The sequence below is a fragment of the Streptomyces sp. NBC_00210 genome (assembly GCF_045160975.1).
Lineage (GTDB): Bacteria > Actinomycetota > Actinomycetes > Streptomycetales > Streptomycetaceae > Streptomyces.
In genome coordinates this window covers 8,389,700-8,447,370 of sequence record NZ_CP108120.1, presented here as the reverse complement: position 1 = coordinate 8,447,370, position 57,671 = coordinate 8,389,700, and the positions used below count along the sequence as shown (strand labels likewise).

Below are 57,671 nucleotides of genomic sequence, written 5' to 3'. Positions count from 1 at the left end.
CCGCGGGCCGGACGCCAGTTGAGCGAGCGTGATGAAGGTGCGGGTGGCCGCGAACGGGAGGCCGGCCCGCCCGGCCAGGTCCGCCATCGCCGTACGGTCCTGGCACAGCGCGGTCGCCGCAGCCGAGTTCACCACGGGGGCACCCCGCTGCTCCAGGTCGCGAGCCAGGGCCAGCGCACGTGGCGTACGCGACTTCAGCAGGTAGACGTCGGCGAGCGGCTCGGAGACCTCCCCCACCGTGTTCGGGTCCAGCGTCTCGACCTGATGCTCGGGGGTGAGCAGGGCGGCGGTGGCGGCCAGCAGCGGATGGTCCGGCTCAGGCGTGATCAGACCAATCCTCATGCGCTCTCGCCCCCCGCCACAGGAATCTGCACCGGAGCCGCCGCCTGCGCTGCGTGCGGGCGGCGTGGCAACGACAACCCGCCGACCGAACTGTGCTGTTCCGGCGGCCGGGCGGAGGGGAGGGTGGCCGCGCCGGACGCCGGGCCATCGCCGGCCAGCCCGAGCACGGCTCGTGCCACCCGCGCCGCAGCGTCCGGGACCTGCCGGAAGCTCGGGAAGTCGTTCACGTCGACGACCACCGGGCCATCCGGTCCCAGCAGCACGTCCACGCCGTACAGATCGAGGCCGTAGACCGCCCCGACCTGGGCGACTATCGCGGCCACCTCGGCCGACAGCGGCACGCGGCGTTCGCGCACCGAGCGGTCAGGGTGGAGCGGGGAGCAGCGCTCGGTCGCGTACAACTCGCCGCCGACGGAATACACCTTGACGTCGATTCCCGAGTTGGTCACATACGGCTGGGCGATGAGCATGCCTTCCCTCGCCAGTTCGGGGACCATCGCCGCAAGCCGATCCGGCGACGACACCAGGTACACGGCCCGCCCCGAGCTGCCGTCGGCGGGCTTGACCACCAGCGGGTACTCCGACGCCGGTATCTCCGCCAGCAGCTCGGGCCGGGCGGCCGCGTAGGTCGGCGGCAGCGGAAGCCCACGGCTGCGACCGATCGCCGCGGCCAGCGCCTTGTCCCGTACACCTCGTATCGACCGCGCGTCGTTCACCGTCGTCATCCCGGCCGAGGCCGCGGCTTCGAGCAAGGTGAGCCCCGGGCCTCCGGAGACCGTCTTGAGAACCCACGCGTCATGGGTGCCCGCCCGCACCGCCTCGGTCATGCGCAGCAGGGAACCGCCCGGCCGCAGCACGTCGACCTGGTGCCCCCACGAGGTCAGCTGGCGGATCACCTCGATCGGCATGCCGTCATGGCGGTAGTGCTCCTCCACCAGGAAGCAGAGCCTCATTGACCTTCCCCGTAACCCCCGGACGCCGCCGATCCCGTCCGGCGAGTTGATACGTAACAGGATGTCATGACCGCCGTGCGGCGTTCTCCCCGGCACGAGGCTGATTCGCTTTCCGCGCCGCGGCAGACGGTCCGTGAGGCAAGGGCCCGTGCCAACGGAGACGAAGAGGTGGCAGGAGGCGGCGCCCGCCAACCTGCTCATCAGCATGGGAAACCGGCATTCGCGGCACAGATTCGCGGGTGCTTATCGAGAATCCGGAAACCGATATGAAATCGCAGGTTTGAATGAGGTTTTGCGCACTCGCGCGAGGCAAGCAGGGAGGGCATGAACGGTCCCCATGAACCCATGCCACTCAACGACAACTACAACGCCTACGACCACAATCGGGACGCCCATGGGCGTAACCGGGACGGCGCCGGAGCAAACCGGGCAGCCTTGGTCATCCACACGATCGCGGACATCGCTGCAGGCTTTCTGGGCCTGTGGATCCTGCTCTACCTGCTCGAGGCCAACCGGGGAAACGTCTTCGTCGGCTTTGTGCACGGTATGGCGGACTGGCTCGCCGGCTGGTCCCAGGACATTTTCACCATGGACACCGAAGGTCTACGGGTTTTCCTCAATTACGGCCTGCCCGCTGTGATTTACCTTCTGCTCGGCCATGGGATCGCCGCGCGGATACGCCGCCTCTGACCGAATTCAGGTCGAGCGCGTCATATATGTCGGTGAGGTCCGTGATCAGATCATGCAGAAAATCGCGGGCCTCACGACCCGGCTGGCTCTTCAGCGCGAGATCCTGTTCGCCGATCAGGGCCCGGACGGCCCCCTGCCGACCGAGGTGCTCTGGGACGGCTGTCGGCGGCGGCTGGAAGCGCCCCAGGCGTCCGAGGCCGTCGCCTACTCCCTGTGGGTCGACTGGTTCGAGAACGCACCTCGCCCAGCTGCGCACCGTACTCACCGCAGGGCACAGCAGCCACCACCGAAGCCCGCATGCGTGGGACAGCGCGCTACGGACTCGCCTGTAGGAGTTCCCATGACCAGCGCCTGGCTGGTCCCCCTCGCGTACTGCTGTGCAGGCTGCTCCAGCGCGTCACGAAGAGGAGCCTCCGCGGCTGAATGGGCTCGGCAGGGCTCGGGTACCCGCCGAGAAACGACCCGTACACGACTCCAACGGACCCCATGAAGGTCTGGAGCCGGCCCGGGACGTGCAACGAAAGGCAGGTCACGACAGTGAACACGGCACAGGAGCACCCGCCGCACAATGGGTCCGAGGAATCGGTCGGCGAGCTGGTCAAGCAGGCATCGGAGCAGATCTCAAAGCTCATGCGGCAGGAACTGCGACTGGCGCAGGCGGAGATGCAGCAAAAGGGCAAACGGTTCGGGCTCGGCGGCGGCTTGTTCGGCGGGGCCGGGGTGGTCGGCTTCGTTGCCCTGCAAGCCCTTGCGGCCACCGCAATCGTGGCCCTGGACCTGATCTGGCCGCTGTGGGGTTCGGCGCTGACCGTGACCGCTGTCCTGCTCGTGGTGGCCGGCGCGCTCGCCGCCGTGGGCAGGAAGCAGGTCGTCCAGGCCACCCCGCCCACCCCCGAGCAGGCCATCGCGGGCGTCAAGGCCGACGTCGCCGAGATCAAGGAAAGGGCACACCGATGACGGACAAGTCCCAGAACAACGACCCCACCGCCACCCCCACACCCACCCCCGACGAACTGCGTGAGCAGGTGGAGGGGACCCGCGTGGAACTGGGCCAGACGGTCGAGGCACTGGCCGCCAAGGCCGACATCAAGGCCCAGGCGCAGCAGAAAGCGGCGAAGGTCAAGAGCCAGGTGCAGGACACGGCCGCCCACGCCCTCCACGTGGCGCAGGACAAGACTCCGGAACCGGTACGCGAAAAGGCCGCGCATGCCAAGCAGCAGCTGACCGAGACTGCCCAGATCATCGGCGAGAAGATCCAGCACAGCACCCCGGAGCCGGTGCGCGACAAGGCCGGCCAGACGGCGAAGGCCGCGCGCAGCAACCGCAACCTGCTCATCGGCGGTGCAGCCGCCCTGGCTGTCTTCATCCTCGTCCGGCGCAGGAGGAAGAGCTCATGAAAGCGTCCAAGGTTGCCTACAAGCCGGTCGGCTGGGCGCTGGGCGCCATAAGCGGTGCTCTGGCCGGCGCGGTCTTCAAGCAAGTGTGGAAGGCCATCGGCCACGAGGCGGACGTTCCGGACGCCACCGATCAGGACCGCGGCTGGCGCGAGGTCCTGATCGCCGCCACCCTGCAGGGTGCGATCTTCGCCGGCGTCAAGGCGGCGGTCGACCGCGGCGGCGCCACCGCGGTGCACCGCCTGACCGGAACCTGGCCGGGCTGACTGAACGGTTCCGGGTTCGTCAGGGACTCGACGACGAGATCGGCAGCGAGGTCCGGACCGGACCGTCAATCGCGGTGGTGGGGCAGCAGCACCGTTGCCGTGGTGTGATGAAGCGAGTCCACGGTGGCCATCGGGTTCGTTGCCCGGTCATGAGGTCTTGGAGCCGTGACGCGTCGAGCTGGTCCGACTCGGCGGCCACGGGCACCAGCGCCCGCCACAGGTGATGTTTGCCCTGGACGCCCATCCGCGGGGCCTCCAGTTCGACGAGCGTACTCGGCCCCGAGGGACGGTAGACGCGGCCGTTGGCCGGCCCGAGCACGATCGGCGGGCTGCTCGGGAGTCACGACCGGCGGTCGCGCACTGGCAGCGCCCGCCCCGGCGGCGGAGAATTTGAGGACCGAGCGCAAGCGGGCGGTCTCCCGTTGCGGTGCGCGAGGTGGCGAGGCCGGCGCAGTGGCAGACCGGGCAGCTGCGAGATGAACCGAGATGACCACCGGGCGCCCCCAGGCCGACCGGGTCGTCCGGGCCGATAGCCTGTCGACGGCATCCCGACTCGATCACCCCAGGAGCTGTTGGTGCGAGACATCGCCGTATTCAGCGGTAGTGCCCATCCCGAGCTGGCAGCCGAGGTCTGTGCCCATCTGGGTGTACCACTCAATCCGGTGCGGGTCAGCCGGTTCGCGAACGACTGCCTCGAGGTCCAGTTGCAGGCCAACTGCCGCGAGCGGGATGTCTTCTTGATCCAGCCGTTGGTCACTCCTGTGCAGGAGAATCTCGTTGAGCTGCTCCTGATGTGCGACGCCGCCCGCGGGGCGTCAGCGAGTCGCGTCACCGTGGTGATGTCGCACTACGCCTATGCACGTTCGGACAAGAAAGACGCGCCACGGATCTCGATCGGCGGGCGATTGGTGGCCGACCTGCTGGTGGCCTCCGGGGCCGACCGCGTACTGGCACTGACGCTGCATTCGCCGCAGGTCCACGGCTTCTTCTCGGTACCGGTGGATCACCTGCACGCACTGCGTGAGCTGGCCGAACACTTTCGCGGCTACGACCTGTCCAACACCACCGTCGTGTCTCCGGATCTGGGGAACGCCAAGGAGGCAGCTGCCTTCGCGCGGCTGCTGGGAGTGAAGGTGGCGGCTGGGGCAAAGCAGCGCTTCGCCGACGACCGGGTGAGCATCAGCTCCGTCATCGGGGATGTCGCTGACCGCGATGTCATCGTTCTCGACGACGAGATCGCGAAGGGCAGCACTGTCCTTGAACTTCTGCAACGTCTGAGGGAGCTGGGAGCCCGGTCGATCCGGGTCGCCTGCACGCACGGCTTGTTCTCCGCGGGCGCACTCAAGCGTCTGTCCGATCAGCCCGACGTGCTGGAGATCGTCTGCACGAACACCGTGCCCATCCCGGCCGAGCACCGCACGGACAAGCTGCGGGTCCTGTCTATCGCCCCGGCGCTTGCCGAGGCCGTCCGGCGCATCCACAACGGCGAGTCGGTGAGCGCACTGTTCGATGCACCGTGACCGGCGAGGAGCAGTGTCCGCTGGTCGTCGAGGGAGCGCCGCGTCGCTGACGCACGGGTTCGGTACCGCCTGAAGCATGCCTCCGAGCGCATCCTGCCCCGCGGAAGATGGAACGGGACATCCAGGATTCACCTCTAGGGGATCGCACCATTGGTTTCCCGAAAGGCAGTGTTGATATGGCCGTCGACGCATCGAGCGTCGCACGAGAGCGGGATCGGGAGTCCGGTGATGAGCGACGGAACGGCGGGCATGGCGCCTCGTCGTCATGGCGGACCGCCTGGCCGTCCGCCCTGTCGCTGCTGCCGCTCGGTCTGCTCGTCATGGCGTCGTGGATCGGCCGGCACGTGCGCCCGAGCGCGGACGAGTGGTGCTTCCTGCCGAGCGTGCGTGACGACGGCGTTTCCGGGCTGATCGGGAAGTTCTACTTCACCGACAACGGACGGCTCGGCAACGGCCTGCTGGTCGGGCTGTACGCGCAGTTCCCCGTCGCCGGGCACCAGTGGTTCGGGCTGATCAGCGGCGTGCTGATGCTGGTACTGCTGTGGGCGCTGACCGTTCGACTCCTGCGCAGGGCCGATCTGGAGGTGCCACGCGGTCTCCCGCTACTGCTGGCGTCCATGATCACCGCGGTGTTCCTCTTCGCGACCCCCAATACGTACAAGACGTTCTACTGGCCCGCGGCCTCCGTCTCGCACACCGTCGCACCGGTGCTCGCCTGCGCTGTCGTCATCCCGCTGCTGCGCGCGGGTGGCCGCCGCAGCCGTATCGCCGCCCTGGTGGTCGTGTTCACGGCAGGCGTGTTCATGGGCACACTCTCCGAAGAGGCGTCGGTCGTCGCCCTGGTGGTGCTGTCATGTGTGGTGCTGTTCGCGCACCGCGTCTTCGCCGCGCGGGTTACGGCCTTCGCACGCCGCTGGTCGGTGCTCGGCATGGCCGGCATCATCGTCGGCACCGTTGTGCTGGTGACCTCTCCCGGTTCGCGCAACCGCCGCGAGCACTACGGCGCCGACCGCGCATCCATGCTCGCGCCCGAATCACTGCTGGGCTCCCTGCGCGGATATGTGCAGATCCTCGAGACGATCCTCACCACCTGGCAGTACGCCGGAGCTGTCGCGGCCGGTGTGCTGCTCGGCCTGCTGGCACGCCGCCGGGCTCGGCGGCCCGCCGCCCTGCTCCCCTGCCGCCCGCTGCTGCTCACCGGTCTCGGCGCGGCCGCTTTTCTGGTCTCCGGCTATCTGTGCACCGTCATCACCTACCCCGTCTTCGGGGCGGACGTGGTGACGACGGAACGCACGTGGAACGACTACCTCCTGCTCTACGTCCTGCTGCTGGTCGGCGTCGGTGCCTTCGTCGGGCGCTCGCTTCGGCTGCGTGCGCGCCGTACGGGTGTGGCGGCCGTGGCCGCCGCGGCAGTGTGTGCCTCGGCCGTGCTCGGACTGGTCGGCCCGCTGAACGGACTTGGGAACGCGATACAGGTACGGGCCGAAAAGTGGGACCGCCAGGACCGGTATCTGCGCGAGCAGGCGGCGGGCGGCGCCAAGGTTGCGCCGTACACACCCGTTTCGGTCGCCATGATGCTGGAGCCGTTCAGCGACCACGGCCGCCGGATCTGGCCGGCGCAGTGTGTCGCCGACTACTACCACCTGGACAAGGTCACTTACTCGACACAGCGTCCCTGAGCTCGGAGGTGGACGCGGCCGCGTGGGAGATGTTCGTCTCGCGCACCACATAGTGCGGCCGCCGCTTCGCCTCGTGGTAGATACGGCCCACGTACTCGCCGATGACACCGAGGGTGGCGAGCTGGATGCCGCTGAGGGCGACGATGGCGGTGATCAGGGTCGCGTAACCGGGGGTGTCCACACCGTCGAGCAGGACGTTGGCGATGATCCACAGCGCATAGCCGAGGGCGGACAGGAAGAGCCAGAGTCCGGTGTGAATCGCCATCCGCAGGGGGCGGCTGTTGAAGGAGAGCAGCCCGTCGATGCCGTAGTTGAGCAGGCGCTGGCCGCCCCACTTGGATTGTCCGGCCGCCCGCTCCACATTCCGGTAGGTGAAGCTGACGGTGTCGAAGCCGATCCAGGCGAAGAGCCCCTTCGAGAAGCGGTTGCTCTCCGGGAGGGAGAGGACGGCGTCGACAGCACGGCGCGACAGCAGCCGGAAGTCGCCGGCTCCGTCGACGACTTCGACCTCCATGAACCGGCGCACCAGACGGTAGTACGCGCGGCTGAGCGTCCTGCGCACAGTGCCCTCTCCGGCACGGTCGCGCTGGGCGATGACCTGGTCGAAGCCGTGCCGATGCAGCTCCAGCATGCGGGGCACAAGCTCCGGAGGGTGCTGCAGATCGGCGTCCATGAGGACGACCGCTTCGCCCTCGGACATCCTCAGCCCGGCGAGCATCGCCGACTCCTTGCCGAAGTTACGGCTGAAGGAGGTGTAGCGCACGCGGGGGTCCGCCGCCGCAAGGTCCCGGAGGTGGATACGGGTGTGGTCGCTGCTGCCGTCGTCGACGTAACAGATCTCGAAGGCTTTCCCGGTCGACTCGAGAGCGGCGACCAGCGCCGTGTGAAAGGCACCGATCACCTCACTCTCGTTGAAGCAGGGTACGACGACCGAAGTATGGACCGTTGTCATCTCTCTCCATGCGCTGAGGTGCGGGCAAGCCGCGTGACTCTGCAACTCGTCGCGTATGGAGGATGCCAGGCGGGCCGTAGAGGTTGCCTGCGGCGGAAGGGTTTGAGGGTTCCGCCCCGCCGGCGAGCCCTGCGGGGTTCAGTGCAGTACGTCGATGTACTCGCGCGGGTCGCTGTACGCGTTCTCGAGCAGAGTGCTCACACTGTGGTATCCCAGCGCGTAACGCCCGTTGTCAGGCTCCCAGCGGTTGTACTCGAGAATGGCCTGCCGCTTTGCCGCGAACTGAGAGTCTGTCAGGTCGAGTACGAAGTCGGCTGTGCGGGCGCTCTGTTCGCGGAAGTAGGCGTATGTCCAGTGGAACCTGAAGTCCGCTATCCGGTCCCGAAGGGCTTCCGCGGCGTCACGACAGGCCGAATGAGTGGGGTTCGGGTTGGGTTCCGAGGGGACCTGGTCACGCCATCCGCTGACCAGCTTGTGTGAGGCTCCCGGGAACTGACCCTCGAAATCAAGGATCACTTCCTTGATGCGCTCGATGAAGCCGGCGCGATCCGTGACGACGTCATCGTCGTTCAGGCCGATGGTGTGCACTTCGTCAACACCCAGCTGTTCGGCGGCGGCGTAGAACTCGGCGGTTCTCCCCCCGATCATGTCATCCATCGACAAGCCCAGCGCGTGGTCGGGTTGCCGGCAGTTCGCCGCCAACGGGCACGGCCCATTTGCCCCGTTCATGATGTCGAGAAGGCCCTGGTTGATTCCGTTGGTGAGCAGTACGAGATGGACGGATCTGCCGGCTTCCTTGTGTTCCCGGATCGCACCGGCCATGCCGATCGACTCGTCGTCCTGGTGGGGGGAATAGAAGATGGCAGGCGAGTCCAGATCACTCATGTTGTTCCGTTTCATAGGCGGCGGATCGGCAGGGGCGGAGAACGGATCAGCCCGCCCGTGATCACCGGTCCACGGTCTCGCTTCCCGGAGCGGTCAGCCAGACGGCCGGTACCGGCATGCTGCGGACGGGCTACCGAAAGGCAGCGAACCCGCCACCGAAAAGAAAGCGGCGGGGGGCACCACGCGTTCGGTCACCGGGCCCGCGGGCCTGTCGGCGTATGCCGTGCGGTCCGCCTATGAGGGGTTCATACGCCCCCGCCGGGCCCGCTGCCGTGCCGGGCCGTGGAGCGCCTCAGCGCTCATCCGTCCGCGACAGCGCCTCCGCGAGGCCGGGACGACCGTTGATGCCGAGCTTGCCGTAGGCGTTGGTGAGGTGCACCTCCACCGTGCGCAGACCGACGAACAGGTGCTGGGAGATCTCCCGGTTGGTCATGCCCTGGGCGGCCAGGTCCGCCACCCGTCGCTCGGTGGGCGTCAGGGAGTCCACGCCGTGGAAGGCGCGGGTGCGCGGACGGTCGCCGAGCGCCCGCAGTTCGGCCAAGGCGTGTTCGGCCACGACCGCGACGCCGATCTGGTGGGCGACGCTGACGGAGCGCTGCAGGTGAATCCGTGCCTGCGGGAGCTTCCCGGCCCTGCGCCCGTGGGCGCCGCAGTCGGCCGATGCCTGCGCGTAGCTGTACTTCGCCGCCGTCCCCTCAAGGATCTCCACGGCATCGCGGAGCATGGCGAAGCCCTCGGTGCCGCCGGTGACCACGCCCAGGGCGCGCAGAGCGATCCCCTCGAAGTCCGGGATCCCCCAATGCCGCGCGAGCTCGAGCTCCTCCTGGGCCAACGCCAGGGCTGCACTCCCCTCGCCGAGTGCCGCGTGTGCCAGTGCCGCCTCTGTGCGCCAGGGCAGCACACCCGCTCCGGCCAGATTGCGCGCACAGGTCCGGCGACCGCTCAGCAGGAAGTCGGCCAGGCCGTCCCGGGTCCGGCCTTGGGCCACGCGCAGCCGGCCGCGTACCAGCAGCACATAGTCGTTGATCCAGTGACCGTTCAGGTCGCCGGTGAGCCGGCCCTGTTTGAGCAGCGCGGCCGCCTCGTCGGGCTTTCCTTGTTTGATCAAGGCGTCCATCAGCGTGGCGAGGGAGGCGACGCTGTGACTGTTGCTCAGATCGATACCGATCTCACCCAGTGCTTCCAGGGCGGCCTGTGCGTCGGCCTGGCATTCCAGCACCTGGCCCAGCCTGCACCGCACACCGGCGCGGGTGCTGACGGCGTACGCGTAGGCGAACGCCGATCCTCGGTCGCGGGCCTCCCCCACCGCGGCGTCCGCGTAGGTGAGGGCCAGTTCGGACTGGCCGGCGGACCCGAGGGCGAGGACGGCGCCCGAGTACACCAGGGACTCGTCTTCAGGAGGGTTCAGGCCGTGGCTCAGCGCCTGCCGGGCGAAGGCGACGACCTCGTCGGGGTCGTCGCCGTTCATGAGAGCTCGCAGGCAGAGCAGAGCGGCAAGCGGTCGCTCCGCGGCACCGCGGTCGGCGTCGGAGAGCTGCAGCTCCCGCAGCCGCGGCAGTACGGCGGTGACCGAGGCCGCCTGGCTCACACTGCCGAACAGGAAATCGACCTCCAGGCGGAGGGCGTTCGCGGCGTGCACCGGACGCAGGGCGGCACTGGCGCTCTTGAGTACCGTCAGCCCGTCGGCGTACCGGTCGAGGGCGAACAGTGCTCCGGCGAGCGTGCGCGCGGCGGTGGTTCGCTCCGTCGCGTCGCGGGACAGCTCCAGGCCCCTCTGGAGGTGGCGGACTGCGGCCGGGACGCTGGTGGCGAGTTCCGCCTTGCCGAGACTGATCAGCAACGACGCTCTGGACTCGTCGTCGAGCGGTTCGCGCAAGGCGCGCCGCAGCAGGGTGATCGCCTCGTGGGGAACAGCGCGCTGCATCGCCTGCGACGCGGCTGTGTGCAGGACCTCGGCGGCACCGGGCACTCCCAGCGGTGCCAGGAGCAGATGGGCGGCACTCTCCTCCACCGGGGCACCCTGCGCCAACAAGTGGCACGCCGCCCTGGCGTGCAGCTCCCGCAGCCTGCTGGGGACAAGCTCGTCGGCGAAGGCGGCGCCGATGACCGAACACGAGAAGGCCATGCCGCCCTCGCACGTGGTCATGAGCCCGGCTTGCACCAGCGCGTGCACGACGTCCTGGGTGGCCACCTCGGTCACCCCGGCGACCCCGGCCACGAAAACGGCTTCGGCTCTCCCACCGAGCATCGCCAGGGCCTCGGCGACCGCGAGCGCGTCCGGGCCAAAGTCCTTGATCAAGCTCCGCAGGGCTCGGCCGACTCCGTCCGGTATGTACCGGGTGAGCTCCGCCGCGGTGACGGCGCCGGGGGTCGCCCGCGACGCCCTCATGGTCCGCAGCAGAGCGTGCAGCAGAAAGAGATTGCCTCCTGTCGCGATGCGGCAGGCGGCGGAGAAGGACTCCTCCACGGCCCCGCCCAGGACGTCCTGGGCAACGGCAGCGACGGCGTCGTTCTCAAGGGCGGACAGCGTGAGTTGATGGCGGAAGAGCCGCAGTACGGCGCCCGTCACCTCGCCGCCGTGGGGTGCCTCCCCCGGCCCGAGCGAGGCGAGAACGACCAGGGGCAGGCTGCCCGCCCGCCGCAGGAGGTAGTGCAGCCAGCGTAGTGAGTCCGCGTCGGCCCATTGCAGATCGTCGATGACGACGAGCAGCCGGCCGTTGGCGGTGAGGTTCACCACGAGCCAGTAGAGGCTGCCAAGGAGTTCCTGGTCCTGTCCGCAGGTCGGGAGTTCGCGGGACCGCGCCCTGGTGGGGCCGAGTAGCTGAGCGGCGCGGGCCGCATGCCCGGAAAGCGGCGATTGGGGATTGTTCTCCGCCGCCCGGACAGCCAGATGTTCAAACATCTGGCGGACCACACCGAAGGAGAAGCCGCTCTCCAGGGCGTCTCCAGACGCCGACACAACGGTGTCGCCCTCCCTGCGGATCCCCTCAACTGCCGCCCGCAGCAGTGCGCTCTTCCCGCTGCCGGCCTGGCCCTGGACGAGAACTGCGGTGCCGTTCCCCGTCTGGCCACCGAACAGCTCCATGACCGCGTCGAGTTCGCGCTCCCTGCCCACCAGGACCGGGGCGGTCATGCGTTCCGGCCCGTCGGCCGAGACGGTGTCCGTATATCGAACGGCCCGCAAGGGGGTCAGCGATCTTACGGTACCCTCCGCGGCATAGCGCCCACCGAGGGGGCGACCGGGGCCTCGCGGTGCCGGTGTAACGGGGGGAACGGGCTTCGGAGCACTGTGGGACAAGATCACTCAGAGGTGTGAGAGCGGGCGGTCGGCTCCGGTGCGCCATCACTTGCCGAAGCCGCCAACAGCAACCACCCGGCATCCGTCCGGGCGCAGCGCTGGCATGAACACATCATGACCCGCGCATGAGTGGCGGCGCCGCAGGAGCTGAGGCACCGGGAAACGGTGCGACACCACCCGTCGGACAGCACCGCACTCGCGCAGAACCAATTCTGCGGATGCGGTGTCAGGAGCCCGTAATTTCCAGGTAAGTGCAGCGCAGCGCATTCATCTGCCGCGAGCTGACGGAGAGGGCTACGGCAGTTTGTACAGGAGTACAGGAACGTGGATGGGCTGAGGATCGCCGTACTGGGTCCGCTGCGAGCATGGCGCACCGATCGTGAACTGGACGTCGGGCCGGCGCAGCAGCGCGCGGTACTGGCAGCGCTGGCGCTGCGCGAGGGTCAAGTTGCGTCGGTGCAGGAACTGTTGGACGACATCTGGGGATGGCATCCGCCGGCGAGCGCGGCGGTGGCGCTGCGTAATCACGTCTCCCGGTTGCGGACAGCGCTGGAGCCCGATCCGCGTGCCCCGGCCACCCTGGTCTCGGTGGCCGGCGGCTACGCGCTGCGGCTGGGCGAGGGAGCCCTCGACGCCGCACAGTGCGAACGGCTGGCAGCGGACGCGGAGCAGGCCGTAAACGCGGGAGACCGGGCACGGGCTTCCGGCTTGCTGGGCGAAGCGTTGGCACTGTGGGACGGGACACCTCTGACTGGAGTGCCCGGGGAGTACGCCGAGCGACAGCGCGACAGGTTCACCGAGTTCAGGCTGGTCCTGCTCGAGAAGCGGCTGCGCCTGGACCTCGAACTGGGTCGGCATGCCCAGACCGCAGCGCAGTTGTCCGCCCTGGCGGACGAGCATCCGATGCGCGAAGGGCTTCGCGGCCTGCAGATGCTGGCGCTGTACCGCTGCGGACGGCAGGCTGACGCACTCGCCGGGTACGGCAGAACCCGCCGCTTCCTGTCCAAGGAACTCGGCATAGAGCCGGGCCCTGATCTGGCCCGCCTGCACGAACGTATTCTGCGGTCCGACCCGGGGCTGGCGGCGCCGGCCGAGACCGCACCGGCCCCCAGCCCGGAAGCCGTCCCCGAGGAACGCGCTCCGGCGCCGGCCTGGCTACCGCCCGCCCAACTCCCCGCAGACGTACCGGACTTCACCGGTCGCCTGGAGACAGTGGCGGACCTGCTCCGTACCCTTTCCGGCGCCACGGGGCAGCCGGCGATGGCCGCGACCGTGTGCGTCGTCCACGGCATGGGCGGGGTGGGCAAGACAACCGTGGCCGTCCGCGCCGCCCAGGGGGCGCGCGAGAACTTCCCCGACGGTCAGCTGTACGTCGACCTCCGCGGAGCCAGTGCCGAGCCGGCGGACCCCTACGCGATCCAGCAGTCCCTCCTGCTGGCGCTGGGCGTCTCCCCGAGGAACATCCCCGCCGATCACGTCGAACGCACAGCCCTGTACCGGTCCCGGCTGGCAGGCCGACGTCTGCTGCTACTGCTCGACAACGCCGTGAACACGGAGCAGGTGCAGCCTCTGTTGCCCGGTACGGCCGAGTGCGCCGCCTTGGTCACCAGCCGCACGGCCCTGGCCTGCCTGCCTGTCACCAGCCGGACCGCCCTGGAGCCCTTCACCGAGCAGGAAGCACTCGCCCTGCTGGAGCGGATCGCAGGCGCGGACCGCCTGCGGAAAGAACCGGAGGCGGCGCGTGCCCTCGTGCACGCCTGCGGACTCCTCCCGCTCGCGGTACGTATCGCCGCGTCGCGGCTGGCCACGCGCCCCCGATGGACGTTCACCTCACTGACCACGCGACTGACCGACCGCTCGCGCAGGCTCACGGAGTTGCAGACCGGCGGCCTGGCCGTGGACGCGGCCTTCGAACTCGGCTACGCCTCCTTGGAGACCACCCAGGCACGGGCCTTCCGGCTGCTGGCCATCCCGGAAGTCCCGGAGATCACACCGGGCGCCGCCGCAGCCCTTCTGGACAGCACCGAGCACGTCGCCGAGGACATGCTGGAGTCCCTGGCCAACGTCGGCCTTCTGGAGTCCTGCGATCCCGGGCGCTACCGCTATCACGACCTGCTGCGGTTGTTCGCCCGCCACCGCACCTTGAGTACCGACGCACCGGCCGAACGGCAGGCCGCCCTCAGCCGGCTTGCTCGCTTCCACCTCGCCGGGATGAGCGCCGCGCTGCGCGCCGTCCGGCCCTACAGCCGACTGGCCGACGTGGACCCCGGCATCACCGGCGGGCCGCGCTTCACGGACCGCGCCGAAGCCCAGCGATGGGTGATCACCGAGCAGTCCGGCATGCTGGGCGTCGCCCTCCAGATAGCCCACCATCCGACACGTCCGATCTGCGCCGCCGACGCACGCACCATCGGATGGCAGCTGGTGATCCTCATGCCCTTCACCGACATCTACATCTCCTGGGGTTCCCTGCTGCCTCTCGGCCACGTACTGCTGCGTGCAGGAGAAGAGGACGACGACCCCGACGCCATCGTCAAGGCGTGCGCGGTGCTCTCGTTGGCGTACGCCGCTACCGGACAGCACGAGCAGGCCCGCGGCCTCGCCCAGCGGGGGTTCTTGACCACACGGCTCGACGACATGGTCTTCAGGCCCCGCCTGGCCTACGTCAAGGGGACGGTGGCTGCCATGGATCGGAACTCCCTCGATGACGCGATCAGCCACTTCGCGGAAGCCGGCCATCTGTGCCGCGAGACGGGCGAGATCGGCATGGAGGCGCAGTGCATGCTCGGGCTGGCGATGACCCATCTCGCCAGCAAGGAGCCCGACCTGGCCCTCAAGTACTGCCGTGATGCCTTTGCCCTCAATCAGGCAGCCGGGTGTGCGCTGGGCACCGTGCTCGCACTGCGCCATCTCGGACAGGCCCTCAACGACCTCGGCCGCCATGACGAAGCGGTGGAGCGGTACACCCAGGCTCTGGCCGTCTGCGACGCCCATCACCTGCCGACCCAGCGAGCCCACACGCTGCTGGGCTGCGCCCTCGCCCACTTTGAGGCCGGCCACCCTGCACGGGCCGGAGCGTCGGCCACCGAGGCGCTGCCGCTGCTCGCCGTCCTGGGTGACACCACCGGTCAACGGCAGGCCCAGGAGCTCCTTCACCGAATTCGCGACGAGGAGGGCCACTAGTCAGGACGCCTGTGACGAGCGCCCCGCGCCGCGTTCCTCCCTCCCTCCGACGACGCCGGGCACCGGTCTCCACCCTGGTCAGGTGCGGTGCACATCGCCTCGCGTGCGGCCTCCTCTTGATCGTCATACGATGATGTCCTGGGGGAATCGGGCAAGCGAGCGTCGGCCCTGGGCCGGCGGGAAGCGGGCTCCCATGGCTGAGCGCCTCAAGAGATCAGGGCTGGTGGGCGAGCTTTCGGCCGAATTCGCCGGCACCACTGGCGAAGGCCGACCCCACCCACACGATCAAGGCTCATGGCGGAGCGTGGCGAGATCAATACGGGAACGTCTACTTCTGGGTGCCGATCCTCGGTCCGTTGATCGGCGGCCTGATCGGAGCGTTCCTCTACAAGTTCTTCGTCGGACGGTTCCTGCCGACCGCGGAGCCGGAACCCCCCGGACGCGTCCCGATCCCCGAGGCCTGACCAGCCCTGCGTGAGGCCGCAACACAATCCATTCCATAGGAGAGGCGGCATGCCATGGCGGACTTCGTCGGCGCGGTGGACCAGGGAACCACCAGCACCCGTTTCATGATCTTCGACCATGACGGAAACGAAGTGGCGAAGCACCAGCTGGAGCACTCCCAGATACTCCCGCGCTCGGGGTGGGTCGAACACGACCCGGTGGAGATCTGGGAACGCACCAATTCGGTGATCCAGAACGCCCTCCGGCACGGGAACCTGTCCCCGTCCGACCTGGCGGCGATCGGCATCACCAACCAGCGGGAGACGACCGTCGTCTGGGACCCCCGTGACGGCCGTCCCTACTACAACGCCATCGTCTGGCAGGACACCCGCACCGACTCCATTGCGGCCGCTCTGGAACGCTCTGGCCAGGGCGACGTGATCCGCCGCAAGGCGGGCCTGCCACCGGCCACCTACTTCTCCGGCGGCAAGATCAAGTGGATTCTGGAGAACGTCGACGGCGTCCGCGAGGCGGCGGAGCAGGGCCATGCCCTCTTCGGCAACACGGACTGCTGGGTGCTGTGGAACCTCACTGGCGGCCCCGAGGGCGGAATCCACGCCACTGACGTGACCAACGCCAGCCGCACCATGCTGATGAACCTGGAGACCCTCGACTGGGACGACGAGTTGCTGGGGTTCTTCGACATCCCCCGGGCGATGCTGCCCACCATCAACCCGTCCTCCCACCGGGAGGCGTACGGCGAGACCCGTACCTCCCGGCCACTGCGCGCCGCCGTCCCCATCACCGGGGTGCTCGGCGACCAGCAGGCGGCCACCGTCGGGCAGGTCTGCTACGCGCCCGGCGAGGCCAAGAACACCTATGGCACCGGCAACTTCCTGGTGCTCAACACCGGTACCGAACTGGTCCGCTCGCAGCACGGCCTTCTCACCACCGTGGCGTACCAGTTCGGCGACAGCCCGGCGATCTACGCCCTGGAGGGCTCCATCGCCGTCACCGGGTCCGCGGTGCAATGGCTGCGCGACCAGATGAAGATCATCACTGATGCTGCCGAGAGCGAGCGTCTGGCCCTGAGCGTCGAGGACAACGGCGGCATGTACTTCGTCCCCGCCTTCTCGGGCCTGTTCGCCCCGTACTGGCGCTCCGACGCCCGCGGCGCGATCGTCGGCCTCGCCCGGTACAACAGCAACGGCCACCTGGCGCGGGCCACCCTGGAAGCCATCTGCTACCAGAGCCGGGACGTGGTGGAGGCCATGGAGCAGGACTCCGGCGTCCATCTGGACGTGCTCAAGGTCGACGGCGGTGTCACGGCCAACGACCTGTGCATGCAGATCCAGGCCGATGTCCTCGGCGTACCGGTCAGCCGCCCGGTCGTCGCCGAGACCACTGCGCTCGGTGCCGCCTACGCGGCCGGTCTGGCCACCGGCTTCTGGGGAGACACCGACGAGCTGCGCACCCACTGGCAGGAGTCCAAGCGCTGGGAGCCCCAGTGGTCCGAGGAACAGCGCGCGGACGGATACGCGGGCTGGAAGAAGGCGGTGGAGCGCACGTTCGACTGGGCCACAGTCGAGTAGGCCCAGGCCGGGGGCGCCCGCGGGCGCCCCCGGCACGTGCGCAGCACGAGGCCGCAGCACGAGTAGGAGGCCGATGGTGAATCCGGTGGCTCTCTCACCCGAGGCACGCGCGCAGGCCCTCGCCCGGCTGGGGGAAGGTGAGCTGGACGTCCTCGTCGTCGGTGGCGGTGTCGTGGGCGCCGGGTCGGCCCTGGATGCCGCCACCCGGGGCCTGCGGGTCGGCCTCGTCGAAGCCCGGGACTGGGCCTCGGGCACTTCCAGCCGCTCCAGCAAGCTGATTCACGGCGGCCTGCGCTACCTCGAGATGCTGGACTTCCGGCTCGTCGCCGAGGCACTCAAGGAGCGGGGACTGCTGCTCCAGCTGCTGGCCCCGCATCTGGTGCGGCCGGTGCCCTTCCTCTACCCGCTGCAACACCGGGTCTGGGAGCGCCCGTACGTCGGCGCCGGCGTGCTGCTCTACGACACCATGGCCGTGGCCTCGGGCACCTCCAGCGGCCTGCCCCACCACCGCCACCTGCTCAAGCGCCAGGCCCTGCGTGAGGCACCCGCGCTGCGCTCCGACGCGCTGGTCGGCGCGATCCAGTACTGGGACGCCCAGGTGGACGATGCCCGGCACACCTTGTTCCTCGCCCGTACAGCAGCCGCCTACGGGGCGTTGGTCGCCAATGGGACCCGCGTCAGCCGCTTCCTGCGCCAGGGCGAGCGGGTGGTGGGCGCCGTGGTCACGGACGTGGAGAGCGGCAACGAGACCGAGGTGTCCGCCAAGCAGGTCATCAACGCGACCGGCGTGTGGACCGACGACACCCAGACCATGGCCGGCACCCGGGGGCAGTTCCACGTCCGCGCCTCCAAGGGCGTGCATCTGCTGGTCCCGCGTGACCGGATCATCTCCCACACGGGGCTGATCCTGCGCACCGAGAAGAGCGTGCTGTTCGTCATTCCGTGGGGGCGGCACTGGATCATCGGGACGACCGACACCGACTGGACCCTGGACAAGGCCCATCCGGCGACGAGTTCCAAGGACGTCGGCTACCTGCTGGAGCACGTCAACCGCGTGCTGATCACACCCTTGGCGGCAGAGGACGTCGAGGGCGTCTACGCCGGTCTGCGCCCCCTGCTGTCCGGTGAGGCCGCGGAGACCAGCAAGCTCTCTCGGGAGCACCTGGTCGCGCACCCGGTCCCCGGGCTCGTCGTGGTGGCCGGCGGCAAATTCACGACCTACCGGGTGATGGCCAAGGACGCGGTCGACGAGGCGGCCCGCGGTCTGGACGAGAAGGTGGCCGACTGCGTCACGCAGCGCGTTCCGCTGCTCGGCGCCGACGGCTATCCGGCCCTGTGGAACTCCCGGCACAGCCTCGCCGAGCGCTCCGGGCTGCATGTCGCCCGCATCGAGCACCTGCTGAACCGCTACGGCTCCATGGTCCACGAGCTGCTCGCCATGGTCGCGGCCGACCCCTCGCTCGGCGAGCCGTTGCCGAGCTCCGACGACTATCTGCGCGTCGAGGCCGTGTACGCGGTGACCCACGAAGGAGCCCGCCATCTTGACGATGTACTCGCCCGGCGTACCCGGATCTCCATCGAGTCCTGGGACCGCGGCGTGGACGCGGCGCGTACCGTCGCCGAACTGATGGCACCTCACCTCAAGTGGGACCGGGCGCGGCAGGACCGCGAAGTCGACCACTACCTGAAGCGGGTGGCGGCCGAACGCGAGGCCCAGCAGCAGCCGGACGACCGGACCGCCGACGCGGTACGGCTCGGCGCCCCCGACATCATCCCGGTGCGCTGAGCGGAGCGAAGGCCAGGACTGCCCGCCTTGCCCGACGTCGTATGGAATGCGGTGTGAGAAGTCACAGTGACCCGACCGCTGCCCGTAAGGGTTTCGGTTTGCCATCGGAGTGACCGGTTACCCGGACATCATGGCTGAATCCAAGAATTCCACCAACTCAACCCCGCAGACAACGACTTCCCGGTCGGCGAAGAGGGCCGCCTCCAACGGCCCCAAGGCGCCCGCTCGGGACGCCAAGGACTCCGCGGCGTCCTCTGCCGCCACGGCGAAAGGCGCCACGGCCGCGTCCACGACGGCGGCGCGGGAGGCCAAGGACGCCACCTGGTCCGCCGCGCAGGGCGGCAAGGAAGCGCTCGCCGGGTTCGGCGGGGCGGTCGCCGACAGGGCCAGGACGGTTCAGCGGGCCGTCGGCTCCACGGCCGGCCAGGCAGGGGCCAAGGCGGGCATGGCCTGGACTCTCGTCAAGGCCCGCAAGGCCCTCGCGGCCGGCGTGAGCGCGGGTGTGGCCACCGCGGTGGCCTCCTCCTATGCGCTGGGCCGTCGCGCGGGGCTTCGCCGGCGCGGCCCCCTCTCGCGCCTCACCGGCGGCCGCCTGTAGCCCACTTGGCCCTTCCGTGCCTCAACCCGCGTGGTCAGGTGGGTCAGTACGGTGCGTCGACTGCCCAGACATGTGAGTACGTCAGGCCGGACGGCTTGAGTATGTCGGCCGATTTCCCGGCACTGCCGGTGCTGGTCGAATCAGAACCATGAGCCCTGACGCACCACGCCACCCTCGCATGCAGCACGTCACCACCACCGGCACGGCGCTGGCCGTTGTCCTGCTGCCACTGGCCGTCGGCATGCTGCTGGCCAAGGCGATCGGCTCGGACCCGCTGACATCGGTCAACGCGATGATCGCCCACAGTGGACAGCGAGCACGCGTCTCACCGTCGCAGTGGCGCGGATGCGGCAGTTACGCACTGCGCGGTCGGAAGGCGGCCGCGCGCAGAGCCGCTCTTCGCACCCGCGCGGCTGCAGCTGCCTGCCGCGTCCGACCGGCTGATGCGGGCCCTCAGCCGACAGCACCCCGGCCCGAGGAGGGCCAGAGGGTGCGGTGGTGACCGTTCTGGGCATGCAGCCGGGCGATGCCCGTGTGGCCGCGGCCGGCTCCCCGACTACACGGAGAGGACCGCATGCTGACGGCCCGGCAGCTGCAGGTAGCTTGGTCCGGTGGAGATGCTGCACCTTCGCTACTTCGTAGCCGTCGCCGAGGAACTGAACTTTTCGCGGGCCGCGCGCAAGCTGCACATGGCGACATCTCCGCTGAGCCAGCGCATCAAGGACCTTGAGCGCGAGCTCGATCAGGCGTTGTTCGAACGCACCACGCACCAGGTCACTTTGACCCCGGCGGGCGCCACGCTCCTGCCCATGGCGCGAGACGTGCTCGACCGCGTCAATTCGATCCCTTGGCGGCTGGACGAGGCCATGTCCCGCCGGCGCAGAACACTGTTCATCGGCATGCCGCCCACGCCGCACCCCGTCTTGCGCGACCGGGTCTCTCTGCTGGAAGAGGCCTGCCGCGAGGAGTGCGACCTGAAGCGCTGGCCCGGCACCTCGGCGGGTCTGATCGCCGCGGTGCACGACGGCAGGCTGGCACTTGCGCTGGCCCGGTTGCCCGCCTCCGACCCCGCACTCGAGGTCATCGAGGTCATGACGGAGCGACTGGGCGCGGCCGTGCCGGCCGACCGGTTCGCCGGCCGGAAGTCACTCTCGCTGGCAGACCTGGTGGATCTGCCCTATGCGACCATGCCGAATGACGCCGTTCCCGCATATTTCGAGGAGATCGACGCACGACTCAACTCCGCCGGCATCAGGAAAAGAATCCGGATAAATACCGGGGATTACGCAGGCGCGTCGGAGCTGATTTCCAGCAGTATCGCCTTCTCGATGACGATGCTTTCACCGGACAGTCCGATGCATTTGCACCGGCTGGACAACGTGGCCGTACTGCCCATCGACGACTTTCCATCTTCCCTGGTCACAGGGCTCTTGTTCCGTAAGGACCGGGCGCTCGACGGCGCCGACCTCGAAACTGTCATCGCGCGGGCCCGTACGATCTTCAGCGACCCCGTTTCCATGTGACATATTTCCTTTTCCCTCATGAGGACCGTAAAAGGCAACCGGTGTGACCGCTGCGGTCACACCGGTTTTCTGCACATGGTAATTCCCAGTTCTCGTAATCCTCACTAGCTTCGGTGAGGGAACGGACAGCCGCGAGAACAGGAACCATGATGGACATCACGGCCGAGAACGTCGCCGGCCCGCTGGACGGCGTGCGAGTGATCGACCTGTCGACGGTGGTGATGGGTCCCTATGCCGCACAGACCCTGGGCGACCTCGGCGCGGACGTAATCAAGATCGAGTCGCCGTCGGACGGTGTACGGGTCGGCCCCTACCGCCACACGCCGGGCATGACACCGCTCGCGCTCAACGTGAACCGCAACAAGCGAAGCATTGCCCTGAATCTGAAGGACGACGCCGACCGTGAACGGGCTCTGGACCTGATCGACACGGCTGACGTGCTGATCACCAATATGCGGCCCGGCGCCCTGGCCCGCCTCGGTCTGGACTACGCCAACGTCTCGGTACGCAATCCGGGTCTGGTCTACGCCCACGGTCAGGGTTTTCGCGGCGACTCCGACCGCGCGGGCAACGCCGCCTACGACGAGACGATCCAGGCCGCCTCCGGCCTCGTGGACGTGGCGAACCGGGCGCTCGGCGAGCCGGTCTATCTGCCCACGATCCTGGGCGACAAGGTCTCCGCGCTGACCATCGTCTACGCCGCACTCGCCGCGCTGGTGCACCGGAACAGGACGGGCTCCGGCCAGTACGTCGAGATCCCGATGACCGACACGCTCCTGGCCTTCACCCTGGTCGAGCATCTGTCCGGCCATGTGTTCCAGCCCGCCATGGGTCCCACCGGGTTCCCCCTTTCGCTGACCAAGGGTCACCAGGCGATGCGCACGCGGGACGGCCTCGCCTGCCTCATGCCGTACAACCCCCAGAACTTCCGGGACTTCTTCACCGCGGCGGGCCGCGACGACCTCGCAGCCGACCCGCGCATCAACGGCAAGACCATCGAGGACGCCGACGTCAGTGCCCTGATGGATCTCGTGGGGCAGTGCTCGCCGGTGCTGACAACCAGGGAGTGGGAGCGGGTCTGCGCCAAGCACAGCATCCCCATGGCACCGGTACTGGAACTGGAGCGGGCGGGTGAGGACCCGTACGTCCGGGACGGGCACCTGCTCGATGTGGTCGAGCATCCGAGCGAGGGGCCCACCCGTTCGATCGGCATTCCGGTGCGCTTCTCCGCCACCCCGGCCTCCGTACGCCGGCTCGCCCCGCTGCCGGGCCAGCACACGGACGAGGTCATGGATGAACTCGCTGCAAAGCACCGATAAGCCGGCAAAGGACAGCTGCCATGAACGACACCTCCCAGGTACGGTCCGAGCGATTCGGCTCGTCCCTGCTCATCACCATCGACCGGCCCAAGGCGCGAAACGCGGTCAACGCGGCCGTCGCCGAAGGCCTCGCCGCCGCCCTCGAGACGCTGGAGGCGGACCCGTCACTGCGCGCCGGTGTGCTGACCGGCGCGGAGGGCACCTTCAGCGCCGGAATGGACCTCAAGGCCGCACTGACCGGTGAGTCGCCGGAAGTCCCCGGCCGCGGATTCGCTGGGCTGACCGAGGCCGAGACCACCAAGCCGCTGATCGCCGCGGTCGAGGGCTGGGCGATGGGCGGCGGCTTCGAGCTGGCCCTGAGCTGCGACCTCATCGTGGCGGCTGAGGACGCCAAGTTCGGCCTGCCGGAGGTGACACGGGGTCTGGTCGCGGCCGGGGGCGGAGTGCTCCGGCTGCCCAAGCGGATCCCGTACCACCTGGCCATGGAGCTGCTGCTGACCGGCGAGCCGATCTCCGGCGAGCGGGCCGGCCGGCTCGGCATCGCCAACCGAGTGGTACCCGCCTCAGAGACCACCGCGGTCGCGCTGCAACTCGCCGAGCAGCTCGCGGCGAACGCCCCGTTGGCGCTCGCCGCCGTCAAGAGGATCGTCCGCGCCGCCGACGGAGTGCCCGAAACCGAGGCGTTCAGCGCCCAGCGGCGGGAGACGGCGGCCTTGATGGCCTCCGCCGACGTCCGCGAAGGCATGACGGCCTTCGCGGAGCGCCGGACCCCCCTCTGGCGTGGCGAGTAGAAACACAGGAGAAGAGATCATGAAAGAAGTCGACGTGGCGGGGCACATCGCGACCCCGCTGCTGAACCCGGCATACGCCCCGGTCGTGCCACGATTCACCAACCGCGAGTACCTCAACATCGTGTACCGCACCGACGCCGACGCCCTGCGCGCGGTGGTGCCGGAGCCTCTGGAGATCGACGAACCGCTGGTGCGCTTCGAGGTCATGCGGATGGGCGACGTCACGGGCTATGGCCCGTACACCGAGTCCGGGCAGGCGATCCGGGTCCGCTACGAAGGCGAGCGAGGCGAGTACCTCCACGCCATGTACCTGGACAACTTCCAGGCGACCGCCTCCGGTCGCGAGGCCGGTGCCTATCCGAAGACCATCGGCTCCCCCGGTCTGTACGTGGACTCCGGCGCTCTCGTCGGCTTCCTCGACTACGGAACGCTCCGGGTGGCGGCCGCGACGATGGGCTACAAGCACCACTCCATGGACCCCGAGGAAGCGAAGGCCCAGATCACCGTGCCGACGTATCTGCTCAAGCTGGTCCCGGGCTTCGGCGACCTGCCGCAGGTGGCGCAGCTGGTGCGCACCGAGATCACCGATGTCGTGGTGAAGGAGGCCTGGACCGGTCCCGCTCGGCTCCAGCTGTTCGCGCACGTCCTCGCTCCGCTGGCCGACCTGCCGGTGCGCGAGATCGTCTCCGCCAGCCACATCCTCACCGATCTCACCCTGGCCCCCGCCAAGCCCGTGCACGACTATCTGCGAACCGAAGCGGGTGGCAGCCGATGACGCGCGAACCGGCCGAGCACAGTGCGGGGTTGAGCGAGTCGTTCACCACCGCAGCGGTGGTCGGTGCCGGAACCATAGGGCTGTCGTGGGCGGCGTTGTTCGCCGCGCACGGCATGGACGTATGGGTCACCGACCCGCGGCCGGATCTCGCGGAGGCGGTCGATTCGGCACTGGCCTCGGCGGCTTCGCCGCTGGCACACCAGGGGCTGGACGTCCAGGGCATCACGGACCGGGTGCACCTGGCCGCTGACGTCACGGAGGCCGTGCGGAACGCCGATGTCGTCCAGGAGAACGGCCCGGAGAACGTCGGCTTCAAGCGAGAGCTGTTCGCCACCTTGGTCCGCGAGGCCCCGAAGCATGCGCTGCTGCTCAGCTCTTCCTCGGCGATCCCCTCCACGGTGTTCACCGAGGGCCTCGAGGACGCGAGCCGGGTACTGATCGGCCACCCCTTCAACCCGCCGCACGTGGTACCGCTGGTCGAAGTGGTCCCCGGCGAGCGCACGTCCGAGGAATCCGTGGCACGGGCGGTGGAGTTCTACCGCTGCGTGGGACGGCTGCCGGTGGTGGAGCGCAAGGAGATCCCCGGCTTCGTCGGCAACCGCCTGCAGAACGCCCTGAGCCGCGAGGCCATATACCTGGTCGAGCAGGGTGTGGTCGGGCCGGCCGAGCTGGATCTGGTGGTGGTGAACTCGCTCGGGCTGCGCTGGGCGACCGTGGGGCCCTTCCTCGCCGCGCACCTCGGCGGTGGACCGGGCGGCTACCGGCACATGGCCGAGCACATCGGTGCGTCGATGCAACAGATGTGGGACTTCGGGCAGCCCGAGCAGACCCCCGAACAGACCGAACGGCTCGTCAAGGCAGTTGAGAACGCCTACGGTTCCGGCTCCTGGGCCCAACTGAGCCAGGAGCGTGACCGCCGGCAGATCAACGTCCTGTCCGCTGTTCGCGGCACCGCCGGCGGCCCGGCCACCAGCGGCGAGCAGAACCCGGCATGACCGCCCGGCGTTCTTTGTGGCGCGGCACTGGCACTGACCGGAGTCGAGCCGCGCCGCACGGCTTGTGCCACGTGCACAACGGACGCTGCCACAGTCGTCTCCCGCGCCCATGGGCCCACGCTGCAGCGCGTTCGTAGTGTCCTCGTCACAGCGCGGAGAAACGCGCTGTGACGAAGGAGCCGACATGCATTTTGCGGTACTGCCTGATGGGCGGGCGATGGGCCACCCCGACGCCCCGAGCGTCGCTGACGATTCTGTGAGCTTGAGCAATGCCGGATTCCTGGCATGGGTCGATGCGGCGGCCGCATGCCTGCGCCGGCGCGGAGTCGGGAGCGGTGACGTGGTGGCGGTGATGCTCCCCAACCGCGTCGAATTCGTGGTCGCGCTCTTCGCGGCGTGGCGGCTCGGGGCGGTGGTGACCCCGGTGAATCCGGCGCTGACCGCCACCGAAGCGGGATACCAGATCGCCGACTCGGCAGCGAAGGTCGTCATCCGCCTGGATGGCGGCCCGGCCCTGGCCGCTGAGGAGATCGGCGTCGCGGATCTCCTCAGCGGCGTGGAGCCGACAGACTCGGCCGGGCTGGTGAACTGCGCCCGGAAAAACGCCGGGAGCCGGCAGCATCCTGCACCTGGCGACGCCGATGCGCTGGCGTTGCTGATCTATACGAGCGGCACCACAGGGCGGCCGAAGGGCGTCATGCTCTCCCACGCCAACCTGTCTGCGATGGCCACGATGATGGTCCAGACATCGCGGCTGGGCAAGGACGAACACAGCCTGCTGGTCCTCCCTCTCTTCCACGTCAACGGCATCGTCGTCAGCGTGCTGTCACCGCTGCTCGCGGGCGGCCGGGTCACCGTCTCCGGACGCTTCAAGGCGGACACGTTCTTCCAGACCGTCGAGGCGGTACGGCCCACCTGCTTCTCGGCCGTACCCACGATCTTCGCGACGCTGACGGCGCTGCCGGAGTCGCAGCGGCCCGACACCTCCTCCGTCCGGTTCGCGGCGTGCGGGGCCGCGCCGATGCCCGCACAGCTCATCGAGCGGTTCGAAAGCCGGTACGGCATCCCGGTCGTGGAGGGCTACGGGCTGTCGGAAGGTACCTGCGCCTCGACGGTGAATCCCGTCGACGGACTGCGTAAACCCGGCACGGTGGGCCTGCCCATGCCAGGGCAGGAAGTTGCCGTCATGGACGCGTCGGGGGGTCTGCTGCCGCGCGGCTCCACCGGCGAAGTGGTCGTACGAGGCCCCAATGTGATGCGCGGCTACCTCAACAGGCCTGAGGAGACGGCGCGTACGGTCGTCGACGGCTGGCTGCACACGGGCGACGTCGGCCGGTTCGCCGAGGACGGCTATCTGATGATCGTCGACCGGATCAAGGACATGATCATCCGTGGCGGGGAGAACATTTATCCCAAGGAGATCGAGTCGGTCCTGTACGGCCACCCAGAGGTGTTCGAGGCAGCCGTCGTCGGGGCCGCCCATGACGTGCTCGGCGAGGTGCCCGTCGCCTTCGTCGCGCTGCGCCCGGACGCTGCCGTCACCGCGGAGAGCCTTGTCGAGCACTGCCGCGGCTCGCTGTCCCGCTACAAGCTCCCGGATCGCGTCATCGCGCTGGAGAGCCTTCCCAAGAATCCGGTCGGCAAGATCGACAAGCCCACGCTCCGCACCCGGCTCGCTTCCTCCCCCTCCCCGGCCGCTTGAGCCGGTTCCTCTTCTTCCGCCGTCGCAGCGAGAATTGAAGGTCCGTCATGGGATTCAGCACCCCGAATCTGGCCGACGTCGATCTGCAGGAATGGCGATCGCGGCCATATCTGCAGCGCATCCGCCCGCTCGCCCAGCACTGGGCCGAGAACGGCTTCGGCACACCGTACGCGGTGTACGTCCTCTACCTCGTCAAGATCGTGGGCTACGTCCTCGGCGGCGTGGCCATCGCAGCGGCAACCCCAGGAGTCGGGGAGATCGGCGACTTCACGTCCTGGTGGACCGAGCCGATCGTCTATCAGAAGATCGTTGTCTGGACGCTGCTGTACGAAGTGCTGGGTCTCGGCTGCGGATCGGGACCGCTGACCCTGCGCTTCCTGCCGCCCGTCAGCGCGTTCCTGCACTGGCTGCGGCCCGGCACCGTCCGATTGCCTCCGTGGCCGGGCAAGGTGCCCCTCACCCGTGGCACCCGCCGCACCATCACCGACGTGATGCTGTACGCGGCGGTCATCGCCTCGGCGGTGTGGCTGCTCTGTTCCCCGGGCAACCCCGACCGGGTCCCCGGGGCGCACACCGCCGGCCTGATCGAGCCCGTCCGCCTGGTCCCGCTCGTCGTCGCGCTGGCGTTGCTCGGGCTGCGTGACAAGACGGTCTTCCTCGCGGCACGCGGAGAGCATTACGGGCTGACGCTGCTGGTCTTCTGCTTCCCCTTCACCGACATGATCATCGGTCTCAAACTGGTGATGCTCGCCCTGTGGTGGGGCGCCGCGACGTCCAAACTCAACCACCACTTTCCGTACGTCTGCGCCATCATGATCAGCAACAGTCCGCTGCAACGGAGCAAGTGGCTCAAGCGCAAGCTCTACCGCCGTTACCCGGACGACCTGCGCCCGTCCCGGCTGTCCGCCTTCGCGGCGCACGGGGGCACGGTCATCGAGTACTCGGTGCCGCTGGTGCTCCTGCTCTCCCACAGCGGCATCACCACGACCGTCGCGCTGACCGTCATGGTCGTCTTCCACCTGCACATCATTTCGACCTTCCCGATGGGCGTGCCGCTGGAGTGGAACATCTTCTTCATCTTCTCCGCACTGTTCCTCTTCGGCCACTACCCCGGGGTCGAGGTTTCCGCACTCGACTCCCCACTCCTGGCGGCACTTCTGCTGCTCTGCCTGGTCGCGGTCCCGGTGCTCGGGAACGTGAAGCCGCATCTGGTGTCGTTCCTGCCGGCGATGCGCTACTACGCCGGGAACTGGGCCACGAGTACCTGGTGCTTCCGCAGGGGCTCGGAGGAGAAGCTCAACACCCACATCGCCAAAGCCGCCGGCACGCCCAAGGACCAGCTCACCAGCCTGTACGGTGAACAGACCGCCGAGCTGATGCTGCATCAGGGCATGGCCTGGCGGTCGATGCACACGCACGGCCGGGCCTTGAACGGCCTGCTCTCCCGAGCCGTGGAGGACACCGGTGCCTACGACATGCGTGACGGGGAGTACGTCGCCGGCACGGTCCTCGGCTGGAACTTCGGTGAGGGCCACCTGCACAACGAGCAGCTGCTGCAGGCGGTCCAGGAGCGGTGCGGCTTCGCGGAGGGCGAACTGCGCGTCATCGTCCTCGAATCCCAGCCGATCCATCGGCAGCACCAGCACTACCGCATCCTGGACGCGGCAACCGGCCGGATCGAGGAAGGCTTCGTGGACGTCAGGGAAATGATCGCCCGCCAGCCCTGGCCTGCCGACGACGATCCCACGATTCCCGTCAGGGCGGCCGACGGCCGTCCCGACCCGGCAGGCACGAACGTGGTGGCGACGCATGAGTGATGCGATCGTGGTGGGGGCCGGCCCCAACGGGCTGGCCGCCGCCGTCGCCCTGGCCCAGCAGGGTGTGAGTGTCACCGTCCTGGAGGCCGCGGAGGAAATCGGCGGCGGCACCAGGAGCAGCGAGTTGACGGTGCCCGGCGTCCTGCACGACCACTGCTCCGCCGTGCATCCCATGGGCGTCGGCTCACCGTTCCTGCGCTCGCTCGGGCTGGAACGGTACGGCCTGGAGTGGGCCTGGCCCGAGATCGATCTCGCGCATCCGCTGGACTCGGGCCGGGCGGGGGTGATGGTCCGCTCGCTCGATCGGACCGCGGCGGGCCTCGGCCCGGACGGTCCGTCCTGGCGCCGGCTGTTCGGCCCGCTGGCATCGGGGTTCGACGCTCTGGCCGAGGACCTGCTGCGACCGGTGGTGCATGTGCCCAGGCATCCGGTCCACCTCGTGCGGTTCGGGCTGCGGGCGCTCCGGCCGGCCACCTGGGTGGCCCGCCGCTGGCAGACCGAACAGGCGCGTGCACTGTTCGCCGGGATGGGGGCGCACGCCTTTCATCCGCTGACGCGCCCCACAACCGCCGCAGTTGGGCTGATGCTCGCCGCCGCCGGGCACCGTTACGGCTGGCCGGTCGCCCGCGGCGGCTCCCGAGTGATCGGCGAGGCGCTGGCCGCGCTGCTGAAGGAGCTCGGCGGCACCATCGAAACAGGTGTCCGGGTGCGCTGCCTCGATGAGTTGCCCCCTTATCGGACGGTCCTGCTCGACGTCGCCCCGGGCGCGGCCGCCGACATCTGCGGGGACCGTATGCCCACCCGCGTCCGCCGCGCCTACCGGCGCTATCGCCACGGTCCGGGTGCGTTCAAGGTCGACCTGGCCGTCGAGGGCGGGGTGCCGTGGACCAACTCGTCCTGCCGTCGCGCGGGCACTGTGCACCTCGGCGGCACCCTGGAGGAGGTCGTCCACTCCGAGCGGGAGACCGGTCGCGGCCGTATGCCGGAACGCCCTTTCGTTCTGCTCGCCCAGCAGTACCTCGCCGATCCGGGCCGCTCGGCCGGCACCATCCATCCTGTCTATGCGTACGCCCATGTCCCGCACGGATACACCGGTGACGCCACCGACGCCGTACTGAACCGGATCGAGCAGTTCGCCCCCGGCTTCCGGGAGCGCATCGTGGGCACATTCGTCCGCTCGACGGCCGAACTGCCGCACTACAATCCGAACTATGTCGGGGGCGACATCATCACCGGGGCCAATACGGCCGTGCAGGTGGCACTGCGGCCGCGGATGGCGCTCGACCCGTACAGCACCGGCATCCCGGGGGTCTTCCTCTGCTCGGCGGCCACCCCGCCGGGTGCCGGGATCCATGGGATGAGCGGCTACCACGCGGCGCGGTCCGCGCTGCGGTTCCTCGCCCGGTGACATCGCCCCAGGGAAGGAAGCACACATGGGCGCGTCGGCGGACCCGCTGGCCCAACTCGCGGACGCCCTCCTGCCCCACCGCGACGCGTTCATCGCGGAGCTCGTCGTGGCCACCGAGAAGGAAATCGCGGTCCTCGACCACGACGAGCGGCTGCACAGCCTGCTGCATGCCAGCATCACCGAGAACATCGTCGCCGGACTGCACATCCTGAGCAACGGCATCGACCCGCGCACCGTGGACGCACCTTTGTCGGCCATCTCCTACGCCCGCCGGCTCGCCCAGCGCGACGTCCCCATGTCGGCGCTCCTGCGCGCCTACCGCCTGGGCGCGTCGCGCTTCCTGGAACTGGGGCTCAACGAAGCCGTGAAGCTACCCGTCCAGGACACCTCGCGCGTGGTCATCACGGTGGTGGGGATCTCCGCGGCGTACATCGACCGGGTCTGCGAACAGGTCGCTCGCGCCTACGAGGAGGAACGCGAACGCTGGTTGAGCAGCCGGGGCGCGCTGCGGCAGCACTGGGTGACCCAGCTGCTGCACGACCCCGCCCCCAGCATCACGCAGGCCGAAGCCGCCCTCGGGTACCGGTTGACCGGAACCCATCTCGCCGTGGAGGGCTGGATCGACCGCTCGAGCGACCCGTACGACGCGATGAACATCCTGGAGCGCCTGAGCAGCCTGCTGCACCGGATCTTCGAGGCGCGCGGCCACCCGCTGCTCGTGCCCACCGACGAGACGGACGTGCGTATCTGGCTCCCGGTAAACGCCGGCCAGACCGTGGACGCCGACGCGGTGGCAGCGGAAGTGGACCGCGCTCGCCTGCCGGTACGGGTGGCCATCGGCAACCCCCGGGCCGGGCTGGACGGTTTCCGACTCAGCATCCGCGGCGCCTCCCGGGCGAAGGCGCTCGCACTGGTGGCGGGAGAAGCCGCGCCCCGCGTGGTCTCCTTCGCCGAGGTGGCGCCAGTTGCCCTCTTGGCCGACGAGCCCGCCGACCTGGCGGATTTCGTTGCCGACACCCTCGGCGGCCTGGTCGTCGACGACCCCTGGCGGCAGTCCCTGCGGGGGACGTTGGAGGTCTTCCTGGCGACGAACCGCAGCTACGCCGCGACCGCCGACCAGCTGACGGTCCACCGCAACACCGTCCACTACCGCATCCAGCAGGCCGTCGAGAAGCACGGGATACTGCTGGAGGACAATACGTTCCGGCTCCAACTCGCCCTGGCCGTCTGCCGCTGGCACGGGGCAACCGTCCTGCGCCGGGCCTCGGAGTGAGCTCGGGACTGCCGGCGCACGTCGCAGGGACGACGTGCTACGCGTGCCGCACCGAGCCTTGAGCGTGTCGCTCTGTTTCCGCTTCGGCCTGGTCGTCGGGAGCCCAACGGCGGATCACGACGGCGGCCAGCAGGGTCGTGGCAGCCAACGAACCCCAGAGCGCCCCCGGCCCCCAGGCGAACAGCGTCATCAGCACTGCGGGGGACGCCGCGAGGCCGATGCCACTGGAGACCTGGAAGCGGGACAGGGCACGGCCGAGCAGATGTGAGGGTGTGGTGGCGGCTATCAGTGCGGTGGCGCTGCCCGTGTACATGATCTCGCCTGCCGTGTACAGCACGGACACCGCGGCGACGGCCGCCGCCGCGCCCTGGCCCGCGATGCCCCCGGCAGCCCAGAAGCCCAAATAGGAGGCGCTGAGTACGAGACCGGAGGCGGCCAGGGCCGAGCGGCGCGCAAAGCGCGACATCCACACCACGACGGCGATCTGCGTGGTGACGACCATGACGGTGTTGCCGACGAAGATGCCTGCGGACCACGCCGGGGAGGCGTGCAGTTGGGAGACGAGGACGGCAGGCAGCGCCACCTCAAGGACGTTGAAGCAGAACGCGTAAGGCAGGTTGGCGATGTCCAGGGCGGTGACGCGCCCGCGGCGGGATTGCCCCGCGCGGGACAACTCTGCACTCGGCGCCTGCGCATGCCCGCGGGCGGTGACCCGCATCGACCAGACCAGTGCGGCGGCGATGCCGTAGCCGAGCGCGGTCACGGCAGCCAGAGTTCGCAGTGCGCCCGTCCCACCGGTCATGCTCACGGTCGCGATCAGCGCGCCCGCCCCCATGCCCGCGTTGCGCAGCGACCGGCCCGCGGCCAGGGCGGCATCGCGGCTGTGGTCGTCGGCCAGGGTGGTGACCAGCGCGGCGTGTGCGGGGGGCCAGCACTGGTTGCCGATCCCGAGGAACAGCGCGGCGGCGGTGAACCCCCAGACAGCAGAGCCTCCGATGCCGTTTGCGGCGAGGAGGAGGGCGATGCCCAGGACGCGGACCAGCATCGCGCAGGCGACTGCCGCGGTGCGGGCGCCGCGGTCGATCCACCGCCCGAAGAACGGCACCGCCGCAAGGCCCAGCAACAGGCCCACCGACATCGCCGTGCCGGTCTCCGTCACCCCCAGCCCCAGCACCTTGATCCCGTAGAGCAGCAGGAAGGGCCGCAGCATGCCTGAGCCGAGCGCGTCCACCGTCAGAGCGACGGCATAGCGGGCGCCGCCCGATACCCGCATGAGTTCGCCGAGCCGAGGCCGCCCGGGCCGCCCTGGCCTCGTGGCCGGATGCCGGGGCCGTACCGGCGGTGTCGTCGTCATGGCGCCACAGTGATTGGCCCCTTGCCGACGGTCACTTTGATTGACCGTTGTCGTCAATCCATTCCGCCGCACCGGCAGCCGCCTGCGAGGATGTCCGACATGAGCCTCGCCATCGACATCACCGGGGTGCCGCCGGAGCGCCTGTTGTTCGCGGCGTCTCCACTGGCGGAGCTGACCGCGATGCTGCACGTGCTGGCGGTGCCGGAGCATCATCCGACGTACCAGGGCTGGGCGGCCGGTACGCGCGCGGCGCTGAAGCCGGATCTCGCGGAGCGGCTGCTCGAAGCCGAGTTCCTGTGGCGCTCGTCGCGGGCGGACTTCCTCCTGCCGGGCCGTCCGGCGGCGACCTTGGAGGAGGAACTGGACGAGGTCGACCGTCTCGACGACAAGACGTATGTGTCCGCGGCTCTCATCACGACCTGCGGAGCGAACCGGTTGCAGTTCGGCATGCCGTCGCCGCTGACGGACCCGGCGGACCGGGAGCGCGCCTTGGATCTCGCCCAGGCCCGTGGGCCGCGCCAGGCGTCCTTCGCGGACCGGCTCATCGCGGATCCACGGATGGTACGGGCCCGAGTGCGCCGAATGCTGGAGGACTGCGGGCCGGCGTTCTTCACGGAGAACTGGCGGCGCGTCAGGCCGAGGATCGCCGCAGATCTGCGGCTGAAGACGGATCTGCTTGCCCGGCACGGCCTCGCCGACACGCTGACATCGGTGTCTCGGGCCGTCACCCTGGACGCGGACCGGCAGCAGATCGTTATCGACAAACTGCAGGACAACGCGGCGAGCGCGGCGCGGGGGATGACGTTCGTGCCCACGGTGTTCGGCCACCCGCACCTCGTCGTGGTGCACGCGCCCGGCCGGCGTCCGGTGGTCCAGTACCCCGTCACGGCCCAGGGACTGCCGGAGCCGGTACCCATGGAGCTGGTGAATCTGCGCCTGCAGGCACTGTCGCATCCGGTGCGGATCCGGCTGGTGCGGACGCTCGCCCGTGGATCCCACACGACGGGCGAGCTGGCGTCGGCATGGTCCCTGACCACCCCGGAGGTCTCGCGGCACCTGGCAGTGCTGCGCAAGGCCGGCCTACTGACCACGCGGCGTCGCGGCCGATACGTGCTGTACGAGCTCGATGCGTCTGCGACAGCGGCACTGGGCACCGACTTGATGGATGCCGTACTGCGCTGAACGCGGCACGGGTCACGACGGGCCAAGCCGCCGCCGAGAAGCGTCGGCGGACTCCTGCCCCATCACCGCTGACGATGCTCTGAGCTGGGCGTGAAGGGCTGCGTGCGGGCGATGAGCAGGGCGACGTCATCGGGGTCGTCGGGACGCCGGAGTTCCTGAAGGAGCCGGTCGCAGGTTTCCTCCAGGGACCGGTCGGGCCGCTCGAGCAGGTGGCGGAGGGTTTCCAGGCGTTCGTCGATGGGGTGGTGGCGGGTTTCGACCAGTCCGTCGGTATACAGGACCAGCTGGTCGCCGGGGCCGAGGTCGACGGTGGTGGTCTCGAAGGCGACGCCGCCCACTCCCAACGGGATGCCGGTGGGCAGGTCGAGCAGTTCGGGATGCTTGCCGCTGCGCACGAGGGCCGGGGGCAGATGGCCGGCGGTGGCGATGTGGCACTGGGAGCGGTGTGGGTCGTAGACGGCGTACACGCAGGTGGCGATGTAGTGCTTCAGCCCCGAGGTGATCTTGTCGAGGTGCTGGAGGACCTGAGCAGGATCGAGGTCGAGGTCGGCGAAGGCGCTGGTGGCTGTACGCAGGCGGCCCATGGTGGCGGCGGCGTCAATGCCGCTGCCCATGACGTCGCCCACGACGAGTGCGGTCTTGTCGCTGTCGAGCGGGAGGACGTCGTACCAGTCGCCGCCGATCTCGTAGGTGGCCTGTGCGGGCCGGTACCGGGAGGCCACCTCCAGGCCTGGAAGGTGCGGCGGGTGTTCCGGGAGGAGGCTGCGTTGCAGGGTCTCCGCGGCATTGCGCACGCTCTGGTGCGAACGGGCATTGTCGATGCACACGGCGGCGCGGGAGGCCAGTTCGGCGGCAACGGCGAGGTCGTCCTCGTCGAAGGGCAGCGGGTTGTCGGCCCGGATGAGACCCACGAAGCCGAGGATCTGGCCGCGGGCTGTGAGCGGGACCAGCAGGTAGGAGTGCACCCCGGCGCGGGCCAGCAGCGTGGCGGCGTGGTCGTCGCGGGCGAGGCGCGCCAGGTCGTTGCTGTCCGCGTGGGTGACCAGGATCGGGCGGCCGGTGCGTACGCATTGGGTGGCCAGCCGGTCGGTGTCGTAAGCGGCGAGGTGGCCGGGTGGGCCGGCGGCATCAGCGGCTTCGGTCGAGTGGGTGGCCTTCACCGCCAGGGCGCGAAAGACGGCGGGGCCGTCGCTGGGGGCTGGGTGGCCGGCTTCCAGGACGGAGTCGAGGACGTCGACCGCGACCACGTCGGCGAGCTCGGGAACGATGACCTCGGCCAGCTCCTGGGCGGTCCGTTCCACCTCCAAGGTGGTGCCGATGCGAACGGAGCCGTCGGCGATCAGGGCCAGGCGCCGCCGGGCCTCGGTGGCCTCCATGGCTGCCCGATACCGGTCGGTGACATCCACCACCAGGTCGGCCACCCCGAGAACACGCCCCTGAGGGTCCTCCAGCCGGTACAACGAGATCGACCAGGCATGCTTGCGGTCATCGGCGGGGGTGCGGCCGACGATGGTGGACTGGTCGACCATGGGGACCCCGGTCCTGAGGACCTGCCGCATCCCGGCTTCGGGCACCTCGAACTTCGCAGAGGTCATGATCTCGCGGTAGTGCCGGCCGAGGTGGTCTTTCGCGGGTATGCCGTGAATCTGCTCCAGGGCGGGGTTGACGGCCAGGTACCGCAGATCGGTGTCGAGTATCGCCAGCCCAATGGGCGACTGGGAGATCAGCCGGGTGGACAGGGCGAGATCCCGCTCCACCTGTCGAAGCGTCGGTGAGTCGGTGGCGAGCCCGAGAGCGTAGAAGCCGCCGCGTTCGTTCAGCAGCCGCATGTTGCGGAACTCCACCACACGAGTGCTGCCGTCCTTGTGCCGGACGGGGAACGACCCGGCCCAGCTCTCACCGGTCTCCATGACCTCGGCGAACAGCTTGATTATCACTTCCCAGTTCTGTTCGTGGACGAGCAGCGGTGCCGCGTACTGCCCGAGCGCCTCTTGGGCGGTGTAGCCGTACAGGTCCTCGGCCTGCGGGCTCCACAAGACGATCCGCCCATCGGCGTCCAGCAGCACAGCAGCGACACCGAGGAGGTCCATCAGCCCGCTCGGCTGCGATGATCTTCCCTCCACCTGACCGGTGTCATCCGGACGCCCTTCGGCTGCGCTCACCCGGGCACTCCTTCCACCTGCCGGACCGCGTGGGTCGTCCCCCGCACCGGTCCGTGGCCTATCCACCTGTCTGCGGCCTGCCCCCTTGTCCATTGTCCATTGAGTGCTTCGGCTTCCATGGTCCCCCCGGATCGGCCGACCGCACACCCCGTCCGTACGGGGTTCGGCGGACAAAGGCCGGTGTCCTGACCGGGTGTGACATGCCGCCGTTGGCGTAATGGGCTCGTTGGCCGGGTTGCCGCGTGAGGCTGTGCAGGTTCCCCAGCAGAAAGATGCAGGCAGCGATGACGGAAGGTGGGCGAGCGGCGAAAAGGACTGAGGTCGACCGATCGGAAGGGTTCGGTGAGCGGCTGCTGGGTGCTCTGCTCGACCGGGCACACGAGATGCCGCCGCAGCTGATTGCCCCGCTCGTCGCCGAAGAGGTGGCCAGGATCGGTGGCCGGGACCTGTCCCTCCTCCTGCAGGACTACGAACAGATGCTCCTCGTGCCCCTGTCGGGCAGAGGGCTGACCGTTGGTGCCCCGGAACCGGTCGAGGGCTCCCCCGCCGGCCAGGCCTTTCTGAACCGCACAACCGTGGAGGTGCCTCAGGACGGCAGTGTGCGGATGTATCTGCCACTGCTGGACGGCAGCGACCAGATCGGGGTCATGGTCGTCACGCTGGACAGCGTCGATGACGACGACCGGCGACTGCTGCGCAGACTCGCCGGTCTGGTCGCCGACATGATCGTCACCAAGGACGCCTACACCGACCTGTTCTTCCAGGCCCGCCGGCACTCCCCGATGAGCGTGGCAGCCGAGATCCAATGGTCACTGCTGCCCCCGCTGTCGATGACTGTCCCGCAGGTTGAGGTGGCCGGAATTCTGGAGCCCGCCTACGAGGTGGCCGGAGACAGCTTCGACTACGCCCTCAACGACGATGTCCTGCACGTGGCCATGATCGACGCGATGGGCCACGGCCTGGACGCCGCGACCATGGCGACGGTGGCCATCGGCGCCTACCGCCACACCCGACGTGCCGGCACCGATCTGTCCCAGGTGTATACGTTCATGGATCAGGCCATCAACGAGCAGTTCGGGCCCGACCACTTCGTCACCGCGCAGATGATGCGCCTGAACATCGCCACCGGCCATCTGCAATGGGTCAACGCCGGCCACCCGGCACCCCTGTTGATCCGCAACCGCACCGTGGTGGACCGGCTGGAAAGCCCCACCACTCTGCCGGTCGGCTTCGGCGGCGAGGAGCCACAAGTCACCGAGCGGACACTCCAGCCCGGCGACCGGATGCTGTGCTTCACCGACGGCCTGATCGAGGAGCACCAAGCCGGCGGGGAACAGTTCGGGGAGGAACAGCTCATCGAGAGCACGAACCGCATCGTCCGCGACCACACTGCGGTGCGGGCGGTAGTGCGCGCACTGTCCCACGTGCTGAAAGCCGAACGAGGCGGCATCACCAGCGACGACGCGACCATCCTCCTCATCGAGTGGCGCGGCGGCGATGCCGATCATCTCGCCATCCTCGATTGAAATGGCTCATCGTCCCTGCTTGAGCTCACGTATCAGGTCGACGTCGCGACGTTACCGGCGAAAAGTCCTCATGAGGAGGTGACGGCGGGAAAGACCTGGCTCAGCAGGTGCTGGAAGGTTGCCCGCTCGTCCTCGCCCAGTTCCTCCAGCCCACTGAGCATGGACATCAGCTCGGCGCGGATCAGGCGAACGGTCCGCTCCCCCTCCTCGGTCAGCATCACCATCTTGATCCGCCGGTCGGCAGGGTCGGCTTCGCGGCGGACCAGCTCGTGCGCCTCCAACCGGTCCACGATCCCGGTGACGTTCGAGGCGTCGCAGGCGAGCAGATCGGCGAGCGTCCGCATGGGCATCGGCTGCCGGAGCAGGCTCAGCATCTTGCCCTGCATGAGGGTGAGGCCGCGCTTCGCCGCCACGACGGCGAAGTTCCGGTAGTAGCCGGCTGCGGCCTGCGCGAGTTGGTCCATCAGCTGAACGGGGGTGGGCGCGGCGCGGGGTGAGGGCGCAGGCGTGACAGTGCGAGTCATGGCTCGAGTGTAGGCGAAACAACTTGACAACCTTAACTATCGAGGATTACCTTCAACGCATTACTTGAAGACATCAACAATCCATGTCTTGAATCTCCCTGGAAGGTCCGACCTCGTGAGTCACGTCCCTCCCTCTGCCAAGGAACGTGGCAGCACACCCCTGGTCCTCGCACTCGGCCTCGCCGCGATGGTGGTGGCCATGGCCCAGACACAGGTCATCCCGATCCTCGCCCTGCTCCAGAAGGAGCTTCACACCAGCGCCGCCGGTGTCAGCTGGGTGACCACCGCCGCTCTGCTCTCCGCAGCCGTCTTCACCCCGCTGCTCGGCCGGGTCGGCGACCAGTACGGGAAAAAGCGCACGCTCGTGACGGTCCTGGTGGTGATGGTCATCGGCTCCGTCATCGCCGCGACCACGACCTCGCTGGCGCTGCTCATCGTCGGCCGGGTGCTCCAGGGCTCCGCCACCGCGATCTTTCCGCTCGCCCTGTCGGTGCTCCGCGACGAGGTCAAACACGAGAAGCTGCACGGGGCGATGGCCCTGGTCAGCGGCACCTTGGCGTTCGGCAGCGGCCTCTCGCTCGTCGCCACCGGGTTGCTCACCCAGGGCAGCCACCCCAACTACCACCTGGTCTTCTGGTTCTCCACCGCCCTGACCGTGCTGGCCCTGGCCGCCGTCGCGGTCGTCGTCCCGCACGGCGGCTCACCCACCGGCGGACGGATCGACTTCCTCGGCGCCGTCACCCTCGCCCTCTTCCTGGTCCTGCTGCTGCTCGGGATCTCCCAGGGCCATGAGTGGGGCTGGTCCTCGGGACGCATCGTGGGCTGCCTCGCCGGCGCCGCGGCCACGGCCGTGGTCTGGGTCCTGGTGGAGCTGCGGGTCGCCAACCCGCTCGTGGACATGCGGATGTTCGTCCACCGTCAGGTGCTCTTCACCAACCTGGCCGGGCTCTTCGTCGGCTTCGCCGCCTTCGCCCAGTTCATCGGCATCTCCTACCTGGTCCAGATGCCGCAGCGGATCACCGGGTACGGCTTCACCGCCTCCGTGCTGCGCGCCTCCGTCGAGTATCTGCTGCCCAGCGCCCTGATCGCCCTGGTGGCGGCCCCGGTCGGCGGCATCCTCGTCCGCCGCATCGGCGCCCGGTTCACCCTCGCGGTGGGCGCGCTGGTCGGCATCGCGGGCTTCGCGTGGCTGGCCTGGGGACACGGCGCGAGCGCCGCCGTGATCACCGCGGGAATGCTCACCGGCATCGCGATCTCGTTCGGCTACGCCGCGATGCCCGCGCTCATCGCGGCCAGCGTTCCGCTGCACCAGACCGGCATCGCCAACGGCATCAACTCCATCTCCCGGTCGGTGGGCAGCTCGATCGCCAGCGCGGTGGTCACCTCGTTGCTCGCGTCCAAGACAGTCACCTACGCCTCGGTTGGCGTGGCACTGCCCGCCGAAAGCCAGTTCACGCTGAGTTTCGTCATCGCCGCCGTGGCGCTCCTGCTCGCCGCCGCCGTGGCGCTGCTGGGGCTGAGCAAGCACCACCGCCCGCTCACCGCGTCCCGCCCGATGGCCGCGAGCAGCCCCGTCCAAGCGGCCGAGGCCGCCCCCGCCAAGCTCTGACGCACACGACGCAACCCTCCCGGAAGTGGCTGAGACCTCGGCTGAACAACGTCAGCCATAGCCTGCGCACTTGCCCCGGTTCCCCGCCGCTGCTGAAGAGCACCCCCAATCCGCACTGGAGCACCACATGCCCTCCGCGCTGTTCGTCGTGACCGCAGCCACCCACTGGACGCTCGCCGACGGGACGCTGCACCCGACCGGCTACTGGGCCGAGGAACTCGCCGAGCCCCACCGGATCTTCCGGGAGGCAGGCTACGAGATCACCATTGCCACACCCGGCGGCGTTGCCGCCACCGTCGACCAGGGCAGCCTGAGCGCTGCGGCCACCGGCGGCCAGGGGCGCGCCGACGCCTTCGCCGCATACCTCGACTCCATCCGGGCCTCGCTCGATGTCCCCGCCGAGCTGGAGGACATCGACCTGGACGCGTATGACCTGGTCTTCTACCCCGGCGGCCACGGCCCGATGGAGGACCTCGCGGTCAGCGAGGCCTCCGGCCGGATCCTCACCCGCGCACTCGACTCGGGCAAGCCGCTGGGCGTGGTCTGCCATGCACCCGCCGCCCTGCTCGCCGCCCGCCGCGAGGACGGCAGCTGGCCGTTCGCCAGCTACCGCATGACCGCGTTCACCAACGCGGAAGAAGCCGCGGTCGGTCTCGCCGACAACGCCAAGTGGCTGGTCCAGGACCGCCTCGTCGAGCTCGGCGCCGACTTCATCGAGGCCGCCCCCTTCACCCCGCACACCGTCATCGACCGCAACCTGTACACCGGTCAGAATCCCGGCTCCTCCGCCGCGCTGGCCCACGAGTTGGTCGGGGCACTCTCCACCGACGCCGGCACGGTTGTGAAGCGGCTGCGCGCCACCTTCGACTCCGGCCGTACCAAGCCGCTCGCCCGGCGCCTCGGCCAGCTGGAGGCGCTGCGCTCGCTGCTCACCGAGCAGGCCGAGGTGTTCCAGGAGGCGCTCCACTCCGACCTGGGGAAGAGCCCGGCCGAGGCGTACCGCACCGAGGTCGGCTTCACGTTGAACGAGCTCGACCACACCGTGCGGCACCTCGAGGAGTGGCTGCGACCGAAGCCTGCCGCAGTCCCCGGGGCCTTCCGCCCCGCCGAGGCCCGGGTCGTACGTGACCCGCTCGGCGTCGTGCTGATCATCGCGCCATGGAACTACCCGCTGCAGCTGGCCCTCGCGCCGCTCGTCGGCGCCCTCGCGGCGGGCAACACCGCCGTCATCAAGCCCAGCGAGCTGGCTCCGGCCACCTCTGCGGCGATGGCTCGCCTGCTCCCCCGCTACCTCGACCCGCAGTCCGTCACCGTCGTCGAGGGCGCCGTCCCGGAAACCACCGCGCTGCTGGCCCAGCGCTTCGACCACATCTTCTACACCGGCAACGGCACGGTCGGGCGGATCGTCATGACGGCCGCTGCCAAGAATCTCACCCCGGTCACCCTGGAGCTCGGCGGCAAGAGCCCCGTCGTGGTCGAACCGGGCGTCGACCTCGAGGCCACCGCCCAGCGGATCGCCGGGGGCAAGTTCCTCAACGCCGGCCAGACCTGCGTCGCCCCCGACTACATCCTCGCCATCGGCGACACCACCGCCGCTCTCGAGTCGCACCTTGCCACCGCCGTCAGCACGATGTACGGAGATGACCCGGCGGTCAGCCCCGCGTACGGACGGATCGTCAACGAGCGGCACTTCGACCGGCTCACGGCGCTGCTGGACGACGGCCGCATCGTCATTGGCGGCGGCCACGACCGTACGAGCCGCTACCTCGCTCCGACCGTCCTCGCCGACGTCTCCCCCGAGGCTCCCGTGATGCAGACGGAGATCTTCGGCCCCGTCCTGCCGATCATCGGCGTGCCCGACCTCGACGCGGCGATCGCCTTCATCAACGAGCGCGACAAGCCTCTTGCCCTGTACGCCTTCACCGACTCGGCGCGGACCAAGCAGCGGCTGACCGAGGAGACCTCCTCCGGCGCTCTCACCTTCGGCCTTCCCGTCTCGCATCTGGCCGTCCCCGAGCTGCCGTTCGGCGGCGTCGGCGAGAGCGGTATGGGCCGCTACCACGGCGAGTACTCCATCGACACGTTCAGCCACGCCAAGGCGATCCTCGACAAGCCGCTGAGCTGAGCGCCCGGGCTGCTGGGACAGCCTGCGACATCCGCCCGGCCGACGTCACGAAAGGCACGACGACAGCATGAACACCCCTGACCACCCCGAACACGGATCGGCCCCGGTCGACCACGGATCGGCCCCGGTCGACCATCGCGCGGCCGTTGCCGCGGAAACCGCCCGGTTCGTGGCAGTGGTCGACGGTGCCGACCTGGCGGCCCCGGTGCCCAGCTGCCCCGGGTGGACGCTCGCAGACCTGGTCAAGCACACCGGAAGCGTGCAGCGCTGGTTCTCGGTCCTGCTGCGTGGACGCATCCAGGAACCCCCTCGGAGCCGCGACGTGGACCTGCGGCTGCCGGCGCACGACGACGGTTGGGTCGACTGGCTGGCGGCCGGCGCGGCCGAGGCGGCGGACGCTTTCGCCGCGACCGACCCGGACGCCTCGATGTGGGTGTGGGGCGCCGATCCCCACGCCAGGTTCTGGGCCCGGCGGATGCTGTTCGAGACCCTGCTGCACCGGGTCGACGCGGAGCTGGCGTTGGGGCTCCGCCCCTCGATCGATCCCGCGCTCGCAGCGGACGGTATCGACGAGTTCCTGGTCAATCTGCCCTTCGCCACGTCCTTCGCACCCAAGGTGGCCAACCTGCGCGGCGCCGACAGGACCATCCGCTTCAGGTGCACCGACGGGGAAGGCGACTGGGTGGTCCGCCTGCGGCCCGACGGCTTCGGGCTCGACGCAGACGGCGCGGGAGCGGGCACCGCCGCCGACGCGACCGTCGAGGGAACCGCGGCCGATCTGCTGCTGCTCCTCTACGGCCGCCTCCAGCGCGATGCGGATGTCTTCGAGCGCGTCGGGGACGAGGACCTGCTGGCGCACTGGTTCGCCAACTCCGAGTTCTGAGGCGGCAGTTGCCCGCCACGTTGGTGGGGGCACGGGGGCGTTTCGGGCCGCGGAGGAAGGTCCGGACGTCCAGGAGCGTCACCTCCGCCGCGCGCAGCCAGTTGCTCCTGGTCGGCCCCCGCCGCCGGCGCTTGCTCGACTGACGCGCCGGCCTCGGGTCCGGTCAGAACTCCTCGGACTCGGGGATCAGGTGCATGGCCGCCTCCTCGGCCGAGGCGGCGCCGTCGATGCCCACATCGTGAGCGATCAAGGACTTCTCGAGACTGGAGTGAGCGCCCTCGTCCGGCGCCACCAGGCGCCCTGCGCTCTCCTCCCCGACCTCGTCGTCGATCAGCTCGCCGTCGGTGTCCCAGGCATCGCCCAACCCGTCGCCCGCAGGGACGGAGACATCCTGCGCCTCCTGGGCCAGCCGCTCGTCGAGCGTCTCGCCGCGATGCTGCTCCGACGCCGTGGTGCCCACTTTCTCCACGGCCCAGGGCTGCTCCGGCGGGGAGTACCCGTCGCCCAGGATCTGCAGCGAGGGATCCTCGAGTGTGTCCTCGGCGTCCAGCAGCCCGGCATCGTCCTGTACCTCGGACCCGTCCGGCTGGTAGACGTCGTCGCCCATCCCACTCTCGGCCATCTCTCCTCCTCTACTCCTCCCTGCCCTTCCAGTCTCCGCCGGGGCGGCCGGGACGTACACTCCACATCCCGGTTGCGCCCATGCGGTGAGGAAGAACCTGCGACAGGCCCCTCGTGCGCCGCGCCCGATCGCGCGGGGTGATCGATCATTCGTGCTCAAGTGAGCCGGTCAGCGGGTGCGCACCGCCGTGATGGTGAAGCGTTCGACCTCGGCGACGTGCCCACCAGTGGTTGCGACAACCGTGAGCACCGGGTCGCGGGCGCCGGAGAAGGACACGGACTGTTTCCAGGGCTGGCTGTTGCCGCCCGCCGGGGTGCAGCACGACGTGCCCAACGGCGCCGCGGACGACGGCTGCCGCACCTGCACGCGGATGCCCTCGTCCACGCCGGTGATCCGCCCGCCGGTCAGCAGTGGGGAGCGTACGAGTGACCCATATCCGGGCATGGTCAGGGAGAACGTCGTGTCGTCGGTGCCCACGACCTCCCACGGGGCGTCCCGGCCGGTGCCGTACCGCACGAGGTGGACAACCGCCGCGGTGCCGCCCTCGGGCCCGCTCCCTGCGACGCCGATGTGGGCATGCGCACCGCTGACCTTGTGCGAGGAGACTCGGTCGATGTCCCGGAAGCCCAGGTAGCCCTGGGTGAAGGACAGTGCGGTCTGGTCCGCGTCGAGATGCCACGGCTGGTGTCCGCCCGAGCGATACTCACGCTGCCACGCCTGGGCTGCGGCGAGCGTGGCGAACGGCCACACCGGCTGGAAGTGCCCGGGGCCGAACGCCGGCGCACTGCCGCCGGGTGCGGGCGTGGTGGGCGCTTGAGTGCCCGGCGGCGTGGTCGCCGACGTGGCCGAGGGGGTGGGCGTGGCGGACGACTGCGACGGCGAGGACGTGCCGGGTGTGGCGGACGGTGATCTCGACGCGTTCGGAGTCCCGCCAGAACTGCTGCAGGCGGTGAGCATCAGGCCGGCCACGGCCGTTGCGGCGAAGAGTCGGAATGGGAGCCAGACGTTCATATGTGCCCCAAGAAACGTGTAACGACCGCCGATACGGTCTGTGCGGCTATCGTGCCACCAGTCCGGTTGATGTCACAGAGCCCCGGCCCCCTCCCGTGTGCAGTCGAACTGCAGAGCCCGGGCGAGCGGCGCCAAAGGCTGGGCCGGGTTCGACGGACAGAGGTCATTTTCTGCCGATGGGCCCCGGACCGAAGTGAGTGATCCGCAGGCCAATATGATCACGAGTCATGACTGCTTCCGAGCCCACCATCCTCGCCACCTCCGGTGGGCACCGTGTTGGTGGCCGGACCATGGTGATGTTCGATGCCCTGGTGCATCATGCGGTCGAACTATCAGGAGCCCACGGCCGCCGGCCGCGGGTCATGTACGTCGGCACGGCCATCGGCGATGCAGAGCACTTCACTGCACGCATGAGTGAAGCCGCTCGAGTGGCCGGCTTCGACCTGACACCACTGCACCTCTTCCCCATGCCCAATCTTGAAGATGTAGAGGGCGCCGTTCTCGATCAGGATGTCATCTGGGTCATGGGTGGCTCGGTGGCCAACCTGCTGGCGGTGTGGCGGGTTCATGGGCTCGACGGCATCTTCCGGCGAGCTTGGGAGGCGGGCGTCGTACTCAGCGGGGTCAGCGCGGGATCGATTTGCTGGTTCCAGGGTGGCGCCACCGACTCCTTCGGGCCCGAGCTGCGACCGCTCACCAACGCACTCGGCTTCCTGCCCTACGGCAACGGCGTGCACTACGACAGCGACAAAGGCCGCCGCCCGCTGATCCATCGACTGGTTGCCGACGGCACCTTGCCGGTCACGCACTGCACTGACGATGGAGTGGGACTGGTCTACCGCGGCACCGAGCTGGCGGAAGCCGTCACGGAGGTGCCCGGGAAGGGCGCCTACGTCGTCGTGCGCGAAGGCGATTCGGCCGTCGAAGAACGCATCGAGCCACGTCGGCTGCCCCATTGAGGTTCTGACGGCGCCCCTGGTCGTTATGGCCCCGCGCCTCTTCTCCCCTGAGAACCGGAAGAGCTTGGGCCGGGGCCATATGCCCGACTGTGCAACGACGCCCAGCCACTGGGGCAGCCCCAGCCTGCCCGCGACGATCCGTCACATTCTGCGGTCGACGAGGAACTGCAGGAGCGTAAGGATCTCGCCGACCGCCGTCGGTGCCAGCGGGATGCTCGTCAGGCAGTCGCGGGCGCTGTCCATGTGGTGGTGGGCTTCGGTCAGCGTGGCGGAGCGTCCGCCCGCGTCTTCGATGAGTTCGGCGGCTCGGCGTGCGGCGGTGTCGTCGAGCGGATGGTCGGAGGTCAGGAGCGCGGCGAGGCGCCGTGCGGCCGGGCCGTCTGTGGCCAGGGCCGCCAGGACGGGGTACGTCTTCTTCAGCCGGCGCAGATCGCTGTGCACCGGTTTCCCCGTGACCTGCGGGTCTCCCCAGATTCCCAGCAGGTCGTCCACGACCTGGAAGGCCACCCCGAGATGCCGACCGGCCTGGGCGAGGGCGTTGACGGTCGAGGTCGGGGCCCCGGCGAGCACGGCGCCCAGGCCTGCGGCACAGCCGAGCAGCGCGCCGGTCTTGTGCTCTGCCATGGACCTGTACTCGTCCGGCCGCACCGTGCCCGGCCCCGTCCAGGGCCGGGACTCGAAGAGCAGGTCTTCGGCCTGACCGCGCACCAGGTCGTTCAGCGTCCCCGCCAGGTGCCTGACCGCTGCACCGCTGTGTACGGTGCGGGCGTTGGCCAGCGTCTCCACGGCCAGGGCGAAGAGTGCGTCCCCCGCCAGGACTGCGGGACCGGTGCCGTACGCCTTCCACACGGTCGCGCGCTGCCGGCGCGTCTCATCGCCGTCCATGATGTCGTCGTGCAGGAGCGTGAACGTGTGGATCAGTTCGACGGCGACCGCGCCGACGACGGCGTCCTCCCCAGGCGCGCCCGCGGCCTCGGCGCAGAGCACCGTGAGCGCTTGGCGCACTCCCTTGCCGTGCGAGCCGGGAACGAGTCTGCCGCCCACGTTGCTCCAGCCGAGAGAGAAGGCAGCCATCTCGGCCGGCCAGGGGTGAAGGCGTTGGACCGCCTGTGTGAAGGCCGGCCGTACGAGGTCGCGGCAACGGGCGAGAATCTGCGGTGCGGTCGCCTGGGCGGTTACGGGCAGCGTCATCGTCGCTCGCCGCCCTCGCCTGCCGCGCCGGCAAGGGGCACTACCCCGAGTTCGGCATGAGCCTTGTCGACCATGTCCCGGGCGTGACGCAGGCCGATCCGGTCGAGAGTGCGACGCAACTCGTCCAACTCCGCGGCGGTTTCTGCGTGGTCCCGGCCCAGGTGGGCGAGCGCTTTGACCAGCCCGAGCCGGGCCAGCGCCTCGCCCCGCGGCTCGCCCATGGCGCGGAACTCCGCGAGCGCTTCCTCGTAGACCCGGCGGGCTTCGCCGTAACGGCGGGCGCGGAAGAGCACGTTGGCACGCATCTTGTGGTTGTAGGCGAGGGCGCTGGACAACTTCATCTCGCGGCAGGTGAGTTCGGCCTCGGTGAGCAGGGAGAGGGCGCGCTCGGTGTCGTCGTCCCGCAGGGAAACGATGTCGGCCATGCCGCGCAGGGCCCACGCCCGCCCGCGCCGGTCGTCGGCCTTCCCGGCTATCTGAGCCGCTTCCTCGAACATCGCAAAAGCCGTGTCGTACGAGCCGGTGTTGCGGTGGATCTGCGCGATGCCCTCCAGCGCCCACACGGTGTGGCGTGCCTCGCCGCGTTTGCGCGCCTCGGCGAGCAGTTGCTCGTGCAGGGCCGCGACGGCCTGGTAGTCGCCCTGTATCCGTCCGGTCTCCGCCAGACCGGCGAGGGAGTAGCCGCGCGCAACGACGTCGCCGCCGCGCTTGCCCATGTCGGCGGCCAGCCCCAGCAGCCGGAAGGCCAGCGCGAGTTCGCCTCGCTGCCGGGCGAGCGTCCCACCGCTCCACAGCGCCCAGGCCATGGCTCCCAGGTCACCGGCCGAGCGGGCGGCCCGGTAACTGGCCTTCCAGGCCCTATCGGCTTCGTTGACGTTGCCCAGCCTGCGGTGCGCCTCGGCCACGGCGAGCCCGGACCGCGCCACCTCCTGCTGTGAGCCGGAGACTTCCGCCGCCCTCAAGTGCTGGGTCCCTTTGGCCAGTACGTCCGTGAGGGAGGAGTTCACCGACATTTCGGTGAGGGCGCCTTGGTACTCGGGCGCGAATGCCTTGCTGTGCATGGGTGCCTTTCGTGCATGGCCAGGACAGAAGCGAGCAGCTATACACGACACGTATACATGCAGCGTATAGCGGCCTGGAGCTCTGACTCTGGCCCGTGGGGGGATCCGGGAGCCACCGGTCACCTGCGGCGAATGCGGCGATCCGCCTTGCTGTTGATCAAGACGGCTGCCGCGCGCTCGGGGTTGCTCGTGCGCGGCGAGTTTCCGGGAGAGGCGACGAGAGGGCCCGGCGGGCGTCATGCTCCGCAGCTGCTCCCCCGGAGTGCCAGTGCGACAGTCAGAGTTCCGCGTCGAAGACGTCGAGCCACGCCGCGCCGTCCACGCTCTCGCCGGGCCGGGGCAGCGACAGCGCCGCCCAGATGACCTTCCCCTGGGGCGTGTAGCGGGTGCCCCAGCGGTCGGCCATCTGCGCGACGAGGAACAGGCCGCGGCCTCCTTCATCCATCGTGGCCGCATACCGCAGATGGGGCGATGTACTGCTGCCGTCGGCCACCTCGCACGTCAGGGTGCGGTCGCGCAGCAGTCGCATCGTGACCGGCGCGGAGCCGTAGCGGATGGCGTTGGTGATCAGCTCGCTGAGCACCAGCTCCATGGCGAACGCGAGCTCGGACAGGTCCCATTCGTCCAGCTTCTCGGCAACGGCGGCACGCATCCCGGCCACGGCGGCCGGATCGAACGGCACGTCCCAGCTGGCGACGTGGTCGGCCGGAACCGCCCGGGTGCGGGCGATGAGCAGCGCCACGTCGTCCTTCGGCCGGCCGGGCAGGAGCTCGTCGAGCACCGCCTGACAGCTCTCCTCCGGCGTCCGGTCGGGATGGGACGACAGGGCCTGACGCAGCAGCTCGATCCCCACGTCGATGTCCCGGCTGCGGTCCTCGATGAGCCCGTCGGTGTAAAGGACGAGTTGCGTCCCCTCTGCCAGCTCCAGCTCGGCGGCCTCGAACGGCATACCGCCCAGGCCCAGGGGCAGCCCGGCCGGCAGATCGGGGAACGACACACTGCCGTCGGGGTGGACCAGCGCGGGCACGGGGTGCCCGGCCCGCGCCATGGCGCAGCGGCAGGAGACGGGATCGTAGATCGCGTACAGGCAGGTGGCGCCCATGACCCCCGCACCGACGGTCGCGCCGGCCTCCTCCTGGTCGATACGCCCGACCAGGTCGTCGAGGTGACTGAGGATCTCGTCGGGCGGCAGGTCGAGGGTGGAGAAGTTGTGCACCGCCGTGCGCAGCCGTCCCATCGTGGCGGCCGCGTGCAGGCCGTGGCCCACGACATCGCCGACGACCAGCGCCACCCGATTGCCCGGAAGCGGGATCACATCGAACCAGTCCCCGCTCACCCCGGACAGCGCAGGCAGGTAGCGGTGGGCCACATCGAGGGCGCTCTGCTCGGGCAGGGCCCGCGGCAGCAGGCTGCGCTGCAGAGCCACGGCCAGGGTGTGCTCACGGGTGTAGCGGCGGGCGTTGTCGATACTGACCGCCGCCCGGGCGACCAGTTCCCCGGCCAGGGACAGGTCGTCCTCCTCGAACGGCTGGGGTTTCTCCGAGCGCCAGAAGTTGGCGACGCCGAGGATGACGCCCCGCGCCTGGAGGGGCACTGTGATGAGCGAATGGATGCCGTACTCGACGATCATCCGGGTCCGCGCCGGGTCCTGGGCAAGCCAGCCGGGCGCGGCGGACAGGTCGGGCACCAGCTCCGACCGGCCGCTGCCGAGGCCCCTTGCCTGCGGTGTGGAGGGAAGGAACTCGATCAGGCGGTCGAGTTCATAGAGGGGATGGTCGTCCCGGATGCCGTGGACGGCGGTGCGGCGCATGTCGCCCGTACCGGCCGGCTCCTCCCCGCGCAGGACCGGGTCGGCCAGATCGACGGTGACGAAGTCGGCGAATCGAGGGACCGCGACCTTCGCCAGTTCCTCGGCCGTACGCACCACGTCGAGGGTGGTACCGATGCCCAGACCGGCGTCGTACAGCAGTCTCAGCCGCTCGCGGGCCATCTCCGCCCTGCCGTACAGCGCCCGCAGCTCCGTGGAGTCACGCAGGGTCGCGACCGTCCCCTTGGGGCCGCCGTGACGATCCGTTGGCCGCTGGTTCACCACAAGCAGCCGCTCCCCGGCCAGGTGCACCTCGTCCGTGGCCACGCGGCCCGAGGTCAGCAGCTCCACCGTGCTGGGATCAAGGCTGGGCAGTTCCGAGATGTGCCGCCCCTCGGCGTCGGGCGGCACCTCCAGAAGCCGCCTGGCCTCGTCGTTCGCCAGCAGCAGCTGACCGGCGTTGCCGACGATGAGCACACCTTCGCGGACGGCGTGCAGCACAGCGTCGTGATGCTCGTACATACGGGTCATCTCGGCCGGGCCCAGACGGTGCGTCTGCCGCCGCAGCCGCCTGGCCACCAGCGCCGTCCCGCCCGTGGCCAGGGCGAGCGCGGCAGCTCCGGCGCCGAGGATGATCGGCAGCTGCCGGTCCACCACGCTGCTCACGTTCTTGACCTTCAAGCCGGCGGACACCAAGGCCACGACTCGGCCCTTGCCGTCGAAGATGGGCACGACCGCCTGCACCTCGTGGCCGAGCGGACCGTGGACGCTCTCTGTGTACACGCGGCCGGCCAGCGAGGGCTCGATGGTGCCGACGAACCTCTTCCCGATCCGGTCCGGCTTGGGATGCGTGTAGCGGATCCCCTTCGTGTCCATCACCACGATGAAGTCGACGCCGGCCGCCTTCCGCCCCGCCTCGGTCAGCGGCTGGAGCACCTTGGAAGGATCAGGAAGCTTCAGCGCGGCCAGCACCCCCGGAGAGTGCGCGAAGGTCTCCGCGACGGCAACAGAACGGTGCTTCGCCTCCGTGCTGCTGTCGTGCCGGGACTGCAGCACAAGCGCCAGCACCGCGGTCGCCACGAGCAGCACCACGACAGCCACCTGCAGAGCGAAGACCTGCCCGGCCACGCTCCGCGGATATTTATCGGCCAGTGACCGAACCGGTGCGTTCCGGAATCGGTCGAGACGTTTGACCACGTTAACCGTTCTAGCACCGCGAGGTGCCCTGCGGCACATTGATGGTCTGCTGACGGGCCGAGAGCATCCAGCGGCCGACCGGACGCTGACCGTGAGGTGTCAGCGGGCTTCGCTCAGTTCGAGCAGATGACCGTCGGGATCGCGGAAGAAGCACCGGACCTCCGCACCGTGGTCCACAGGCTGAGTCAGGAAATGCGCGCCGCGGGCGCGCAGCGTGGCGTAGGCCGCTCGGCAGTCGGCCACGCGGAAGGTCATCTCATGGCTCACCCGGTCTGCGTCTGCGGGCGGGGTGAACGTCACGGTGGGCTTGTCCTCGGTGGGCCCGCCGCCGGTGACCAGCAGCATCCAGGTCCCGCAGAGGCGCAGTACAGCGCTGGTTCCGCCGTATTCGCGGACAATCTCGGCGCCCACGACGTCGCGGTAGAAGTCGCGGGACCGGGCGAGCTCGCTGACCACCAGCAGATGGGTCAACTCCGCTCCGTTGGGGAAGTCCGTCGTCATCTGCGGTCCCTTCGGTCGTACGGTCCCCGAGGAACCCGTACCAGCTCCGCTGCAGGCAGGGGCGGATCGTGTCCGTTGAGAAGATCCTGACTCCACTGGTCGCACTGCGCATCCACGAGGGCCGGTGCTCAGCGCAGAGGCAGCACCAGTTCGGACGGGTCGTTCTCCGGCGAGCCGAACGACACCTTGCTGCCTATCGGGGAGCGACCTCCGTACAGCGGGTCCTCGGTGTCGAGGACCAGGGCCAGCCGGTGTCCCGCGGGCAGGTCGTAGGCCGTGGCGAAGAGCTGGATGTCGAGGGGGAAAGCCTGCCCCGGCGTCCTGCCGGTCCAACTCTGCGGGGCGTGGCTGATCAGCTTCCCCACGCCGAGGGGGTTCACGTCGTAGAGGTAGCCGATCACCGTGCCCTCGGGCGCGGAGGCGGTGCCGGTCGTGTGCAGCTTGACGGCTCCGCGGATGTTCTGCGTGGCCGCGTACGGCGCCGACTCCCATACGGCTCCGGCCCAGCGGGGAATGAGCGGTACAACGACGACGGGAGGCAGCTTCACGAGCTGGTCGAGCAGCCCGGACACTTCGGTGATGCCGCCGTCGGCTCCCGAGTTCGTACCCCCGGCGACGGACGTCCACCACCCCGTCCCCACGGTGCCGCCGCTCCCGGGTGTACCGCCGCCGAGCGCACCGGTACCGAAAGCGTTCGCTCGGCCGAGCTGCAACCGCTCGGTCCGGGAACTGACCGCCTGCCAGGACGGATAGGTCTCCTGTGCACCGGTGGGCCGCACTTCCAGCTCCACCGGAGGCCGGGGTGTGCCGCCGCTGCTCTTGAGGTGCTCGTCGAACCAGCGAAGCGCGCTCGCCCAGGTGGCGTTGTCCAGCCCCAGCAGGCCGGTGACCTCCTGCGTGGCATGGTCGCCGGGACGCAGCTCGATCCGCTTGGGGCCGGTCAGCTTCTGGTAGAAGGCAGTGATCTGGCTGGGGTTGAAGATGCTGTCCCCCCATGCACTGGCAATGAAGACGGCCGTGCCGTTGGCATTGATGCGGTCCACGTACGCGCCCGGGGATCTGGTCCGCGCCCAGTTGACGACTTCGGGCGCGTTGCGGTCGGCGAAGAGGTCGGTCAGCATCCGATGGAACTCGGCGCTCTGGCGTCCGGTGGGCACCTGTACGGCAGTGAGTGCGGCGGCGGCCTGCAGATGCCGGGTCTCGCCGCTGTACAGCGAGTCGGCCAGGTCGCCCCAACCGCTCATCGCGGCCACCGCTTTGATCCGCGGGTCGGCGGCGGCTCCCATCAGGGTCAGGCCGCCGCCCAGGGAGAGACCGGTCATGCCGATACGCTGCGGATCGGCCGGAGTCCGGGCGAGGACCCAGTCGATGACCGACGAGATGTCCGCCACGTCCTTGGGTCCCGCGACGTCGACCTCTCCTCCGGAGAACCAGAAGCCGCGGACCGTGTAGGTGACCACGACGTAGCCGCCTGAGGCGAGCCGCTTGCCCTGGAGGATGTACTCGTAGTCGTTCTGTCCCCAGCTGGCCGGCTGCACGATCACCGGGTAGCGGCCGTACACGTCGGCGCCGGGTGTGCCGGGGGCGGGGGTGAAGACGTTCGCCTTGAGGACGACGCCGTCCTTCATGGGGATGTCGGCGAGGCGGAAGGAGGGCACCGCCGCGGCGTGGGCAGCCGCGCGCTCCGGCCCCTGGTCCGCCGACGTGGGCGCCGCCTGTGCTGCCGGTGCCGCAGCGACTGTTCCGACGAAGACGAGTGCCGCGGCAACCGCGGCACTCGTCGTCCGGACACTGGCGCGGTGTCCGCCGGGGCGTTGCGTTCGTCTCACTGGGGCTCCATCTGGTTCAGACCGTCGTGCCAGGCAGGCACGCCATCTGCGGGGTGATCGGAGCGTAGAGGTGCAGAAACGGCCGCAGTGAGACAACGATCAGCCAAATTACCGACGGGTAGGGATCGGGAGGCCGCCCGCCCTCGCCCCGACCGTCGGGTTGCCCGTACGGCGGCCTCAGCTCACCAGTCCCCGTCCGTCACCGGCCTCCCGGGCGGCGGCGCGTCGCCGAGGGGCTTGACCTGGTGGGCGCCGGGCGGGGCCCACGGGGTGTGGTCGTCGCCGAGCCAGTCACCGACCGGCTTGACCTGGCTCAGAGCGTCCGTCGGCGCGAGATCGGTGCCGTCCTCGTCGTAGTAGTCGAACCAGGGGAGCCCCGCGCGGGTGTAGGCGGCACGGTCGACGGGCGACGGCGGCGCCTCCTCACCGGTGATACGGCGCCACTCGGGCGGGGTCACCAGATGGACGAACACCCGGCCGGAGGGGTCCTCGGCCCAGTCGGACAGGGGCCGGTCGTCCTGGTAGACCTCCTGCCGCATCGCGCCGCCCGCTCCCAGTCCCATCGCGGCCGCCGGCCGGGGCGGGGGCGGCCCGGCCGGAGCTGCCGGTGGGGCCATGGCTACGGGGAACGCCGCACCGTAGCCGCCTCCCGGTGCGCCGGCCGGTGCGCCCGGCGCGGCCATCGGTCCCCCGGTCCATGCCGATGCGGCGGCCGACCGGGCGCGTGCCGCCCGCTCCGCCTCCACGCGCTGCTCCTCGCGCCAGGCATCGAGCGCCGGCCCGGACAGCGTGAACGCCTGGAGCTGCACCCCTCCCGTGGTCTCCTCGCCGGTGATCTGTCCCTCCACTGTGGCGCCCAGACCGAGTGGCACAGCGACGAACTGACGCACCGTCCCCTGGCCTGAATTGATGCCGTCCAGCCACGGTTGCCGGGGCAGCACCACATAGTTCTGCGGCTCGCGCGTCAGCCTGCCGGTCCACCGCTGACCGGAAACAGCACACACCTTGCCCACGCCGATCTGGAGCGCCGCCGGTTCCCGGCTGCCCGCGAAACTCAGCCACATGGCCTCCCGCAGGTACACCGGCAGCATCACGCCGCCCCGCGCGAGCCACTGCTGCGGCACCGTGTCGGGAAAATCCTCGACGCGCCGCACCGGGAACTCGCCAAGTCCCGGCGGCAGCGGATGTGTCCCCGACTCCGGCAGGCGCAGCGTACGGATGAAACGGATCTGCACCCCGCCGCCCGGCAGCAGACTGTTGCCGTCGATACGCACGGCACTGGTGGCCACGGCGAACTCCCCTCTCCTCAGCACCTCTTCCGCTGCTACCACGCCCTGCTGTCCGTCCCGGTTCCGTTCAGCAGGTACGGGAGCGGACGCGTTCCGAGCGCACCTTCCCAAGCGGGCAGTTCAGGCCGAGGTCTTCACCGGCTCCGGGTCCCCGGGCCCTGTCCTCACGGGCTCGTTGAGGCGCTTGCCGAGCAGGACGAACAGCAGGATGAGCCCGACCGTGAGGATGATGTGGCCCAGGCCGGCAATCCACGACACGGCCTCGGGGACATGGTTGCCGAGCACAGTTTGGGTGCCGCGGAAGAGCATCATGAGGACGGTGATCGCGATACCCGCGTTGTAGAACCAGAAGAAGTACGTGAACTGCTTCGCCTCGGACAGCTGGAACTGCTTGTCGAGGGCGAGGACTATGAGGAAGCCCAGCATGCCCAGGGCGAGCAAGTGGGTGTGTACGACCGACAGCTGAGTATCGCCCTCAAAGTCGTTGAGCTTGGTGATCTCCCGGTAGTACAGCCCGGAGATCACTCCGAGAATCATGTACACGTGTGCCGCGTAGTAGGACTTCCGCATCTCGCGCCCGCTCCCTACTGATCAAATCCGGTGCTGACGCGGGTCATTGAAGCACTTCGGGCAGGCCCCCCCGGAGACCTTTCAAGTCCCGCGTGCTCCTCGGCAAGCAGCAGAGGACCGCTCCCGGGCCGTACGGCCGATGTGCACCGTACGGCCCGGGCGATCCCATCATTCCCGTCAGCTGCGCAGCGGGCCTTCGCAGGTGTAGTCGGCGCTGCCGGCACGCCCGTCGGACCAGAGGTCGACCTTGCCGAAGTGGCAGTTCATGTCGGCCAGATTGGTGGACGCGGGCAGAGCCCGGTCCAGGATGAAGTAGTCGACCGTCTCCGACATGTCCTTGAAGACGCCATCGGGACTCGTGGAGTCGGTCAGGCGCGCGGTGATCCGGCCGGTGCAGACGAAGCGGCGCATCGTCTTGTCCGGTGCGGTCGTGCAGGTGGGGGTGAGCTGAGTGGCGGCGGCGAAGGAGGAGCGGACCGCCTCGGCCGAGGAGTCCCTCAACCGGTCGTTCGGGGTGAACGTGGTGTTCGGCACGAAGAGCTTGTCCACCTTGCCGATCTGTGCGTCCAGGAAGCTGTCGTACGCGCCCTGCAGCGCGGCGTCCTGGCCCAGGCGATTGCGCCAGGCGTCGAAGCCTGCCGGGTCGTTGGCGCGCAGATATCCGTACATCTCGCGCATCAACGACGGCCGCTCGGTCCACAGGAACTCGAAGAAGGTGCCCGCGTAGTCGTAGAAGCGGAAGCCGTCGCCGTCGTAGGTGGCGTGCAGCAACTGCTGGACGGACATGCGCGGTCCGCCGCCCGCCGTGTCTTCGATGACGCCCTGGACCAGCGACTTGCGGACGGCGATGCCGTCGTCTCGGGTGGCGCCGTCGAAGAACTCGGCCGTGCCCTCGTCCATCGCGGTGGTGCGATCCCCCTCGTACCAGGAGCCGTCCCCGAAGTAACCGGGAACCGCCCAGCGGCCGTTGAGGTAGTGCGTGTACTCGTGGCGGAAGAGCTCCTCAAGGGTGAGCGAGGAGTCCTGCGGAACGCGCCGTTGGTACGTGTAGAAGGTTGCGCCACGCTCGATGTAGATGCCGCCGTTGTTGGTGCCCATGCCGGTGAGCAGCGGGTGGTACGTCTCGTAGTCGGCGCGCGAGGCATAGAGCACGATGTTCAGCGAGGTGTTGGTGTCATCGGCCAGCGGTGCATCGGTGCCGAGGACGCGGTGGAATTGCGCCTTCACCTGCTTGCTCGCGTAGTAGAGCTGATCGACGGTGGCCCGGCTCAGTCCGGTACGTACCTTCAGGCCGCCATTGTCGTAGAAGTACGTGTTGGGGAAGATACGGCGCTCGATGTCCGCCTTGCACACCCCGTACTGCTTGCAGGCCTCGAAGGTGTTGAGCCAGCTCGCCACCTTGGCCCAGGGCTGGCTGCCCTCGCCGAAGTTGCGCGTCGTGACCGGCAGCAGTGCGCCCAGGCCCGCGACGGTTTCGGACTTCAGCGCGTCGATCTGGCCGAAGCGGCCGTACTCACCGAGCGCGTCCCGCACGACCCACTCGTTCGGCGTGCCCTTGAGGTGGATGTAGCCGGCGAACTTCTTGAAAGCGCCTCGGTAGGTCGCATTGCGGGCGACCAGCGTGCGGAAGGAGGTGTCGTTGTTGCCCGGGTAGATGCCCAGATAGTTGACGGAGAGCCCGGCGAGCGCGGCACCGCCCCACGCCGGGTCCTTGTAGGTGGTGGTGTGGTACTGGTCCATGGTGGCCAGCACCTTCTGGATCAGGCCCAGCTGGGAGTGGCGCAGGCCGGGGCCGCTGCCCGCGTAGAGCGCCTCGCGCAGGGTTTCGGCGTTGGTGCGCGTCACGTCGAAGGAGCGGGACGCCGTCCCGAAGGCATTGATGCCGCGGCGCATGGCTTCGGTGGTCGGGGCGTCGGTGACGTCGATCTCGGTGCGCGAGAAGTCGTGGTACACCACGGCGTGGAGATAGGTGAGCATCTCCAGCAGATGGCTGCCGTTCTTCCCGTTGTGGGCCGGGGCGAGCGTGGATATCCGGCGGGAGACGGCCTGGACGTGGGCATCGGACATGACCGGCGCGAGGCGGGCGTCCCAGGTCCAGATGAGGCCGCGCAGACAGCCGTCGGCGGTGACGGACGGATCGGCGAGGAAGTCGGCGAACTGATCCGGGGTGAGGCCGGTGACGCCGTCGAGGGTGCAGGGGACCGCGTTCGTGCCGGCCGCCGCCTTGGCCTTGCCCGTCGTACGGGGGCCGGGGACACGGCCCTCCGGCAACCCGCCGGGGGCGGGCGCGGTGCGGACCGTGGCCTTCGGCGCCCTGGCGAGGCGTTCCACCTCGTCGTGCGGGTCGTGGCGGTCAACGGGTCCGGCGGGGGCGGCGGTTCGCTGCGAGTGGACGGGCGCCGCCGAGACCTGGCCGAGCTGACCGAATGTGGCCAGCAGCGCCGCGGCTGCTGTCACTGCGGCGATTAAAGGTCTGCGTGCGTATCTGCGTCGAGACACCGATGTCTCCTGAGGGGGGTTTGGGGATGAAGTGCTGTGCCACAGGCGGCAGTTGAAGCGAGAGAACCCACTACCGCGCCATGTGATGCGTAACGTAGTAATGTGAAATTGCACAGCACAACCCCTGTGCACACCCCACTTCGCCGGACCTAGGACCGAAAGACAGGCCCTAGCCCCCAGGGAGACGAATTACATGACAGAACAGGCGCTCCGCACCGGGAGCCACGACATGACGCCTTCCGCAGACCTGCAGGCGTTCATGGCCCGCGACTGGGAACCCAGCCCGCTGCCCGGCGACCTCCTCCTGCCCGCCGCCCGGGTCACCCCTTCCCGCCGCGCCCGGCTGTCCGCCCGCTTCCCCGGTGAACGGCTGGTGATCCCGGCGGGTGAACTCCAGGTCCGTTCGAACGACTGCGACTACCGGTTCCGCCCGCACAGCGCATATGCCTGGCTGACCGGACTGACCGGCGAGGACCAGGCGGGACACGTACTGGTGCTGGAGCCGTCGGGGCCCGGCAGCCACGAGGCCGTGCTCCATGTCCGGCCACGCTCCCCGCGCGACGACAGCGAGGAGTTCTACCGGGA

45 protein-coding genes and 2 pseudogenes (2 of these 47 running past the window's edge) are annotated in these 57,671 nt (G+C 69.3%); 29 read left to right on the top strand and 18 right to left on the bottom strand.

Going from position 1 to position 57,671, the window contains the following annotated elements; translation table 11 throughout:
* Together OG729_RS37930 and OG729_RS37925 are read right to left on the bottom strand one after the other, a co-directional pair.
* Positions 1-342 carry the start of a RimK family alpha-L-glutamate ligase gene (locus OG729_RS37930; RefSeq protein WP_405810649.1) on the bottom strand. Its footprint begins 456 nt before the window's first position, so only the first 342 of its 798 coding nucleotides appear in the window; the start codon lies at positions 340-342; the stop codon falls past the left edge of the window.
* Positions 339-1,295: a RimK family alpha-L-glutamate ligase gene (locus tag OG729_RS37925; protein ID WP_405810647.1), complete on the bottom strand. Its 957-nt coding sequence runs from the start codon at positions 1,293-1,295 to the stop codon at positions 339-341. Before OG729_RS37925 ends, OG729_RS37930 begins: the two co-directional genes overlap by 4 nt.
* A gap of 345 nt (positions 1,296-1,640) precedes the next feature.
* On the opposite strand from OG729_RS37925, the gene OG729_RS37920 reads away from it, so the two are divergent.
* From OG729_RS37920 to OG729_RS37895, 6 genes are all read left to right on the top strand, one after another.
* Positions 1,641-1,985 carry a hypothetical protein gene (locus tag OG729_RS37920; protein WP_405810645.1) on the top strand — a complete coding sequence of 115 codons (345 nt, stop codon included), beginning with the start codon at positions 1,641-1,643 and terminating at the stop codon, positions 1,983-1,985.
* 537 nt (positions 1,986-2,522) lie between these two features.
* A complete protein-coding gene (locus OG729_RS37915; protein ID WP_360875191.1) occupies positions 2,523-2,942 on the top strand; it encodes a phage holin family protein in 420 nt (139 codons plus the stop codon).
* The gene (locus OG729_RS37910; protein ID WP_405810643.1) at positions 2,939-3,382 is read left to right on the top strand and encodes a DUF3618 domain-containing protein; all 444 of its coding nucleotides are present in this window, start codon (positions 2,939-2,941) and stop codon (positions 3,380-3,382) included. Before OG729_RS37915 ends, OG729_RS37910 begins: the two co-directional genes overlap by 4 nt.
* Entirely contained in the window at positions 3,379-3,645 is a 267-nt protein-coding gene (locus OG729_RS37905; RefSeq protein ID WP_405810641.1) for a DUF4235 domain-containing protein, read from the top strand. Before OG729_RS37910 ends, OG729_RS37905 begins: the two co-directional genes overlap by 4 nt.
* A gap of 575 nt (positions 3,646-4,220) precedes the next feature.
* Complete coding sequence (locus OG729_RS37900; RefSeq protein WP_360881924.1) at positions 4,221-5,165, top strand: ribose-phosphate pyrophosphokinase; 945 nt, start codon at positions 4,221-4,223, stop codon at positions 5,163-5,165.
* A gap of 176 nt (positions 5,166-5,341) precedes the next feature.
* Positions 5,342-6,844 (top strand): DUF6056 family protein, encoded by a 1,503-nt coding sequence (locus tag OG729_RS37895; RefSeq protein ID WP_405810639.1) that lies wholly within the window; start codon positions 5,342-5,344, stop codon positions 6,842-6,844.
* Here the strand turns inward: OG729_RS37895 and OG729_RS37890 are convergent.
* The 3 genes from OG729_RS37890 to OG729_RS37880 form a co-directional block, all read right to left on the bottom strand.
* Complete coding sequence (locus tag OG729_RS37890; protein ID WP_405810637.1) at positions 6,819-7,796, bottom strand: glycosyltransferase family 2 protein; 978 nt, start codon at positions 7,794-7,796, stop codon at positions 6,819-6,821. The genes OG729_RS37895 and OG729_RS37890 overlap by 26 nt on opposite strands.
* A 138-nt stretch (positions 7,797-7,934) precedes the next feature.
* Complete coding sequence (locus OG729_RS37885) at positions 7,935-8,681, bottom strand: PIG-L deacetylase family protein (protein ID WP_405810635.1); 747 nt, start codon at positions 8,679-8,681, stop codon at positions 7,935-7,937.
* Between the two features lie 292 nt (positions 8,682-8,973).
* Positions 8,974-11,814: an ATP-binding protein gene (locus OG729_RS37880; RefSeq protein ID WP_405810633.1), complete on the bottom strand. Its 2,841-nt coding sequence runs from the start codon at positions 11,812-11,814 to the stop codon at positions 8,974-8,976.
* Positions 11,815-12,303: 489 nt separating this feature from the next.
* On the opposite strand from OG729_RS37880, the gene OG729_RS37875 reads away from it, so the two are divergent.
* The 15 genes and pseudogenes from OG729_RS37875 to OG729_RS37805 all read left to right on the top strand — a co-directional run bounded on the left by OG729_RS37875 (position 12,304) and on the right by OG729_RS37805 (position 31,185).
* Positions 12,304-15,162 (top strand): BTAD domain-containing putative transcriptional regulator, encoded by a 2,859-nt coding sequence (locus OG729_RS37875; protein ID WP_405810631.1) that lies wholly within the window; start codon positions 12,304-12,306, stop codon positions 15,160-15,162.
* Positions 15,163-15,446: 284 nt separating this feature from the next.
* A pseudogene (locus OG729_RS37870) lies at positions 15,447-15,626 on the top strand (aquaporin); the annotation flags it as partial.
* Between the two features lie 54 nt (positions 15,627-15,680).
* Positions 15,681-17,198 carry a glycerol kinase GlpK gene (gene glpK / locus OG729_RS37865; protein ID WP_360881936.1) on the top strand — a complete coding sequence of 506 codons (1,518 nt, stop codon included), beginning with the start codon at positions 15,681-15,683 and terminating at the stop codon, positions 17,196-17,198.
* A 73-nt stretch (positions 17,199-17,271) separates the two neighbouring features.
* Positions 17,272-18,984, top strand: coding sequence for a glycerol-3-phosphate dehydrogenase/oxidase (locus OG729_RS37860; RefSeq protein WP_360881938.1), 1,713 nt, complete (start codon positions 17,272-17,274; stop codon positions 18,982-18,984).
* 130 nt (positions 18,985-19,114) lie between these two features.
* Positions 19,115-19,582, top strand: a complete 468-nt coding sequence (locus tag OG729_RS37855) for a hypothetical protein (RefSeq protein WP_405810629.1) — start codon at positions 19,115-19,117, stop codon at positions 19,580-19,582.
* Positions 19,583-19,730: 148 nt separating this feature from the next.
* Positions 19,731-20,084 (top strand): hypothetical protein, encoded by a 354-nt coding sequence (locus OG729_RS37850; RefSeq protein ID WP_360881942.1) that lies wholly within the window; start codon positions 19,731-19,733, stop codon positions 20,082-20,084.
* Between the two features lie 115 nt (positions 20,085-20,199).
* Positions 20,200-21,105: a LysR family transcriptional regulator gene (locus OG729_RS37845; protein WP_405811428.1), complete on the top strand. Its 906-nt coding sequence runs from the start codon at positions 20,200-20,202 to the stop codon at positions 21,103-21,105.
* Positions 21,106-21,251: 146 nt separating this feature from the next.
* Positions 21,252-22,424 (top strand): CaiB/BaiF CoA transferase family protein, encoded by a 1,173-nt coding sequence (locus tag OG729_RS37840; RefSeq protein ID WP_405810627.1) that lies wholly within the window; start codon positions 21,252-21,254, stop codon positions 22,422-22,424.
* Positions 22,425-22,444: 20 nt separating this feature from the next.
* Positions 22,445-23,215 carry a crotonase/enoyl-CoA hydratase family protein gene (locus OG729_RS37835; RefSeq protein ID WP_405810625.1) on the top strand — a complete coding sequence of 257 codons (771 nt, stop codon included), beginning with the start codon at positions 22,445-22,447 and terminating at the stop codon, positions 23,213-23,215.
* Positions 23,216-23,234: 19 nt separating this feature from the next.
* Complete coding sequence (locus OG729_RS37830) at positions 23,235-23,990, top strand: acetoacetate decarboxylase (RefSeq protein WP_360881948.1); 756 nt, start codon at positions 23,235-23,237, stop codon at positions 23,988-23,990.
* Positions 23,987-24,985, top strand: a complete 999-nt coding sequence (locus OG729_RS37825; protein WP_405810623.1) for a 3-hydroxyacyl-CoA dehydrogenase NAD-binding domain-containing protein — start codon at positions 23,987-23,989, stop codon at positions 24,983-24,985. The genes OG729_RS37830 and OG729_RS37825 overlap by 4 nt, the downstream gene beginning before the upstream one ends.
* Before the next feature lie 184 nt (positions 24,986-25,169).
* Positions 25,170-26,687 carry a class I adenylate-forming enzyme family protein gene (locus OG729_RS37820; RefSeq protein ID WP_405810621.1) on the top strand — a complete coding sequence of 506 codons (1,518 nt, stop codon included), beginning with the start codon at positions 25,170-25,172 and terminating at the stop codon, positions 26,685-26,687.
* A 47-nt stretch (positions 26,688-26,734) separates the two neighbouring features.
* The gene (locus OG729_RS37815; protein WP_405810620.1) at positions 26,735-28,504 is read left to right on the top strand and encodes a DUF3556 domain-containing protein; all 1,770 of its coding nucleotides are present in this window, start codon (positions 26,735-26,737) and stop codon (positions 28,502-28,504) included.
* Entirely contained in the window at positions 28,497-29,912 is a 1,416-nt protein-coding gene (locus OG729_RS37810; RefSeq protein ID WP_405810618.1) for a phytoene desaturase family protein, read from the top strand. Before OG729_RS37815 ends, OG729_RS37810 begins: the two co-directional genes overlap by 8 nt.
* 25 nt (positions 29,913-29,937) lie before the next feature.
* A complete protein-coding gene (locus tag OG729_RS37805; protein WP_405810616.1) occupies positions 29,938-31,185 on the top strand; it encodes a PucR family transcriptional regulator in 1,248 nt (415 codons plus the stop codon).
* A 37-nt stretch (positions 31,186-31,222) separates the two neighbouring features.
* Here the strand turns inward: OG729_RS37805 and OG729_RS37800 are convergent, their stop codons facing one another.
* Positions 31,223-32,539, bottom strand: coding sequence for an MFS transporter (locus tag OG729_RS37800; RefSeq protein ID WP_405810615.1), 1,317 nt, complete (start codon positions 32,537-32,539; stop codon positions 31,223-31,225).
* A 99-nt stretch (positions 32,540-32,638) separates the two neighbouring features.
* Here OG729_RS37800 and OG729_RS37795 point away from each other — a divergent pair, with 99 nt between their 5' ends.
* Entirely contained in the window at positions 32,639-33,721 is a 1,083-nt protein-coding gene (locus OG729_RS37795; protein WP_405810613.1) for a DUF5937 family protein, read from the top strand.
* A gap of 62 nt (positions 33,722-33,783) precedes the next feature.
* Here OG729_RS37795 and OG729_RS37790 read toward each other — a convergent pair whose 3' ends face one another.
* Complete coding sequence (locus tag OG729_RS37790; protein ID WP_405811427.1) at positions 33,784-35,811, bottom strand: SpoIIE family protein phosphatase; 2,028 nt, start codon at positions 35,809-35,811, stop codon at positions 33,784-33,786.
* A 356-nt stretch (positions 35,812-36,167) separates the two neighbouring features.
* Between OG729_RS37790 and OG729_RS37785 the strand changes: the two genes are divergently transcribed.
* Positions 36,168-37,409 (top strand): PP2C family protein-serine/threonine phosphatase, encoded by a 1,242-nt coding sequence (locus tag OG729_RS37785; protein WP_405810612.1) that lies wholly within the window; start codon positions 36,168-36,170, stop codon positions 37,407-37,409.
* A gap of 68 nt (positions 37,410-37,477) precedes the next feature.
* Here OG729_RS37785 and OG729_RS37780 read toward each other — a convergent pair whose 3' ends face one another.
* The gene (locus tag OG729_RS37780; RefSeq protein WP_360881964.1) at positions 37,478-37,933 is read right to left on the bottom strand and encodes a MarR family transcriptional regulator; all 456 of its coding nucleotides are present in this window, start codon (positions 37,931-37,933) and stop codon (positions 37,478-37,480) included.
* A 115-nt stretch (positions 37,934-38,048) separates the two neighbouring features.
* Here OG729_RS37780 and OG729_RS37775 point away from each other — a divergent pair, with 115 nt between their 5' ends.
* The 4 genes and pseudogenes from OG729_RS37775 (at position 38,049) to OG729_RS37760 (ending at position 42,550) form a co-directional block, all read left to right on the top strand.
* Complete coding sequence (locus tag OG729_RS37775; RefSeq protein WP_405810609.1) at positions 38,049-39,542, top strand: MFS transporter; 1,494 nt, start codon at positions 38,049-38,051, stop codon at positions 39,540-39,542.
* Positions 39,543-39,669: 127 nt separating this feature from the next.
* A pseudogene (locus OG729_RS37770) lies at positions 39,670-40,362 on the top strand (type 1 glutamine amidotransferase domain-containing protein); the annotation flags it as partial.
* Positions 40,348-41,667 carry an aldehyde dehydrogenase family protein gene (locus OG729_RS37765; RefSeq protein WP_405811425.1) on the top strand — a complete coding sequence of 440 codons (1,320 nt, stop codon included), beginning with the start codon at positions 40,348-40,350 and terminating at the stop codon, positions 41,665-41,667. The pseudogene OG729_RS37770 and the gene OG729_RS37765, both read left to right, overlap by 15 nt.
* A 67-nt stretch (positions 41,668-41,734) precedes the next feature.
* Positions 41,735-42,550 carry a maleylpyruvate isomerase family mycothiol-dependent enzyme gene (locus OG729_RS37760; RefSeq protein WP_405810607.1) on the top strand — a complete coding sequence of 272 codons (816 nt, stop codon included), beginning with the start codon at positions 41,735-41,737 and terminating at the stop codon, positions 42,548-42,550.
* Between the two features lie 163 nt (positions 42,551-42,713).
* Here the strand turns inward: OG729_RS37760 and OG729_RS37755 are convergent, their stop codons facing one another.
* Together OG729_RS37755 and OG729_RS37750 are read right to left on the bottom strand one after the other, a co-directional pair.
* Positions 42,714-43,172, bottom strand: coding sequence for a DUF5709 domain-containing protein (locus OG729_RS37755; protein WP_405810606.1), 459 nt, complete (start codon positions 43,170-43,172; stop codon positions 42,714-42,716).
* A gap of 168 nt (positions 43,173-43,340) precedes the next feature.
* Positions 43,341-44,183: a hypothetical protein gene (locus tag OG729_RS37750; RefSeq protein ID WP_405810604.1), complete on the bottom strand. Its 843-nt coding sequence runs from the start codon at positions 44,181-44,183 to the stop codon at positions 43,341-43,343.
* A 227-nt stretch (positions 44,184-44,410) separates the two neighbouring features.
* Between OG729_RS37750 and OG729_RS37745 the strand changes: the two genes are divergently transcribed.
* Positions 44,411-45,142: a peptidase E gene (locus OG729_RS37745; RefSeq protein WP_360881974.1), complete on the top strand. Its 732-nt coding sequence runs from the start codon at positions 44,411-44,413 to the stop codon at positions 45,140-45,142.
* A gap of 141 nt (positions 45,143-45,283) precedes the next feature.
* On the opposite strand, the gene OG729_RS37740 is transcribed toward OG729_RS37745, so the two are convergent.
* The 8 genes from OG729_RS37740 to OG729_RS37705 all read right to left on the bottom strand — a co-directional run bounded on the left by OG729_RS37740 (position 45,284) and on the right by OG729_RS37705 (position 57,086).
* Positions 45,284-46,333, bottom strand: coding sequence for a polyprenyl synthetase family protein (locus OG729_RS37740; RefSeq protein ID WP_405810602.1), 1,050 nt, complete (start codon positions 46,331-46,333; stop codon positions 45,284-45,286).
* Positions 46,330-47,394 carry a tetratricopeptide repeat protein gene (locus OG729_RS37735; protein ID WP_405810600.1) on the bottom strand — a complete coding sequence of 355 codons (1,065 nt, stop codon included), beginning with the start codon at positions 47,392-47,394 and terminating at the stop codon, positions 46,330-46,332. Before OG729_RS37735 ends, OG729_RS37740 begins: the two co-directional genes overlap by 4 nt.
* 277 nt (positions 47,395-47,671) lie before the next feature.
* The gene (locus tag OG729_RS37730) at positions 47,672-50,437 is read right to left on the bottom strand and encodes a SpoIIE family protein phosphatase (RefSeq protein WP_405810598.1); all 2,766 of its coding nucleotides are present in this window, start codon (positions 50,435-50,437) and stop codon (positions 47,672-47,674) included.
* Between the two features lie 60 nt (positions 50,438-50,497).
* A complete protein-coding gene (locus tag OG729_RS37725) occupies positions 50,498-50,899 on the bottom strand; it encodes a VOC family protein (protein ID WP_405810596.1) in 402 nt (133 codons plus the stop codon).
* Between the two features lie 128 nt (positions 50,900-51,027).
* Positions 51,028-52,728, bottom strand: coding sequence for a CocE/NonD family hydrolase (locus OG729_RS37720; protein ID WP_405810594.1), 1,701 nt, complete (start codon positions 52,726-52,728; stop codon positions 51,028-51,030).
* Between the two features lie 182 nt (positions 52,729-52,910).
* The gene (locus tag OG729_RS37715; protein WP_405810592.1) at positions 52,911-54,017 is read right to left on the bottom strand and encodes a hypothetical protein; all 1,107 of its coding nucleotides are present in this window, start codon (positions 54,015-54,017) and stop codon (positions 52,911-52,913) included.
* A gap of 120 nt (positions 54,018-54,137) precedes the next feature.
* Positions 54,138-54,587 (bottom strand): DUF2871 domain-containing protein, encoded by a 450-nt coding sequence (locus tag OG729_RS37710; RefSeq protein ID WP_405810591.1) that lies wholly within the window; start codon positions 54,585-54,587, stop codon positions 54,138-54,140.
* Between the two features lie 177 nt (positions 54,588-54,764).
* The gene (locus OG729_RS37705) at positions 54,765-57,086 is read right to left on the bottom strand and encodes a collagenase (protein WP_405810589.1); all 2,322 of its coding nucleotides are present in this window, start codon (positions 57,084-57,086) and stop codon (positions 54,765-54,767) included.
* Between the two features lie 229 nt (positions 57,087-57,315).
* Here OG729_RS37705 and OG729_RS37700 point away from each other — a divergent pair, with 229 nt between their 5' ends.
* Positions 57,316-57,671, top strand: partial view of an aminopeptidase P family protein gene (locus OG729_RS37700; RefSeq protein WP_405810587.1) — the start only. Its footprint extends 973 nt past the window's final position; only the first 356 of its 1,329 coding nucleotides appear in the window; its start codon is at positions 57,316-57,318; the stop codon falls past the right edge of the window.

Bases quoted from the DNA above. Each gene is read 5' to 3' on its own strand.
- OG729_RS37780 (WP_360881964.1), bottom strand. From the start codon at position 37,933: ATGACTCGCACTGTCACGCCTGCGCCCTCACCCCGCGCCGCGCCCACC.
- OG729_RS37740 (WP_405810602.1), bottom strand. From the start codon at position 46,333: ATGACGCTGCCCGTAACCGCCCAGGCGACCGCACCGCAGATTCTCGCC.
- OG729_RS37905 (WP_405810641.1), top strand. From the start codon at position 3,379: ATGAAAGCGTCCAAGGTTGCCTACAAGCCGGTCGGCTGGGCGCTGGGC.
- OG729_RS37860 (WP_360881938.1), top strand. From the start codon at position 17,272: ATGGTGAATCCGGTGGCTCTCTCACCCGAGGCACGCGCGCAGGCCCTC.
- OG729_RS37755 (WP_405810606.1), bottom strand. From the start codon at position 43,172: ATGGCCGAGAGTGGGATGGGCGACGACGTCTACCAGCCGGACGGGTCC.
- OG729_RS37845 (WP_405811428.1), top strand. From the start codon at position 20,200: ATGCTGCACCTTCGCTACTTCGTAGCCGTCGCCGAGGAACTGAACTTT.
- OG729_RS37850 (WP_360881942.1), top strand. From the start codon at position 19,731: ATGAGCCCTGACGCACCACGCCACCCTCGCATGCAGCACGTCACCACC.
- OG729_RS37795 (WP_405810613.1), top strand. From the start codon at position 32,639: ATGAGCCTCGCCATCGACATCACCGGGGTGCCGCCGGAGCGCCTGTTG.
- OG729_RS37920 (WP_405810645.1), top strand. From the start codon at position 1,641: ATGCCACTCAACGACAACTACAACGCCTACGACCACAATCGGGACGCC.
- OG729_RS37790 (WP_405811427.1), bottom strand. From the start codon at position 35,811: ATGGACCTCCTCGGTGTCGCTGCTGTGCTGCTGGACGCCGATGGGCGG.
- OG729_RS37835 (WP_405810625.1), top strand. From the start codon at position 22,445: ATGAACGACACCTCCCAGGTACGGTCCGAGCGATTCGGCTCGTCCCTG.
- OG729_RS37730 (WP_405810598.1), bottom strand. From the start codon at position 50,437: ATGTGCCGCAGGGCACCTCGCGGTGCTAGAACGGTTAACGTGGTCAAA.
- OG729_RS37820 (WP_405810621.1), top strand. From the start codon at position 25,170: ATGCATTTTGCGGTACTGCCTGATGGGCGGGCGATGGGCCACCCCGAC.
- OG729_RS37890 (WP_405810637.1), bottom strand. From the start codon at position 7,796: ATGACAACGGTCCATACTTCGGTCGTCGTACCCTGCTTCAACGAGAGT.
- OG729_RS37910 (WP_405810643.1), top strand. From the start codon at position 2,939: ATGACGGACAAGTCCCAGAACAACGACCCCACCGCCACCCCCACACCC.
- OG729_RS37785 (WP_405810612.1), top strand. From the start codon at position 36,168: ATGACGGAAGGTGGGCGAGCGGCGAAAAGGACTGAGGTCGACCGATCG.
- OG729_RS37895 (WP_405810639.1), top strand. From the start codon at position 5,342: ATGGCCGTCGACGCATCGAGCGTCGCACGAGAGCGGGATCGGGAGTCC.
- OG729_RS37745 (WP_360881974.1), top strand. From the start codon at position 44,411: ATGACTGCTTCCGAGCCCACCATCCTCGCCACCTCCGGTGGGCACCGT.
- OG729_RS37760 (WP_405810607.1), top strand. From the start codon at position 41,735: ATGAACACCCCTGACCACCCCGAACACGGATCGGCCCCGGTCGACCAC.
- OG729_RS37880 (WP_405810633.1), bottom strand. From the start codon at position 11,814: ATGACCGCCCCGGTCCTGGTGGGCAGGGAGCGCGAACTCGACGCGGTC.
- OG729_RS37815 (WP_405810620.1), top strand. From the start codon at position 26,735: ATGGGATTCAGCACCCCGAATCTGGCCGACGTCGATCTGCAGGAATGG.
- OG729_RS37800 (WP_405810615.1), bottom strand. From the start codon at position 32,539: ATGACGACGACACCGCCGGTACGGCCCCGGCATCCGGCCACGAGGCCA.
- OG729_RS37710 (WP_405810591.1), bottom strand. From the start codon at position 54,587: ATGCGGAAGTCCTACTACGCGGCACACGTGTACATGATTCTCGGAGTG.
- OG729_RS37855 (WP_405810629.1), top strand. From the start codon at position 19,115: ATGGCTGAATCCAAGAATTCCACCAACTCAACCCCGCAGACAACGACT.
- OG729_RS37750 (WP_405810604.1), bottom strand. From the start codon at position 44,183: ATGAACGTCTGGCTCCCATTCCGACTCTTCGCCGCAACGGCCGTGGCC.
- OG729_RS37805 (WP_405810616.1), top strand. From the start codon at position 29,938: ATGGGCGCGTCGGCGGACCCGCTGGCCCAACTCGCGGACGCCCTCCTG.
- OG729_RS37840 (WP_405810627.1), top strand. From the start codon at position 21,252: ATGATGGACATCACGGCCGAGAACGTCGCCGGCCCGCTGGACGGCGTG.
- OG729_RS37725 (WP_405810596.1), bottom strand. From the start codon at position 50,899: ATGACGACGGACTTCCCCAACGGAGCGGAGTTGACCCATCTGCTGGTG.
- glpK (WP_360881936.1), top strand. From the start codon at position 15,681: ATGGCGGACTTCGTCGGCGCGGTGGACCAGGGAACCACCAGCACCCGT.
- OG729_RS37810 (WP_405810618.1), top strand. From the start codon at position 28,497: ATGAGTGATGCGATCGTGGTGGGGGCCGGCCCCAACGGGCTGGCCGCC.
- OG729_RS37830 (WP_360881948.1), top strand. From the start codon at position 23,235: ATGAAAGAAGTCGACGTGGCGGGGCACATCGCGACCCCGCTGCTGAAC.
- OG729_RS37825 (WP_405810623.1), top strand. From the start codon at position 23,987: ATGACGCGCGAACCGGCCGAGCACAGTGCGGGGTTGAGCGAGTCGTTC.
- OG729_RS37885 (WP_405810635.1), bottom strand. From the start codon at position 8,681: ATGAGTGATCTGGACTCGCCTGCCATCTTCTATTCCCCCCACCAGGAC.
- OG729_RS37925 (WP_405810647.1), bottom strand. From the start codon at position 1,295: ATGAGGCTCTGCTTCCTGGTGGAGGAGCACTACCGCCATGACGGCATG.
- OG729_RS37735 (WP_405810600.1), bottom strand. From the start codon at position 47,394: ATGCACAGCAAGGCATTCGCGCCCGAGTACCAAGGCGCCCTCACCGAA.